The sequence below is a fragment of the Psychromonas sp. MME1 genome, from assembly GCF_041080865.1.
Lineage (GTDB): Bacteria > Pseudomonadota > Gammaproteobacteria > Enterobacterales > Psychromonadaceae > Psychromonas.
Genome location: NZ_CP160906.1, coordinates 173,014 through 230,684 on the forward strand (window position 1 = coordinate 173,014; position 57,671 = coordinate 230,684).

General features: G+C 40.0%; 51 protein-coding genes, 1 tRNA gene, 1 other RNA gene and 1 pseudogene (2 of these 54 only partly in view). 36 read left to right on the forward strand and 18 right to left on the reverse strand.

What is annotated here, in order from left to right; translation table 11 throughout:
- From AB2N10_RS00760 to msrQ, 6 genes and pseudogenes are all read left to right on the forward strand, one after another.
- On the forward strand, window positions 1-71 hold the 3' end of the coding sequence (locus tag AB2N10_RS00760) for an amino acid ABC transporter ATP-binding protein (RefSeq protein WP_354624660.1). Its footprint begins 652 nt before the window's first position; the window shows 71 of its 723 coding nt (coding positions 653-723); its start codon lies off the left edge, out of view; the stop codon is at window positions 69-71.
- Between the two features lie 282 nt (window positions 72-353).
- Complete coding sequence (locus AB2N10_RS00765) at window positions 354-1,274, forward strand: ABC transporter ATP-binding protein (protein ID WP_369434174.1); 921 nt, start codon at window positions 354-356, stop codon at window positions 1,272-1,274.
- Window positions 1,267-2,039, forward strand: a pseudogene (locus AB2N10_RS00770) (ABC transporter permease). Before AB2N10_RS00765 ends, AB2N10_RS00770 begins: the two are co-directional and overlap by 8 nt.
- Window positions 2,036-2,695, forward strand: a complete 660-nt coding sequence (locus tag AB2N10_RS00775) for an SAM-dependent methyltransferase (RefSeq protein WP_354624661.1) — start codon at window positions 2,036-2,038, stop codon at window positions 2,693-2,695. The pseudogene AB2N10_RS00770 and the gene AB2N10_RS00775 overlap by 4 nt, the downstream one beginning before the upstream one ends.
- Window positions 2,696-2,772: 77 nt before the next feature.
- On the forward strand, window positions 2,773-3,795 hold the full coding sequence (gene msrP / locus AB2N10_RS00780; RefSeq protein ID WP_369434175.1) for a protein-methionine-sulfoxide reductase catalytic subunit MsrP: 1,023 nt from the start codon (window positions 2,773-2,775) through the stop codon (window positions 3,793-3,795).
- Window positions 3,796-3,806: 11 nt separating this feature from the next.
- The gene (gene msrQ / locus AB2N10_RS00785) at window positions 3,807-4,406 is read left to right on the forward strand and encodes a protein-methionine-sulfoxide reductase heme-binding subunit MsrQ (RefSeq protein ID WP_369434176.1); all 600 of its coding nucleotides are present in this window, start codon (window positions 3,807-3,809) and stop codon (window positions 4,404-4,406) included.
- Between the two features lie 962 nt (window positions 4,407-5,368).
- Here msrQ and AB2N10_RS00790 read toward each other — a convergent pair.
- Window positions 5,369-9,361 carry a trypsin-like serine protease gene (locus AB2N10_RS00790; RefSeq protein ID WP_369434177.1) on the reverse strand — a complete coding sequence of 1,331 codons (3,993 nt, stop codon included), beginning with the start codon at window positions 9,359-9,361 and terminating at the stop codon, window positions 5,369-5,371.
- 701 nt (window positions 9,362-10,062) lie between these two features.
- Here AB2N10_RS00790 and AB2N10_RS00795 point away from each other — a divergent pair.
- The gene (locus tag AB2N10_RS00795; RefSeq protein ID WP_354624665.1) at window positions 10,063-11,838 is read left to right on the forward strand and encodes a choice-of-anchor I family protein; all 1,776 of its coding nucleotides are present in this window, start codon (window positions 10,063-10,065) and stop codon (window positions 11,836-11,838) included.
- Between the two features lie 93 nt (window positions 11,839-11,931).
- On the opposite strand, the gene panD is transcribed toward AB2N10_RS00795, so the two are convergent.
- The 7 genes from panD to dksA all read right to left on the reverse strand — a co-directional run bounded on the left by panD (window position 11,932) and on the right by dksA (window position 17,479).
- A complete protein-coding gene (panD, locus tag AB2N10_RS00800) occupies window positions 11,932-12,312 on the reverse strand; it encodes an aspartate 1-decarboxylase (protein ID WP_354624666.1) in 381 nt (126 codons plus the stop codon).
- A gap of 72 nt (window positions 12,313-12,384) precedes the next feature.
- Window positions 12,385-13,236 carry a pantoate--beta-alanine ligase gene (gene panC, locus AB2N10_RS00805; RefSeq protein ID WP_354624667.1) on the reverse strand — a complete coding sequence of 284 codons (852 nt, stop codon included), beginning with the start codon at window positions 13,234-13,236 and terminating at the stop codon, window positions 12,385-12,387.
- A 15-nt stretch (window positions 13,237-13,251) separates the two neighbouring features.
- Window positions 13,252-14,046 (reverse strand): 3-methyl-2-oxobutanoate hydroxymethyltransferase, encoded by a 795-nt coding sequence (panB, locus tag AB2N10_RS00810; RefSeq protein ID WP_354624668.1) that lies wholly within the window; start codon window positions 14,044-14,046, stop codon window positions 13,252-13,254.
- Between the two features lie 33 nt (window positions 14,047-14,079).
- Window positions 14,080-14,562, reverse strand: coding sequence for a 2-amino-4-hydroxy-6-hydroxymethyldihydropteridine diphosphokinase (gene folK, locus AB2N10_RS00815; protein WP_354624669.1), 483 nt, complete (start codon window positions 14,560-14,562; stop codon window positions 14,080-14,082).
- Window positions 14,555-15,937, reverse strand: a complete 1,383-nt coding sequence (gene pcnB / locus AB2N10_RS00820; protein WP_354624670.1) for a polynucleotide adenylyltransferase PcnB — start codon at window positions 15,935-15,937, stop codon at window positions 14,555-14,557. Before pcnB ends, folK begins: the two co-directional genes overlap by 8 nt.
- A 120-nt stretch (window positions 15,938-16,057) precedes the next feature.
- Entirely contained in the window at window positions 16,058-16,960 is a 903-nt protein-coding gene (gene gluQRS, locus AB2N10_RS00825; RefSeq protein ID WP_354624671.1) for a tRNA glutamyl-Q(34) synthetase GluQRS, read from the reverse strand.
- A 69-nt stretch (window positions 16,961-17,029) separates the two neighbouring features.
- Window positions 17,030-17,479, reverse strand: a complete 450-nt coding sequence (gene dksA / locus AB2N10_RS00830) for an RNA polymerase-binding protein DksA (RefSeq protein ID WP_354624672.1) — start codon at window positions 17,477-17,479, stop codon at window positions 17,030-17,032.
- 449 nt (window positions 17,480-17,928) lie between these two features.
- Between dksA and hrpB the strand changes: the two genes are divergently transcribed.
- The 6 genes from hrpB (at window position 17,929) to AB2N10_RS00860 (ending at window position 25,693) form a co-directional block, all read left to right on the forward strand.
- On the forward strand, window positions 17,929-20,436 hold the full coding sequence (hrpB, locus tag AB2N10_RS00835; RefSeq protein WP_369434178.1) for an ATP-dependent helicase HrpB: 2,508 nt from the start codon (window positions 17,929-17,931) through the stop codon (window positions 20,434-20,436).
- A gap of 243 nt (window positions 20,437-20,679) precedes the next feature.
- The gene (gene mrcB / locus AB2N10_RS00840; RefSeq protein ID WP_369434179.1) at window positions 20,680-22,827 is read left to right on the forward strand and encodes a penicillin-binding protein 1B; all 2,148 of its coding nucleotides are present in this window, start codon (window positions 20,680-20,682) and stop codon (window positions 22,825-22,827) included.
- A 1-nt stretch (window position 22,828) separates the two neighbouring features.
- Complete coding sequence (locus AB2N10_RS00845; RefSeq protein WP_369434180.1) at window positions 22,829-23,230, forward strand: SufE family protein; 402 nt, start codon at window positions 22,829-22,831, stop codon at window positions 23,228-23,230.
- Between the two features lies 1 nt (window position 23,231).
- The gene (locus AB2N10_RS00850; RefSeq protein WP_354624677.1) at window positions 23,232-23,975 is read left to right on the forward strand and encodes a DUF3108 domain-containing protein; all 744 of its coding nucleotides are present in this window, start codon (window positions 23,232-23,234) and stop codon (window positions 23,973-23,975) included.
- Window positions 23,976-24,000: 25 nt separating this feature from the next.
- Entirely contained in the window at window positions 24,001-24,942 is a 942-nt protein-coding gene (gene rlmF / locus AB2N10_RS00855; RefSeq protein WP_354624678.1) for a 23S rRNA (adenine(1618)-N(6))-methyltransferase RlmF, read from the forward strand.
- Between the two features lie 19 nt (window positions 24,943-24,961).
- Window positions 24,962-25,693 (forward strand): GGDEF domain-containing protein, encoded by a 732-nt coding sequence (locus AB2N10_RS00860; RefSeq protein ID WP_354624679.1) that lies wholly within the window; start codon window positions 24,962-24,964, stop codon window positions 25,691-25,693.
- 47 nt (window positions 25,694-25,740) lie between these two features.
- Here AB2N10_RS00860 and serA read toward each other — a convergent pair whose 3' ends face one another.
- From serA to AB2N10_RS00885, 5 genes are all read right to left on the reverse strand, one after another.
- On the reverse strand, window positions 25,741-26,970 hold the full coding sequence (gene serA / locus AB2N10_RS00865; RefSeq protein ID WP_354624680.1) for a phosphoglycerate dehydrogenase: 1,230 nt from the start codon (window positions 26,968-26,970) through the stop codon (window positions 25,741-25,743).
- A 164-nt stretch (window positions 26,971-27,134) separates the two neighbouring features.
- A complete protein-coding gene (gene rpiA / locus AB2N10_RS00870) occupies window positions 27,135-27,791 on the reverse strand; it encodes a ribose-5-phosphate isomerase RpiA (RefSeq protein WP_354624681.1) in 657 nt (218 codons plus the stop codon).
- 93 nt (window positions 27,792-27,884) lie between these two features.
- Entirely contained in the window at window positions 27,885-28,496 is a 612-nt protein-coding gene (locus AB2N10_RS00875) for a 5-formyltetrahydrofolate cyclo-ligase (protein ID WP_354624682.1), read from the reverse strand.
- Window positions 28,497-28,595: 99 nt separating this feature from the next.
- A non-coding RNA gene (gene ssrS / locus AB2N10_RS00880) (6S RNA) lies at window positions 28,596-28,780 on the reverse strand.
- A 104-nt stretch (window positions 28,781-28,884) separates the two neighbouring features.
- Complete coding sequence (locus AB2N10_RS00885) at window positions 28,885-29,193, reverse strand: cell division protein ZapA (protein ID WP_354624683.1); 309 nt, start codon at window positions 29,191-29,193, stop codon at window positions 28,885-28,887.
- A 224-nt stretch (window positions 29,194-29,417) separates the two neighbouring features.
- Between AB2N10_RS00885 and AB2N10_RS00890 the strand changes: the two genes are divergently transcribed.
- From AB2N10_RS00890 to glnS, 13 genes are all read left to right on the forward strand, one after another.
- Complete coding sequence (locus AB2N10_RS00890; RefSeq protein WP_354624684.1) at window positions 29,418-29,987, forward strand: UPF0149 family protein; 570 nt, start codon at window positions 29,418-29,420, stop codon at window positions 29,985-29,987.
- Window positions 29,988-29,998: 11 nt separating this feature from the next.
- Window positions 29,999-31,315, forward strand: a complete 1,317-nt coding sequence (gene pepP, locus AB2N10_RS00895; RefSeq protein WP_354624685.1) for a Xaa-Pro aminopeptidase — start codon at window positions 29,999-30,001, stop codon at window positions 31,313-31,315.
- Between the two features lie 2 nt (window positions 31,316-31,317).
- Entirely contained in the window at window positions 31,318-32,553 is a 1,236-nt protein-coding gene (gene ubiH, locus AB2N10_RS00900; protein WP_354624686.1) for a 2-octaprenyl-6-methoxyphenyl hydroxylase, read from the forward strand.
- The gene (locus AB2N10_RS00905; protein ID WP_354624687.1) at window positions 32,550-33,755 is read left to right on the forward strand and encodes an FAD-dependent monooxygenase; all 1,206 of its coding nucleotides are present in this window, start codon (window positions 32,550-32,552) and stop codon (window positions 33,753-33,755) included. The genes ubiH and AB2N10_RS00905 overlap by 4 nt, the downstream gene beginning before the upstream one ends.
- Window positions 33,756-33,858: 103 nt before the next feature.
- Window positions 33,859-35,061: an enoyl-ACP reductase FabV gene (fabV, locus tag AB2N10_RS00910; RefSeq protein ID WP_354624688.1), complete on the forward strand. Its 1,203-nt coding sequence runs from the start codon at window positions 33,859-33,861 to the stop codon at window positions 35,059-35,061.
- Window positions 35,062-35,242: 181 nt separating this feature from the next.
- A tRNA-Pro gene (locus AB2N10_RS00915) sits at window positions 35,243-35,319 on the forward strand.
- Between the two features lie 49 nt (window positions 35,320-35,368).
- Window positions 35,369-35,638: a hypothetical protein gene (locus AB2N10_RS00920; protein WP_369434181.1), complete on the forward strand. Its 270-nt coding sequence runs from the start codon at window positions 35,369-35,371 to the stop codon at window positions 35,636-35,638.
- A gap of 8 nt (window positions 35,639-35,646) precedes the next feature.
- Window positions 35,647-36,327: a KpsF/GutQ family sugar-phosphate isomerase gene (locus tag AB2N10_RS00925; RefSeq protein ID WP_369434182.1), complete on the forward strand. Its 681-nt coding sequence runs from the start codon at window positions 35,647-35,649 to the stop codon at window positions 36,325-36,327.
- Window positions 36,328-36,333: 6 nt separating this feature from the next.
- Window positions 36,334-38,349 (forward strand): YdbH domain-containing protein, encoded by a 2,016-nt coding sequence (locus AB2N10_RS00930; protein WP_354624690.1) that lies wholly within the window; start codon window positions 36,334-36,336, stop codon window positions 38,347-38,349.
- 17 nt (window positions 38,350-38,366) lie between these two features.
- Entirely contained in the window at window positions 38,367-38,540 is a 174-nt protein-coding gene (locus AB2N10_RS00935; protein ID WP_354625299.1) for a YnbE family lipoprotein, read from the forward strand.
- A gap of 30 nt (window positions 38,541-38,570) precedes the next feature.
- The gene (locus tag AB2N10_RS00940) at window positions 38,571-38,885 is read left to right on the forward strand and encodes a YdbL family protein (protein WP_354624691.1); all 315 of its coding nucleotides are present in this window, start codon (window positions 38,571-38,573) and stop codon (window positions 38,883-38,885) included.
- Window positions 38,886-38,935: 50 nt separating this feature from the next.
- Window positions 38,936-39,625, forward strand: coding sequence for an aspartate/glutamate racemase family protein (locus tag AB2N10_RS00945; protein ID WP_354624692.1), 690 nt, complete (start codon window positions 38,936-38,938; stop codon window positions 39,623-39,625).
- A 175-nt stretch (window positions 39,626-39,800) separates the two neighbouring features.
- Entirely contained in the window at window positions 39,801-41,462 is a 1,662-nt protein-coding gene (gene glnS, locus AB2N10_RS00950) for a glutamine--tRNA ligase (RefSeq protein ID WP_369434183.1), read from the forward strand.
- Between the two features lie 46 nt (window positions 41,463-41,508).
- Here glnS and AB2N10_RS00955 read toward each other — a convergent pair whose 3' ends face one another.
- Genes AB2N10_RS00955 through AB2N10_RS00970 form a run of 4 tightly spaced genes read right to left on the reverse strand, consistent with a single transcriptional unit; the run spans window position 41,509 to window position 46,085 of the window.
- Window positions 41,509-42,189 (reverse strand): exonuclease domain-containing protein, encoded by a 681-nt coding sequence (locus AB2N10_RS00955; RefSeq protein WP_354624693.1) that lies wholly within the window; start codon window positions 42,187-42,189, stop codon window positions 41,509-41,511.
- A complete protein-coding gene (locus tag AB2N10_RS00960; protein WP_354624694.1) occupies window positions 42,189-44,033 on the reverse strand; it encodes a DUF294 nucleotidyltransferase-like domain-containing protein in 1,845 nt (614 codons plus the stop codon). The genes AB2N10_RS00955 and AB2N10_RS00960 overlap by 1 nt, the downstream gene beginning before the upstream one ends.
- 55 nt (window positions 44,034-44,088) lie before the next feature.
- Complete coding sequence (locus AB2N10_RS00965; protein WP_354624695.1) at window positions 44,089-45,807, reverse strand: sodium:solute symporter family protein; 1,719 nt, start codon at window positions 45,805-45,807, stop codon at window positions 44,089-44,091.
- 11 nt (window positions 45,808-45,818) lie between these two features.
- A complete protein-coding gene (locus AB2N10_RS00970; RefSeq protein ID WP_354624696.1) occupies window positions 45,819-46,085 on the reverse strand; it encodes a DUF4212 domain-containing protein in 267 nt (88 codons plus the stop codon).
- 418 nt (window positions 46,086-46,503) lie between these two features.
- Between AB2N10_RS00970 and AB2N10_RS00975 the strand changes: the two genes are divergently transcribed.
- From AB2N10_RS00975 to AB2N10_RS01005, 7 genes are all read left to right on the forward strand, one after another.
- Window positions 46,504-47,664 (forward strand): PilT/PilU family type 4a pilus ATPase, encoded by a 1,161-nt coding sequence (locus AB2N10_RS00975; RefSeq protein WP_354624697.1) that lies wholly within the window; start codon window positions 46,504-46,506, stop codon window positions 47,662-47,664.
- Window positions 47,665-48,121: 457 nt separating this feature from the next.
- Window positions 48,122-48,409 carry a hypothetical protein gene (locus tag AB2N10_RS00980; RefSeq protein ID WP_354624698.1) on the forward strand — a complete coding sequence of 96 codons (288 nt, stop codon included), beginning with the start codon at window positions 48,122-48,124 and terminating at the stop codon, window positions 48,407-48,409.
- A gap of 371 nt (window positions 48,410-48,780) precedes the next feature.
- The gene (locus tag AB2N10_RS00985; protein ID WP_354624505.1) at window positions 48,781-49,776 is read left to right on the forward strand and encodes a hypothetical protein; all 996 of its coding nucleotides are present in this window, start codon (window positions 48,781-48,783) and stop codon (window positions 49,774-49,776) included.
- 485 nt (window positions 49,777-50,261) lie between these two features.
- Window positions 50,262-50,894 (forward strand): reverse transcriptase domain-containing protein, encoded by a 633-nt coding sequence (locus AB2N10_RS00990; RefSeq protein ID WP_369434184.1) that lies wholly within the window; start codon window positions 50,262-50,264, stop codon window positions 50,892-50,894.
- Window positions 50,842-51,858, forward strand: a complete 1,017-nt coding sequence (locus AB2N10_RS00995) for a TIR domain-containing protein (protein WP_369434185.1) — start codon at window positions 50,842-50,844, stop codon at window positions 51,856-51,858. The genes AB2N10_RS00990 and AB2N10_RS00995 overlap by 53 nt, the downstream gene beginning before the upstream one ends.
- A gap of 376 nt (window positions 51,859-52,234) precedes the next feature.
- Window positions 52,235-52,378 carry a hypothetical protein gene (locus AB2N10_RS01000; protein ID WP_369434186.1) on the forward strand — a complete coding sequence of 48 codons (144 nt, stop codon included), beginning with the start codon at window positions 52,235-52,237 and terminating at the stop codon, window positions 52,376-52,378.
- 181 nt (window positions 52,379-52,559) lie between these two features.
- Entirely contained in the window at window positions 52,560-53,399 is an 840-nt protein-coding gene (locus AB2N10_RS01005; RefSeq protein ID WP_354624702.1) for an inositol monophosphatase family protein, read from the forward strand.
- Window positions 53,400-53,718: 319 nt separating this feature from the next.
- Here AB2N10_RS01005 and AB2N10_RS01010 read toward each other — a convergent pair whose 3' ends face one another.
- Entirely contained in the window at window positions 53,719-54,984 is a 1,266-nt protein-coding gene (locus tag AB2N10_RS01010; protein WP_354624703.1) for a carbohydrate porin, read from the reverse strand.
- A 466-nt stretch (window positions 54,985-55,450) separates the two neighbouring features.
- Here AB2N10_RS01010 and AB2N10_RS01015 point away from each other — a divergent pair, with 466 nt between their 5' ends.
- The 3 genes from AB2N10_RS01015 to AB2N10_RS01025 form a co-directional block, all read left to right on the forward strand.
- Window positions 55,451-56,728 (forward strand): glycosyl hydrolase family 8, encoded by a 1,278-nt coding sequence (locus tag AB2N10_RS01015; RefSeq protein WP_354624704.1) that lies wholly within the window; start codon window positions 55,451-55,453, stop codon window positions 56,726-56,728.
- 447 nt (window positions 56,729-57,175) lie between these two features.
- The gene (locus AB2N10_RS01020; RefSeq protein ID WP_354624705.1) at window positions 57,176-57,355 is read left to right on the forward strand and encodes a hypothetical protein; all 180 of its coding nucleotides are present in this window, start codon (window positions 57,176-57,178) and stop codon (window positions 57,353-57,355) included.
- Window positions 57,307-57,671 carry the 5' portion of a substrate-binding domain-containing protein gene (locus tag AB2N10_RS01025; RefSeq protein WP_369434187.1) on the forward strand. It continues 262 nt past the right edge of the window, so 365 of the gene's 627 nt are visible here — the first part of the coding sequence; it begins with the start codon at window positions 57,307-57,309; its stop codon lies beyond the right edge, outside the window. The genes AB2N10_RS01020 and AB2N10_RS01025 overlap by 49 nt, the downstream gene beginning before the upstream one ends.

Here is a 57,671-nt window from a genome sequence, read left to right on the forward strand (position 1 = left end):
GAACGCCACAACAAGTATTAGATAATCCACAGCAAGAGAGAACCCAGCAATTTTTAAGTAAAGTGCTTTAATATCTGTTGAAATCAAACTATTAAGTAAGTGATTTTATTATTTTCAAATCACTTACTTATTACCCTAATTAAGCGATTATTCCTGCGTAAAATTTAGACTTCATACTTAACTAAAGTGTATTAAACATACTTTTACGATTCCTAAAATGAACTAACAATGCATCTTAACTAGCATGGGTATCGTGAATATTTAGTGGTACAATCCCCGATAATTATGGCACTCGATTCTTTTACTGTTTTATCTTGTTGCTTATAAATCAAATTATTAAGGCATATGCTGTTATGAATGCAATAGAACTTCAAAATATAACAAAAACTTATAAGGGTGGAGTCACCGCGTTAAAAGGTATTTCCTTAGCGGTTGCTGAGGGCGACTTTTATGCACTGCTTGGACCCAATGGAGCGGGGAAATCTACAACCATAGGTATCATCTCTTCCTTGGTCAATAAAAGTTCCGGCAATGTTAAGGTTTTCGGTTATTCTTTAGATACAGAATTAGAGCTTGCGAAAAGCCAAATTGGTTTAGTCCCTCAAGAGTTTAATTTTAATCAATTTGAGCCGCCAATACAGATTCTCGTTAACCAGGCTGGGTATTATGGCATTACCCGTAAATTAGCCCTGCTGCGTGCCGAGCGCTATCTAAAGCAGCTGGATCTTTGGCATAAACGTAATGAACCCTCTCGTGAATTATCTGGTGGGATGAAACGTCGTTTAATGATTGCCCGTGCTTTGATGCATGAACCTCGATTACTTATTTTAGATGAACCAACGGCGGGCGTTGATATCGAAGTTCGACGTTCAATGTGGGAATTTTTAAAAGAGATCAATCGCCAAGGTGTCACGATTGTTTTAACAACGCATTACCTTGAAGAAGCAGAAATGTTATGCCGCAATATTGGCATTATTAATAAAGGGCGTTTAATTGAAAATACCAGCATGAAATCGTTGCTCGCTCGTTTGGACAGTGAAATTTTTATTTTGGACATTGATAAAACTACCACTGTTCCATATAGCGATAACTGCAAGATAACGCAAATAGATGCGCAAACCCTTGAAGTTGAAATTAGTAAGAACGAGTCGCTGAATGCTTTATTTGCCGATCTCACTAAACAAGGGGTCAATGTGAAAAGCCTACGTAATAAGGCTAATCGCTTAGAAGAGTTATTTATTGGTTTGGTAGAAAAGGGTAACGCGCATGATTAACAGTAGTTATATAATCGCCTTAAAAAGTATTTGGCGTAAAGAGATCAATCGTTTTTTGCGCATCTGGGTGCAGACCTAGTTCCCCCCGTTATCACCATGAGTTTATATTTTGTCATTTTTGGTAATTTAATCGGCTCTCGGATAGGTGACATGGACGGTTTTAGCTATATGTCCTTTATTGTACCTGGGTTGATCATGATGTCTGTTATTACCAATTCCTATTCGAATGTCGCTTCATCATTTTTTAGTGCTAAGTTTCAGCGCAATGTAGAAGAACTTTTGGTTGCCCCCGTGCCGAATTACGTCATTATTTGGGGGTATGTGGGTGGTGGTGTAATTCGTGGATTAATGGTTGGTTTTTTAGTTACCTGTATCTCAATGTTTTTTGTTAAGTTACATATTTATAACATTGTCGTTTTAATATTGAGTGTACTCTGTACCTCGATTTTATTTTCCATTGGTGGGCTATTAAATGCGATTTTTGCACGCTCCTTTGATGATATAAGTATTATTCCTACCTTTGTATTAACGCCATTAACCTACCTAGGAGGCGTGTTTTACTCGATCACATTATTGCCTGACTTTTGGCAGGGAGTCTCACACTTTAACCCCGTATTTTATATGATCAATGCGTTCCGTTATGGCTTTTTAGGTATATCCGATGTGTCACTCGTTTGGTCATTTTCTGTAATAGCGGTATTTACAGCGGGGCTTTATGGCCTAGTCTCTTTGTTGCTAAAAAATGGTGTGGGGATTCGTTCATGAGTGAATTAGGTAATTCCAGAGTCATAATCTCTAATCAGCAAGGCTTGCATGAACAACTCGATGAGGTGGTCTTAAAACACCTCAAACATACTTTTCGTAAGCCCTATCAGCAACATACACTGGATGCTTTTAAAGCATGTGAAAAGTGGGTCGAGCAACAGGGTAAAAATATTATTTTTGACTCCTGTTGTGGTGTCGGTGAAAGTACTTATCACCTTGCTAAAAAACACCCCGAAGCGATAATTTTAGGGTTAGATAAATCTGCCGATAGGCTTAGTAAACACCCACAACAAATCAGCGATAACTACCGTTTACTGCAGGTTAATTTGAATGATTTCTGGCGTTTAGCGGTAGAGGCAAATTGGCATCTATCGCACCATTACTTACTCTATCCGAACCCTTGGCCTAAGGCGAAACACCTACAACGTCGATGGCACGGTAGTGCTGTTTTTCCCGCTATTATAAAGCTAGGGGGAGAGTTGGAGCTGCGTAGTAATTGGTTTACTTACATTCATGAATTTAGTCATGCATTGCAACTTGCAGGCCATTCCAGTGTCGTTGAAGCGTTTCATAGTGATGCTGCGATCACTCCCTTTGAACGTAAATATTGGGCAAGTGGGCAAAAATCATTACGGTTAATGAGCTCATTAGACTAATTATTTTTTATTTTTTGCAATTAATTCCCGAGTGATAAGGTCTATATTTTTATAGTTATCTAACTAGGGGATTAACCATGCTTATTAGACTTCGTAAAAAATCTGACCTTAAAGAGTCGCAATTAACCTCTGAGGATACCTATTTAAATCGCCGCCAAATAATAAAATCACTCGGCTTATCGGCATTAATGTTACCACTAGCAAAACCGTTACACGCCGGCTTACTGGATATTTTTTCTGATAGTGACTCTGCGCAGAGCGATTTACAGTTTAAGCGCCGCAAATTAAATTATATAAAAAATAGCCACTATGATTCACTCTCCCCGTTAACGCCGGAAAATAAAATATTACAGTATAATAATTTTTACGAGTTTGGCACGGGGAAGGGCGATCCCTTTGAACATGCTCAACAGTTTAAAGTGGATCCTTGGTCACTAACGATTGATGGCTTGGTTGATAAGCCTATTACCCTCAATTATGAAGATTTATTAAAACGTTTCACCATTGAAGAACGTTTATATCGGATGCGCTGTGTTGAAGCGTGGTCAATGAATATCCCTTGGTTAGGCTTTACACTTGCATCATTATTGAAATCAGTAGGGCCAAAATTAAATGCTAAGTTTGTTCGTTTCGAAACCTTGCATGATCCAAAGCAGATGAGAGGACAAGCTTCACGCTATGTTGGTGGGGGGATTGATTATCCTTACGTCGAAGGTTTGCGTCTGGACGAAGCGATGAATCCGTTAACCCTGTTATCGGTTGGTCTCTATGGGCAAACGTTAGCACCGCAAAATGGTGCACCTATCCGCTTGGTAGTCCCTTGGAAGTATGGTTTTAAAAGTATCAAATCCATTGTCAAAATCACGCTTACCGATACAGCACCTATCAACACATGGCAAAAAATCGCATCAAATGAGTATGGTTTTTATGCTAATGTCAATCCAGCTGTCGATCACCCTCGCTGGAGTCAAGCAAGTGAACGTTTCCTTGGTGAGGGGAATTTATTTTCGCAAACTCGGCAAAAAACGTTGCTGTTTAATGGCTACCAAGAAGAGGTAGCGAGTTTGTACGCGAATTTAAATTTGCAAAAAAATTATTAAGGTTATCTATTTTGACAATTAATCACAAAGAGATAATGAGCATTAAAATATTGATTCACCTTGCTGCACTGTTTGTCTTACTCTATTTAGCGCTGCTCATCGAACAGGGATCGTTGGGGGCTGATCCCGTTAAAGAGTTAATTCATTTTGTCGGTAAAACAGCCATGAATTTTCTACTGATCACTTTGGCAATAACTCCACTTGCCAAGCGATTTAAGCAACCTCTATTAATACAATTACGCCGTGTACTTGGATTATATAGCTTTGCTTGGGCATGTGTGCATCTACTCGCGTTTGTCTATTTAGAATTAAATTGGCAACTAGCACTTTTTGTCGATGAGGTTATTAAGCGTCCTTACATGACAGTGGGGGCGTTGGCATGGATTATTTTACTGCTTTTAAGTATTACCTCCGTCACCTTTATCCGTAAAAAAATGAAACGGGCGTGGCTAACACTGCATCGCTTTGTTTATTGGGCGGCGTTATTGGTGGTTATTCATTATTACTGGTCAGTAAAATCAGGACTAATTGAACCAGCGATTTATATCGCGATCTGTCTGTTTTTACTCGCACAACGCAAGGAATATTTTAAAAAATTACTACATATTTAACACTCTGATACCCGAGCAAGGTGCAATTTGAGATAATTATTGTTCACTTTTAGAGTGTTACAACGCAGAGCTGGTTTGTGAACTGGCAATCATTCATTTTTTTACTTTACATTCTTTAGCGATATTTGTTCTATTCACTGTGTATAACAAGAATTATTTTACGTAATAAAAGAACATGTAAGCGCTTTATAATTTGTTTCTGTGCGTTGTGTTGCCTTGTTTCGTAATTAATTTTCAAAAAAGCTTGAGTAAAAGTGTGATCTAGGTTACATTTGTCCTGTCCACTGAGGACGTTAACTAAAAATGATAAAAGGAAATTATTATGGATATTTTGTTTTTTTATGCAGGTCGCAATTTTTCAATATTTAACAGTGCGGAAGCCAACAGACGTGATTTTGATCCGACTTACTTTAGAAAATAATGAAAATTATTCCGGTTAGAGAAAACCGACCTTCAATAATAAATACAGAAGCGGGAGTCGTTCTTCCGCTTTTTTATGAGTCACTAAAGTAATTTAGTCTTACTTTAGGTTAGTTTCTTAGTTCTTCAACATTTCAAATGCTTCAATAAATTACCTCTTTCACTTTCATTCACCAAAAAATCAATTACGATATTGCCTCTCTTTTTGCAGGTCTGCAATTTATACCAATTCCGATAAATAGCTGATTATTTTACTGGTTAAAACAACTTACTGCTGCGTTGTAATTTTCGCAAAGGGAATAACCATTTACGTCAAATTACGCCTTGAATTAAGCTGTTTTTCCTACGCGAAATTTAAATCACATACTTACCGGAGTTGGTATTAGTTGCTGCTAATATGAATATTTTTATGGTATTCGGTCTTGCTAAAATAAATGCTAAGCGTCAGGTATAGAGCTACAAAAAAAGGGGGCTGTATTTTCATACAACATCCCCTTTGTGTTATTCAGTGTAGTGGTAAGGTAATTAAAATTACCCCATTTTTACACTTTAAACTTCATTCTGAAAAATAGAAGCGTTAACAGTAGTAATAAGTATTCCGTGGCACCACCAGCACTATTTTCAGTCGCTGTCTCTGCATTGTTTGCCAATGAACTTGCAGAACCTGCTTCGTCAGCAAGTGAATAATCAGCGTCATTAAAGTCTGTTATTTTGTTTGCGTAGCCAAATACTTCTACCTCCGCTAAGCTAAGGTAATTTTGGCCATTTAACTGCACGCGTACCGTATAGACATCATCGGAATAGATATTGATCTCTGTCTTGGTAATCGCCATACCTGGATGCTCCTCAGAGGCGAGTACATTACCGTCAATATCCAGTAAGTCCACGTGGAAGTTACTCAATCGATTGCTGCAACAGTCGGTGCGGTTCCAAAGGACGACTCTATTGACCTGATGCGCGCCACCCAAATCAACTTTCCACCAAGCTTGATGGTCATTAAGAGTATGCGTTAAAGAGGCCGAAGACCAGTTTCCGTCTGTATTACCATCCACTGCGCGTGATGCCGTAATATTCGAGTAATTCGACGATTGACTGGTACTCTTATGTAAAGCAATATTGGACTCGGTTTGGTCATAGCCACCACCCGGGTTGTTTTCACTCACGGTGCCATCGCCAACAAATACTTGTACTTCTGCTAAGATTAGCGCTCCTGTTCCATTTAACTGTACGCGGACTGCGTAGACTCCTGAGGCAGATAAATCAAATTCTGTTTTGACCCCCGCTGTCCCAGAGTGCTGTCTTGTTACAATTACATTGCCTTTGACATCCAATAAGTCGACGTGAAAATCAGTTAATTGGTCTGGATCAACATCGGTATTGTTCCAAATCACCACTTTATTAACCGTACTTGCACCATCTAGTGTAACTTTCCACCAAGCGTTAGCTTCACTATTGGTATGTCCCAGTGATACATAGCCCCATCTTCCGTCTGTATTACCGTCCACTACATACGATGATAGTGCATCGGCATAGGTCGATGATTGGCTGGTGTTTCTATACAAGGCTATATTGTCATCGGAGTCGGTTGGGTCATACCCCTCTTCGTAGCCAATGCCATTAATTAAGTCAGTTCCAATGACTTCTACTTCTGCTAAGCATAGGTAACCTTGTCTGTTTTTCTGCACACGTACCGCATGGACACCAATGCCTGATACGTCGATATCAGTCTTGCTACCCGCTGTGCCAGGATAATGTTTTGTTGCGATAACGTTATTATCAACATCGAGTAAATCGACGTTAAAGTCTGTTAAAAATTGCAGATAAGCTTCTTCAGTGCTATTCCAAAGCGTCACTTTATTAACCTTGCGCGCACCGCCAAGTTCAACTTTCCACCATGCATTCATATCGTTGCCTGTACGAGTAGTAGAGTAATCTCCCCAAATTCCACTGGTATTGCCATCTACAGCACGATCAGAAATTGCGCTAACACCATAAGTCGACGATTGGCTAGTCTCTCTACCTAAGGCAAGGTTGCTTGGTACCGTTGTGGACAAAATGTTTTCAGGTTGTTCGCTTTCGATAAAAGACATTTTATCAAGATTCGGACCACCGTTGCCTCCAGCAACCACTCTAATGGTATTATAGCCACTGACTAATGGAACGACGATTGACTCAGTATTCCAGGTCGACCAATTTGCCGTTCTCGCAAAATTCAGTGTACCGATAGTATTGCCATTGTGGATCACTTTACTTGGACGCCTACTGCTACCCGCTGCGTAGCGGAAGTCGAGTTGATAATCACCTGAATTGGAGACGTAAATATTATTCCATTCAAGATAACTTTCATTGCCGCCATAATCCATGAAGGCGGTGCCAGTATAACCAAATGCCCCCGTTCCTGAAGAGACGTTCCACCTACTCGTATAATCTTCTGCCTGATATTCCTGCGTATTAATACTATCATCACCGCCGTCGAATTGAGCTGCAAGGGCAACATCGTTTGCGGGCATTATTAATGTAGTGCTCTCTGAGAGTAAACTATCAATAGTAGGAGTACCTGATTTTACTAGCCATTCGACAAAATATTGGTCATAAGCCGGATTGGCATCAATGGCCACAGGTGTACCTGACGGATAATTACCACTGCCACTTCCCCCAATTACTTTCAGCGTGTAAAGCGGTTTGTTCTTGTACGTTGAGCTTAAGGTCACTGCATGTGCAGGCATTGTTAACGTAGTAATTTCGTCGGTTCTACTGGTGATAAGAGGATCACCCGACAATACAAACCATCGATCAAAAACCTTACCGTAAGGCGACTGGTTGGCCTGAATGGTTACTACATCACCCACTTTGTAATCGCCATTGAGACCGCCATTCTGTACTGTCAGTCTATAAGTCGGTTCTGATATTGGCTTATAGGTTGCAGTGATAGTGACAGGCAATGACTGCATCATTAAGTAACTGGTTGAAGCAGTGAGATCTAGATTCCAAGGATCCCCCGCATTCACAACCCATTTATCAAAGATTTTACCGGCAGGGGCTGTGTTGGCAGTGACGGTTAAAGTAGTGCCTGATAGATAAGTACCGCTGCCACTGCCATTGTTTACTTTCAGTGTCAGGTTTTTTAACGCCTTGTACATTGCCGTTACTTCTACCGCACTTGCTGGCATCGTAATGAAGGTGCTAAATTGGTTTATATTAGTTATCTGAGTATTACCGGAATTGACTACCCACCGATCAAACTCTTGACCATAGGGTGCCATGTGGGCTGTGATCAGAACACTTTCCCCCACTGTATAGCTAGCACTGCCACTGCCACTGTTTACAGTCAGATAATAATTTGACGACCCGACTTCTTTATAGGTTGCCGTTATCGTTACAGAAGTTGCTGGCATTGTTAAAGTCGTGGTTGATCCGCTGCTATTGGCTATTTGAGGGTTACCATTAGTTACGACCCAGTGGTCAAAGGCTTGACCCGCTGGCGCAGTATTGGCGTTAATCGTTACGTTTGTACCCGCAGCATAACTCGCACTGCCACTGCCATTGTTTACAGTCAGATAATAATTTGACGACCCGACTTCCTTATAGGTTGCCGTTACCGTTACAGAAGTTGCTGGCATTGTTAAAGTCGTGGTTGATCCGCTGTTATTGGCTATTTGAGGGTTACCATTAGTTACGACCCAGTGGTCAAAGACTTGACCCGCTGGCGCAGCATTGGCGTTAATCGTCACGTTTGTACCTACAGCGTAGCTATTACTACCACTGCCACCATTAACGGTGAGGGTGTAATTTATTGGTTGCGCACTACCTGTATATTGGTTGATCCAGCTTGTAAAGGTAGATACGCGAGTATAATAACCATATTGCCCAGGATCCGCACAACCATTACCGTGACTGACGATACCTATTTGAGTGCCGTTGCCTGTAAACAATGGGCCACCAGAATCACCTTGACAGGAATCTTTTCCGCCAGCGGCATAACCTGCGCAAAGCATGTTTTCGGTCGCATTACATACACTGCTAGATGCTATTGGCACATCTACTTTTAGTAAAATATCTGAAGCTGGACCGCCATGGTATATTGCTCCCCAACCGGTAACCGTAGCCATCGAGCCTGTGTTGGCACTGCCAAAACTAACGGATGGGTATATTGAATCTATCGGCAGATTGGTTTTGACAAGGGCTATATCATAACTACTATCAGTGGCATAATTAGGGTGTGGTATTTTTTCAACGATAGTAAGGCGTTGAGTTCCATTCGTATCGTTTTTATTGTAAAGCCCCATCACCGCAGAGTCGAGGTAAGCGACACAGTGGGCTGCTGTTAAAATATAATAACGACTGACCACCGATCCCCCACAGAGATGATATCCACCATTCTGTAGAGAGACCATAAACGGGAACTCTCCAGGACTCGCCTGCTGACCACCAACGATTTTGGCGAGCATCTGTTTATCTTCGATGGGCATTAGGTCTGAGCCCGTTGCACCGGCATTGGTGGTAAAAAGGCTAAACAGAAAAGTAAATAGGATCAAAAAATAATCTTTTGCATCCTAGATATTTTCTGTTTAAATAAAAATACACTATCCATTTATAAACTTCCTTATCAAATATTTTAATGTAATCCTGAAAAAGATCGACGCTTAATCAGAAATGTCATTCAACATTAAATGACCACGACCATACCAGAATTTAAAATCCCGGTATTTCATAGACATCGAGTGATTGTCTCGATGGCTCCGTAGAGATGATTGATTGGTCATTAATAAAAAGAGATTAATGACGAGCCTTGTTTCAAATTTCAGATATGAAATATTTTTGAAACCCAATTGACAAATTACTTGCATGAAACAAAAATAACTGTCAATCAATAATCATCAATGCAAAATAATTAAATCATATAAGTGTCATTTGAAAACGAGAGAAAGCGCTTACTTTTTTATTTATGATTGTTATATTTATGTAACAATGGGAGCTAACTATCTTTTTGTATCGTTTTTATTGATTAAATTTCTACCGAAAACTTATCGCTAAATTAATAAAACGGCTAGCGTTGTGTCTTGCTGCACACTTTGTAAAATTAATATTGACAAGGGGGTATATTTGATTTGTTATTTTTTCTTTTGTTGATGCTAAGTAATGATTTGCTCTATAAAAAGATTAACTTTTCAGTTTCATTTTCTTGTCATATTTGCCCTGTAAAAAGAAGCCACAATTACTTCTATTTGAGATACTTATGAAACTTAACTTACTGACTTCTATTATTCTATCTTCCTCGTTGATGGGGTGTCATTCTACGGATTCGTCGAATCAAGCTTCACATCAAACAATTAAATTAGTCGAGCAAGGTCGTTATCAATCGCATGTTTTTGATGAAAGTGCCGCTGAAATTGTCGCTTTTGATAAAAAATTACAACGTGCTTTTGTTGTTAATGCTGAGTCAGGGCAAGTCGATGTCTTAGATAGCGCGGATATTCGCGAGCCAAAATTATTAAATAGCCTTAATGTTGCCACCGATATTAAATCTCATTTTGATGCGTTTGCGGGAGCGGCGAATAGCGTTGATGTGTTCAATGGTTTGTTAGCCGTTGCCATCGAGGCTAAAAATAAAACTGACGCGGGCTGGGTGGCTTTTTACGATACGCAAACGTTAACTTTTATTAAAGCGCTGTATGTTGGTTCATTACCTGACATGTTAACATTTTCAGCAAATGGTAAACAGCTGGTGGTCGCCATTGAAGGGGAGCCTTCCGATAATAATTACGCTGTTGACCCGATTGGGGAAATTGCCATTATTGATATTGATTGGCAAGGTGGTGCATTGTCCACCGCTTTAACGCGTCTTAATTTTGAGCAGTTTAACCGTGCTGGTGACCGTTTTGGTGAGCTGCCTGATCAGCTTGTATTAAATGGTTTTAACGCATCTGTGGCGCAAGATTTAGAGCCTGAATATGTGGCGATTAATAAAGATAGCAGTAAAGCTTATGTGAGTTTACAAGAAAATAATGCGATTGCGGTGATTTCTCTGACCGAGAAAAAGATTGAAAAAATTATTGCACTCGGTTTTAAAGATCATCTACAGCCGGGTAATGAGTTAGACGGCAATGATAAAGATGGACAGGCGATGTTAAAAAGTGAGCCTGCTTGGGGCATGTATCAGCCCGATTCGGTTGCGGTGGTGACGATGGCAGGAATAGACTATTTGATAACAGCCAATGAAGGTGATGATCGTAGTGACTGGATCAGCGACTTAAATCAGGCTGAATGTGAAGCTGGTCATTACTATTTTAATTTAGAAGATAAAGCTTGTGCCGATGATATTAAATTAAAAGATGCCTTGGATAGTAGGGTTTATAATCCATTGAGTGCGACTAATCGTCTCGATTTCAGTGAGTTTACTGAACTCGGTAGTCAAGCAGATGCTGTTAAACGTTTAAAATTCTCTTATTCTGCGACTAAACAGTTTGGCGATATTAATGGCGATGGAAAAATAGACAGGTTATTGACCTTTGGCGGCCGTTCATTCTCTATTTGGAATATGCAAACAGGAGAACTTACCTTTGACTCTGGCAGTGATTTTGAGCGTATTACGGCAGAAAAGTATGGCGCAAACTTTAATCAGACGCACAGCAAAAATAAAGCGGAAGATAGAAGCGCTAAAAAAGGTCCTGAGCCTGAAGCATTAACGACGGCGGTGATTGAAGGTAAAGCCTATGCCTTTATCGGTTTAGAGCGTATGGGGGGGATCATGGTGTACGATATCAGTGAACCCGCTCAAGCTAGGTTTGTTCAATATTTAAATAATCGAGATTTATCGCTGGACCCCAAAGATAATAGCGAGCTTAATGAACAGGGGAAAAAGATCTATGCGGTTGATGCGGGGGATTTAGGGCCTGAGGGAATGCGCTTTGTTGCCGCGCAAGATAGTCCAACGAATAGCCCAATATTAATTGTTGCCAATGAAGTTAGCGGTACAACTAGTTTTTATCGCATTGATACGACTCAGTTGTAGAAATCAGGGGGGGGTAAATAAAAAATCCGCAACTAGCCTGCTAATTGCGGATTTTTTTATAAGATTTATTAGTACTCTGTTAAACAGATTTAATTAAGCAACCTGTACGGGTACATCTTTACTTGTACGAACAACATTATTTTGTGCATCTAAGTACACTAAGCTGGGCTTATGTTGCGCAATTTCCGCATCATTTAGGCTTGCATAGGTACAGATGATAATACGATCGCCGACCGCTGCCATGCGAGCTGCTGCACCATTTAATGAAATCATTTTCGAGCCGCGTTCACCAACAATTGCGTAGGTTGAAAAGCGCGCGCCATTCTCAATGTTGTAAATCGTAATTTGCTCGTACTCTAAAATGCCAGCCTGATCAAGCAGATCTTGGTCAATAGCACATGAACCTTCGTAATTAAGTTCAGCATGAGTCACACGAGCTTGGTGAAGTTTGCCGGTTAGCATTGTTTTTTGCATACAAAAACCTTTCTATTTTGTGATAATTCGAGCAGGTTGCGACTATAAAGTAAAATGCTTAGCGGTGCAAATTTATACACAAGTCACAACGATATTATCAATTAAACGTGTTGAGCCTAAAAAAGCAGCCATAAGGATCACAACTTCTTTACTTTCCTCTGTCATTGGCTGTAGTGTGTGGCTATCAACAATATGAATAGCATCATTTTTAAAGCCCGCATTTTCTAGTTCAATGACCGCCTGCTCGATTAATGTTGTGTGTTCAACTTGTTGCTTTTGAACATCTATTGCGAGTTTATTCATCACCTTTGCCAGTAATGGAGCGATCTCTTTCTCTGCACTACTGAGTTTATTATTCCGTGAACTCATCGCCAAGCCCGTCGTTTCTCGCACTGTTGCCACTGGGATGATCTCAATCGGCATCGCTAAATCAGTGACCATTTGTTTAACAATCGCGAGTTGTTGAAAGTCTTTCTCACCAAAACAGGCAAAATCAGGCTGTACCAAGTTGAACAGTTTGTTAACGATGGTGGTCATCCCGCGAAAATGACCCGGGCGAAGTTCTCCCTCTAAACAGTCACTTAAAACGGGCACTTCGACATAGGTTTGTTTTTCTAAACCATTGGGGTAGATAACATCTGCTGTTGGAGTGAATACAATATCCACGTCTTGTGCTTCGAGTGCTTGTATATCTTCAGCGAGGGTTCTTGGGTAATTTTGTAAATCCTGTGCGTTATTAAATTGCATTGGATTAACGAAAATGCTGACAACGATAATGTCTGCTTTTTTCTTAGCCTCATCCACTAACTGTAAATGGCCTTGGTGTAAGTTGCCCATGGTAGGCACGAAGGCAACACTTTTCCCTTGTTGCTTCAATTGCTTTATCTTTTCCCGCAATTGTAAAGGATTCTCAATAGTCAGCATGTCGGTATTCTTTTTTTAGTAAAAACTGTGTTCAGCGGTAGGGAAAGTGCCGTTTTCCACCTGTTCTTTATAGAGTGCAACAGCTCGGCGAATATCACCGGTCTCAATTAAGAAATTTTTGGAAAATTTGGGGCAGAAGCCGGCTGAAATACCAAAGGCATCATGCATCACCAAAATTTGTCCATCGGTTTCATTGCCTGCACCAATACCAATAACGGGTATTTGCAATGCCTCACTGACACGCGCGGCCAGCGGAACGGGGACGCATTCTAATACTAAAAGTTGAACGCCTGCTTTTTCTAGTTGTAATGCATCTTTAATTAGTAAATCGGCTTGCTCTTCACTGCGCCCTTGTACTTTGTAACCACCAAAAACATTGACCGATTGTGGGGTTAGACCGAGATGTCCACATACGGGGATGCCTCGTTCGACTAAACCTTTTATGCTTGACGCAAGCCATTCTCCACCTTCTAATTTAACCATGTTGGCACCAGAGCGCATTAGGGTCGCTGCATTGCTATAGGTTTGCTCTGGTGTGGCATAACTCATAAAAGGTAAGTCTGCGATAATAAGTGCATTTTTTGCGGTACTGGCAACGGATTGGGTATGATATTTAATATCATCAACCGTCACGGGAAGTGTGGAATCATGCCCTTGAAGTACCATTCCTAATGAATCACCTATTAATAGTACTTGAATACCAGCTTGATCGAAAATGGCAGCAAAACTTGCATCATAAGCTGTAATACAGGTTATTTTTTGCTTGTTTTGTTTCATTTTTACTAAACCAGAAACGCTAATTTTAGCCATGATGACTCCTAAATAAGAAATGTATTTTATTTTCTATTCGTTAATGATGGTTAAGTTGTTTCTATCACATTGTTTTACTAATTGTGATAGCACACTACCATCGGGTAGTTGTAGATCTGCTGCTATTTCTAATAGGGGGTAAAGAACAAATTCACGTACTTTCATTCCATAATGCGGAACGGTTAGGCGCGCGTTATTTATCTGTTCATCGCCATACAATAAAATATCCAGATCTAAGGTGCGCGGTCCCCAGCGGTTTTCCTTGCGTACTCGTCCTTGTGTTTGTTCTATTGCTTGCAAGTTGTCTAATAATTCAAGTGCCGACAATTGCGTGTTAAGGTGCGCCACTGCATTCACGTAATCAGGCTGGTCTTGCGGTCCCATCGGCGTGCTACTGTAAAGCGAAGAAACCGTCACTAGCTCTGTGTTAGGCAGCGCTTTTAGTGCTTCAATAGCCTGTTTTATTTGCAAGATGGGCGTCGCTTGATTGCTACCTATACCGATATAACTATTCACTTTTATTTACCGTTTTGTCTGCACGTTTAGGCTTATGGTATCTACGTTTTTTAGGCCTTTTGTTTGCGTCAGGTTTATATTCAGTGGCCTTATTAATTTGCTGGCGACCGTGGTCATGCTCAGGCAATTTATTATGCAGTTGATACTCCTGCCACCAAGCGGTTAACTCTGCTAATTCAGTCGTCTGTTCGACTTTCGCTCGCAAGGATAAGAAATCGAAGGCCGCTCGGAATTTAATATGTTGATAAACGCGCTGTGCACGTTTTCCGCCAAAACGAGGTAAACGCAACTGTAGCATCCAAATATCACGAATTGTCGCCGTAAAACGTTTCGGGATAGCAATCGTTTTTACTTGAATATTGAGCACTTCATTCATGGCTAATAAAAAGGCGTCGTGATATTCAATGCCACTTTCAAAGCTCATCTCTTGCGCACGTTGCTCAAGCGGATACCATAACATAATGGCGTAAATATAGGCCGGGGTAACTCGCTGCCTTGCTTTTATGCGCGCATCACTGTCACGTAGTGCTTGCTCAATGATAGCGGTCGCTTTATCGTCTTCCCCATCTTTAAATAGAATGGGGAATAGCATCTGTAGTAGCTTGTATTCTTTTAATAGTCGGTAGGTTGTTAAACCATGTCCAGAAAGTAGCAATTTAATGACTTCATCAAAATGACGCGCTGCTGGAATATCTTGTAGAAGCGGTGCTAAACGTCGGATCGGCTCAGCACACTCTGTACTGATGGTTAGATCCAATTTTCCTGCAAAGCGGATCGCTCGTAGCATGCGCACGGGATCTTCTCGGTAACGTACTTCGGGATCGCCAATCAGCGTTAATTTTCGTTCTGCTAAATCGTCCATACCACCGCAGAAATCATAAAGGGCGAAGTCTGCTATATCATAGTAGAGGGCGTTAACGGTGAAGTCGCGTCGTTCTGCATCTTCCTCTAATGAGCCATAGACATTATCGCGGAGTAACATGCCTGCTTGAGATTGTTTAACTTTTTGTTTATCTTGGGCATGGTTGTCATCGTGATGACCACGGAAAGTGGCAACTTCAATGACTTCGCGTCCAAATAGAATATGAGCTAAGCGGAATCGGCGACCAATTAAGCGACAGTTACGAAATAAGGCTTTCACTTCTTCGGGGGTTGCATCTGTTGTGATATCGAAATCTTTTGGTTTCAAACCAAGTAGTAAATCGCGAACGCCACCGCCAACCAATAAGGCACGAAATCCGGCATTATGCAGTCGATACAGTACCTTTAGGGCATTTTCATCGATATTTTTGCGTGAGATAGAGTGTTGCTCACGTGGAATTTTGTATTGCTCTAACGTTGCCGTTGGTGTTTGCTTCTGTTGCTTGCTAAACACTTTTTTAACGAATGTAGTTAATCGTTTAATAACTTTATCCTCGAAGACTGCGATTCATGTAGCTTAAAAAAAATCAAGCGCTTATTTTATGTGCGTGGCTCATTAAAAACAAATTAATTTTTAAATTTGAATTTCTAACTGTTTTGTTATTTTCTGTAAAGACCAATTAGCAACGGCCGATTTTAGTATATTTTCACAACTGCTTACGTCTGTGTCCGCTGATACCGGGTTGCCGAGAAAGCTGAGTGCCTTAAGCAATGTGGGAATAGGATCTCTGCGGTCAATCGCTAGGGCATGATTTTGTTTGGATAATTTTTTACCCGGTGAGGTAACTGCAACGGGTAAATGAATATAGTTTGCTGCAGGTGCATCTAATAATTGGTATAAAGATAACTGCTTGCCCGTTGTCTCTAATAGGTCAGCGCCACGTACTATTTCTGTTATGCCCTGCTCAATATCATCGATGACAACAGCGAGATTATAAGCATATAGGCCATCTTTACGTTTAATAATAAAATCTTCTTCGGCTTGCCTTTTATTAAAGTGTACCTCGCCCTGCAGTTGATCATAAAAATAGCTAATAGGATGGGATAATTTACTTAAATTTATCCGTAAGGCATTATTTGTTATGGGTAAATTTTTTTCTCGGCATTGGCCAGAGTAGATGCCGCCCTGTTGCTTAATCATTTGTCGAGTGCAGCTACAACCATAACACATTGCTTGTTTATTAAGTTGTGAAAGAATCTCTTCATAGGCCTCACTGCGCTCGCTTTGATAAACAACCTTGCCATCCCAATGTAATCCATAGGCTTCTAAAGTCCGGAGAATATCATCACTTGCACCTGTGACTTCACGAGGTGGGTCGATATCTTCAATGCGCACATGCCAAAGGCCTTGTTGTGATTTGGCTTGTAAATAGCTACCTAGGGCGGCGATAAGAGAGCCAAAATGCAAACTTCCTGAAGGAGAGGGGGCAAAACGTCCTCGATAGCTTATTTTTGGGCTGGATAGGGAATGAGACAAAAGTTGATACCTTGTAAACAAATACGGTTAACCTAAAGCTAACCGTATTTTGGCATAGACTATTCGTGATTAACCAATAATTTGTTTTTCTTTAATTTCAGCTAATGTTTTGCAATCGATACATAAATCAGCAGTTGGGCGCGCTTCTAAGCGGCGAATACCAATTTCAATGCCACAAGATTCACAGTAACCAAAATCATCTTCTTCTATTTTTTTCAGTGTTTTAGATATTTTTTTAATTAAACGACGTTCACGGTCACGAGCACGTAACTCTAGGCTGAACTCTTCTTCTTGTGTTGCTCTGTCAACAGGATCAGGGAAGTTCGCTGCTTCATCTTTCATGTGATCAACGGTGCGGTCAACTTCTTCGCGCAGTTGTGTACGCCATGCTTCTAAAATTTTAGTAAAGTGCTGGCGTTGCGCTTTATCCATGTATTCTTCGCCGCTTTTTGCTGTATACGGCTCCACACCGGCAAGGGCTAAAATACCTAAAGTTTTTTTACTATCGTTAGTGGGCATTGAAAATTCCTTAATAAATGCTTAATCGCGTGAAGTTGCTGGCATCATTCAGTGGTAAATAGAATTAATATTGCAGAAAATTGCCATAAAATGACTCTGCTTATTTTTTGCGGCTATCTATAGCAAGTATTAACCACCTAGTCAAATTAAATGCATAATTAGGCATTAATTTGATCTGTTTTTATGTGAGAAGGCAAACATTAGATAATTGCCTTAACTTATTTTCTATTGGTTGATATTGCCGCGATGTCACCACTCAATTTTTATATTAGCAGCGCCTTGTAAATCTATTTTATTGATGATAAAACCGCTATTAATTCCCTCATTATATAGCTTATATCAAGCTTTGCCTCATTGAGGTGACGAAATCTACGTTAAGTTAGCGTAAGCTAGCCCGATATCGCATAGATACGAATTAATACCATTCACTTACTTAGGCTATTTTAGACGTGCTTCCGATCCATCATTTTATTACGCAAATACAGACAGAGCTTACTCAATCCAACGCATTGGTACTTCAGGCTGAGCCCGGTGCGGGTAAATCAACAGCTGTGCCATTGGCATTACTCGATGCGCCTTTTTTAGGTGGGAAAAAGATTATTTTATTAGAGCCGCGACGTGTCGCTGTTAAGTCGATCGCCTTCTATCTCGCGAAACAGTTGGGGGAAAGTGTCGGCCAACGCATTGGTTATCAGATTCGTAACGAGTGTAAGCGTTCTGCTAATACGCAGCTGGAAATTGTTACTGAGGGGGTATTAACGCGTCGTTTGCAAAAGGACCCAGAGTTGAGTGGGGTGGGGTTGATTATTTTTGATGAATTTCATGAGCGGTCAATTCATGCTGATTTAGCATTAATGTTAGCCTTGGAAGTGCAACAAGCCTATCGCGATGATTTAAAATTATTAGTCATGTCTGCGACGATAGATGCTGATTTACTTGCCAATTACCTGAATAACGCGCCGATTATTAGCTGCCCTGGGCGAACTTACCCCGTTGCCATTGACTATATCAATAATCCTACAACTTACCTTGAACAGCAAGTGATGCAGGCGCTGAGAGTTGTTTTAAATGAGATTAATATGGGCGATATATTAGTTTTTTTACCCGGGCAAGGGGAGATAAAACGGCTGTTAAAATTGGCTAAGGAGCAATTAGATTCGAACATCGAGTTCCTGCCATTATATGGCGCATTACCACTGGCACAGCAAGAGTTGGTGCTTAGTAAAACAGTTGAGCATCAACGTCGAGTGATATTTTCGACGAATATTGCTGAAACCAGTTTAACGATTACAGGTATTACTTGTGTCATTGATTCTGGTTTAGAAAAACAGTTAAATTTTGATGTTAAAAGCGGATTGTCTCGGCTAGATACAACGCATATATCTAAAGCGTCAGCCACACAACGAGCTGGGCGAGCCGGACGTTTACAAAATGGACGTTGTATTCGCCTATGGAGCGAAGCAAAACAGCATGGATTGCATGAATTTCAAGCCGAAGAGATCACCAATAAAGATTTAAGTAGTTTAGTGCTAGAGCTTTCTGCGTGGGGCGTGACGCAGTTTGATATGGTGAACTGGTTAACGCCTCCTCCTGAACATCACTTTGATGTCGCCTGCACGTTGAATCGATCATTGTCGCTAATGGCGGATCATAATAAGCTAACTCAGCAGGGGGAGTTGGCGCTAACAATGGGGCTAGAACCAAGATTAGCGAGTATGTTGCTGCACTGTGATTCAGCATCGCAACAACATGTCGCCTCTGTTTTGGCGGCATTATTGAGTGAGCGTGATATTTTATTCAATGCCGATAGCGCTGATATTATGGAGCGGGTGATCCTGTTTAATGACTATCTTAAGGATAGAAGAATAGCCAAGCAAAATCAGCGCATTAATATTCACGTATTAGATCAAGTTATCACCTTAGCGAGATCCTTTGCTAAATCGCTGCGCATAGCGATGTTACACGACCCCATGAGTTTGCCAGAATTGAATGCGCAGGTCGGCACCTTGTTACTAAGGGCATATCCTGACCGTCTAGCGAAAATACGCAATGTAAATAGTAATCGCTATTTGCTTGCCAATGGTCGCGGAGTGACGCTTCGTGAGGGTGACGCTTTGCAGGGGTCGCAGTGGCTTGTTGTCTGTGACTGCGATGGTAAAAATAAGGATGGTTACATTTATAGTGCAGCGACCGTTTCCATGGCGCAGATTAACAGTGTGCTGGCATCGTCGTTTAAGACAAATCACCATTACCTATTAGATGATAAAAAAGAGAAGGTGATTGGTAGAGAGCAATTACTTTATCACTCACTGCTGCTGCAAGAAAAAATAGTCAATACCATTCCTGAGAATGATTTTGTAAAATGCGTTGCTGATATTGTAAAGCAGGAGGGGCTTGGGTTTCTTAATTGGACGAAAAAATGTGCAGGGTGGTTAGCAAGGGCTGAGTGGCTAGGCGGCGTAATGGATAGCTTTCCGCCGATTAATGAGCGTTATTTAATGAATGAATTGGAAAACTGGTTTTTGCCTTACATTAGCCACATTAAAACGATTAAACAGCTGAGACAATATCATCTTATCGATTTACTGATGGCAACCTTAACTTGGCAGGAAAGGGAGATGTTAGAGAGCCATGCCCCTGAGTTCTATCAAGCCCCTAGTGGAAAATCGATTGCCATTCGCTACGATCCTCATCAAGGGCCGACAGTATCAGTTGTGTTACAGGAGATGTTTGGTCAGTTGTCTTCACCTAAATTAGCCAATAATAGCATAGCAATTCGCTTTGAATTACTTTCTCCTGCATCACGTCCGATTCAAACAACCAGTGATATAGCTAATTTCTGGTGCACCTCCTACTTTGATGTTGCCAAGGAGATGCGTGGACGATACCCGAAACATCGTTGGCCTGAAAAACCCCTCGAGGAACGCCCAGGGCGTTCGATTAAAGTTAGCAAATAACAGGCAATTAATTTTGTCTATGAAGTAGGCGATTAGGGGGATTTAAGGCGTCGCTATCACGATTTACTGTGCAAATTAGTAATTGTAGCAATATGCTTGTTACAATTGTGAACATAGGGATAAATGGGACGCTCTCTCGGTAATTTTTTGTCTATTAAAGCCGATGTCACTGGTTGAGTGAACCGCATCGCGGTTATCGCTAAGTAAAAATATTAATAATAAATACAAGTGGTTGGAAATTGGATGTCACAAAAAAGTCGTGTTACAAAGAAAACAACGAGCAGTAAAAAGAAAGTAACAGCTAAAGGGAAAACGATTAAGCAAACTATTTTGCATTTTATCTGGTCCTTTTTGTGGAAAAGTTCACTCGCTTTGATCGCGGTAATGTTTCTTTTAGGTATCTATTTTGATCGTAAAATTGAACGTAAATTTGATGGTGCAACATGGGCATTGCCAGCGCAAGTTTATGCTCGACCGTTACATTTGCAAGTCGGCAAGGAGTTATCGCCGACATTATTGATAAGTGAATTAAAAACACTCAACTATCGTCCTGTAGAAATAGTGCAAAGTCGAGGGCAGTTTTCAGTTGCAGGCGATCAGGTGACGATTTATCGTCGTGCTTTTACGTTTTCAGATAGACCAGAAAGCGCTGTTAAGATAAATATCCACTTTGATGTTGACAAAATAGTCGCGATTAAAGATAGCAAAGGGCGAGAAATACAATCAATTCGTCTCGACCCATTGCTCTTAACCCGTTTACACTCACAACAGATTGAAGATCGAGTATTTGTTCCCTTTGAAAAAATTCCAGATCTATTTATTGATACATTATTATTGATGGAAGATAGAAATTATTACCATCATCAAGGGGTTTCTCCCTTTGCAATTTTGCGTGCTTTTTTGGTTAATTTTCAAGCCGGGCGGACGGTTCAGGGAGGGAGTACGCTGACCCAGCAGTTAGCTAAAAATGTATTTTTAACACAAGAACGTAGCCTTTGGCGTAAATTTCAAGAAGCCTATATTGCTCTATTATTGGATAGTAAATATAGCAAAGACTTGCTTTTGGAAGCCTATTTAAATCAGGTTTACCTTGCTCAAAATGGCGCAACGGGGATTTACGGTATCGGGCTTGCCAGTGATTTTTATTTTGCTCGTCCGATCAATGAATTACGTATCGAACAGATTGCGTTGCTGGTGGCTATCATTAAAGGACCTTCCTATTATAATCCGCGTCGTAATCCCGAACGGGCGCTCGCGCGGCGAGATCTTGTGTTGCGTGAAATGGTCGATAATAATTTAATATCGGCTGCGGATTATCAATATGCCGTTGCAGACAAGCTTAATTTGAGCGATAGCGGTGCCCTTAATGACCGTGCAAATCCAGCTTTTATTAGTTTGTTGTATAGAGAGTTGCAGGGGAATGTGCCCTCAGCGGTTCGCAATAAAAGTGGTTTACATATTTTTACCTCTATTGATCCGCTTTCACAGTTGCATGCTGAGTATGCTGTACAAAATGGGATAAAGCGCGTTGCTAAAAAGAATCAGCCAGATCTGCAAGGTGCAATGGTCGTTAGTGATAGAGAACATGCAGAGATCCATGCTGTCGTATCGGGTAAAGATGTCAAGTTTAGTGGTTTTAATCGTGCTTTAGATGCCATTAGACCGATCGGTTCATTAGTGAAACCCGTTGTTTACTTGACCGCCCTAGAGGAGGGCTATGGATTAGATTATATTTTAAATGACACTGCTATTGTCCTTAAAAATTCAACTGGGCAGCGCTGGCAGCCGAAAAATTATGATCGTAAATTCCGTGGGCAAGTTACGCTTGAATATGCCTTAGTACATTCTTTAAATGTCCCAACGGTTAATTTAGGGATGCAGGTTGGATTAAACAATGTGATTGATAATCTCCATAAGATGGGGGTGAAAGAAAAAATATTACCTTATCCTTCCTTGGTATTAGGCAGTGTTTCGCTTTCGCCGATACAGGTTGCACAAATGTACCAAGCGATCACGATGCAGGGGGTGTATGAACCCTTAACAATTATTCGCGCCATTGTATCTAGCGATGGGGAGTTATTATATGCAAGAAAAAATAAAGCATCGCGGATATTTTCCAAGCAAGCCGTCGACAATTTAAATCAAGCATTACATAAAGTTACTAGCGAAGGAACTGCGCGCAGCTTGCGTTGGCGCAATTCTGGCGAGGTGTTTGCAGGTAAAACCGGCACAACAAATGACCTTAATGATAGCTGGTTTGTGGGCTTTGATAACGATGAGTTGGTCACGACCTGGGTGGGTAAAGATAATAATGACAGTGCAGAGCTAACAGGCAGCAGTGGCGCCTTGGTGCTTTTCTCTGATTATATGAAACAGAAAAATAGGCATTAATATGAGCAGTTCATTAATGAGTATCGAGCAGTTGATCGACGCCTTTGCCGAAAATAGAGGCTGGGATAAACAGTATCGTTTAATTATTCAGCTAGGTAAGCAGTTGCCTGCCTTGCATGAAGATGAAAAGAACGATGAAAATCAAGTTAAGGGGTGTGAAAGTCTTGCGTGGTTAGTTGTCGAGCAGCAAGGTGAAGGCTATCATTTTAAAATGGCCAGTGATACGCGAGTGGTGAGTGGTTTAATGATGATCTTATTTATTCTCTTTGAGGGTAAAAATGCACAGCAAATTAAAGCGCTAGATAGTGATGCTGTTTTTCAAAAATTAGGGTTGTTACATCACCTCAGCCCTTCGCGAACCAATGGTCTCGTTGCTATTGTTAATAAAATAAAGAGCTTGTAATGTGTTAAAAAAAACGTCTGTTATTGTTGTTTTTTTACTGTCTGCCATGACGCCGTTTTTTATACAGGCTAAGCAGGCTGTTGGTTTTAAAGATTCAAAGCAGCACTATGTTTATAATATTTATTATAAAAATTATTTTATTGGTGAAATTAGCCGCGACATAAGCTATTACAATAACCATATCAGTATCACTAGCCATGCGGATTTATCCTTTTTAAGCTACGATTTTTTTGCCAGCCAAGACTCTCAGCTTTATTGGAGTATCCCTTTACAGCAGGTTTTCGTTAAAAAATTTAATCGGGTGAGTGATGGCTTCGGAATAAGCTACATCCAAGCCGATTTTTTCGATGATGGCCACCGCACTCGGCTTGTCAATAATGGTAAAGAGAGTGAATATATCAGTGAAGTGGGGCGTATATTAGATTTTAACGGGTTAAGCTTGCAGTTAGTTGAGGAATTAAAAAGCGGGCAAGTCAGTTTTGACTATTATATGCAGACGTCCAAGGCCATTATGCACTATTTTTTTGCCGTTAAGGGGCAAGAAGTGATCGATAGTAAATTTGGTAAGCTGACCACATTACGTGTGGAACAAATAAAAAAAAATGATCGAACATTAGTCGCTTGGTTTGCACCGGAGTTAAATTATCAAATGGTGAAATTTCATTATAAGCGAAAGTTATTAGATGTTAGTGGTGTGCTAAGTGAATACTCCGTGATACCAATGGGTATTAACCCTAAACCATAAAAAGATTAAATAGTTTTGGAAATTGATGAAAAATAAACAACAGATTGAAAAAGGTAGGCTACATCCAAGAAATTTACACTCACAAGGGTATGATTTTAAAAAGCTATGCACTATTAGTCCTGCGTTAACGGAGTTTGTTATTCGCAATCCAGATGGTCGTGATACTATCGATTTTGCTAATTCTAATGCGGTGTTAGCTCTTAACCAAGCGCTATTAAAGTGTTTTTATCATGTTGATTTTTGGCAAATACCGACCGGATATTTATCTCCTCCTATTCCTGGTCGTGCCGATTATATTCATTATCTTGCTGATTTATTGGCAGAGTGCAATAACGGCATTGTGCCAACAGGGAAGCAGATCAAAGTTCTTGATATAGGCAGTGGTGCCAATTGTATTTATCCTATTCTTGGTAGCCAACTCTATGGCTGGTCATTTCGTGGCAGTGATATCGATTCGTTAGCCGTTAAAACAGCTAATTTAATCGTCACCTCAAACCCACAATTATCACCCTTTGTGAAGTTAGTTTTACAGAAAAATAAAAATGCAATTTTCGATGGTATTATTAAAAAACAAGATCGCTTTGCATTAACGATGTGTAACCCACCATTTCATGCCTCTAAAGCCGAGGCAATGGCGAGTAATGCAAGAAAGGTCAATAATTTAAGTAAAGATAAAAAAACAGTTGATGTATCGCTTAATTTTGCAGGGCAAGATAATGAGTTATACTGTGATGGCGGTGAAATTGCATTTTTGAAAGAGATGGTTCGTGAAAGCAAAAATTATGCAGAACAGGTTGTTTGGTTTACTAGCCTTGTTTCCAAGTCTGAAAATATTGCTGTACTTAAAAAATATCTGCTAAAAATGGGTGCGATCCAAGTTAGAGTGATTAACATGTCTCAAGGGCAAAAAATAAGTCGTTTGATAGCATGGAGCTTTTTATCTGAAGTAAATCTACAGTTAAATTGAATGCGAAAAAGGAGGGGCTATGCTTAGTAATAAACTGCAAATTAATAAAAAAATAGTAATAGATATCCTGCTTATTACTTTGTTAAACCTCTTTTTCGGTTTTTTATTTTCATCAATAGATATACTCAAATTGGTGCAAGATTATGCCATTAATTATCCGAGTTCTCGCCTGCATATTATTATTCCATTAACTATTACGCTATTAATGAGTGGCTTTTTTTTTGTTCTTCGTCGTTGGCATGATAGTACTAACCTGAATAAATTAGCTAATCAACGTGTAACTAATGACGGTTTAACTAAGCTATACAATCGCCGTACAATGGAGTCAAAAATACAGGAAGAGTGGTGGCGTTTTGTTCGTTATAAGCAGCCCTTTTGTTTGATGCTACTCGATATTGATGATTTTAGAGCGATTAATGATAACTTCGGTCATCGAGATGCGGATCGTCTGATTGTTGAGATTGCCGATAAATTAGTTAAAAATGTCCGCCAGACAGATTTTTGTTCTCGTTGGAGTGGTACTGAATTTTTGATTCTGTGCCCGGTCAGTGAAGTAAGTGCGATGCATTTGGTCGCAGAAAGAGTGCGTACAGATATTTATGGTTTATTAAAGGATGGTGTGGAATTGAGTGTCAGTATTGGCATTTCTGAAGCAGATTTGGATAAATCGCTTGAAGAGTTAATTAAGAATGTTGAATTTGCTATTTATAAAGCTAAAAAAATTGGTGGTAATACCGTTGTTGCTTATTAATACCCATTATCAAGCAATTGCATGATAATGGGTATGATAGGCATTGCTTAGTTAAGCAAACGTGCGCGGATAGTGCCTTGGATCTCTTTTAACTTGTCTAATGCTACCTGTGCATCTTCACTGTTTACATCAATAACCACATAACCAATATTTTCATTTGTTTGTAGATATTGCGCGGCAATGTTGATATTGCTTTCTGCAAAGGCCAAGTTGATCTTAGTTAAGATACCCGGTTGGTTTTGGTGAACGTGTAATAAACGACTCGCGCCCTTATGCAGAGGTAATGAAACTTCAGGGAAGTTTTTAGAAGATAGAGTCGAGCCATTGTCAGAGTATTTAACTAATTTCCCTGCGACTTCATAACCAATATTTTCCTGTGCTTCCTGCGTGCTACCACCAACGTGTGGCGTTAGGATGACGTTATCAAATTCGCGTAATGGCGATTCAAATTCTTCATTATTTGATTTTGGTTCAATCGGAAAAACATCCACTGCCGCGCCAGAAATCTTTTTGCTTTTTAGTGCATCACATAACGCTGGAATATCAACCACAGTACCGCGTGCTGCATTCATGAAAATCGCACCATCTTTCATTTTTGCGAACTCTTTTGCACCCATCATGTTTTTAGTTGAATCAAGTTCTGGTACATGTAGGCTTATCACATCAGATTGTGCTAATAATTCATCTAATGTCGCAACTTGTGTTGCATTACCAAGTGTTAATTTATTTTCAATATCGTAAAAAGAGACTTTAAAACCTAAGTTTTCAGCTAAAATACCAAATTGTGTGCCAATATGGCCATAACCAATAATGCCTAAATTTTTACCGCGTGCTTCATAGGAACCATTTGCTGATTTATCCCATTCACCTCGATGCGCTTTAGCATTACGCTCTGGTATGCCGCGTAACAATAGTAATGCTTGTCCTAGGACTAATTCAGCTACACTGCGTGTATTTGAAAATGGGGCATTAAATACTACAATCCCTTTTTTTTGCGCGGCATCTAAATCAACTTGGTTGGTTCCGATACAGAAACAACCAATTCCGACTAATTTATCCGCAGCTTCGAGAACCTTTGCATTAATGTTACTGCGTGAGCGAATACCAATAAAATGAACATCTTTTATTTTTTCTATTAGCTCTTCTTCGCTTAATGAGGTTTTAATCGATTCAACGTTCGTGTAGCCCGCTTGGGTGAATGTATCGACTGCGCTGTGGTGTAATCCTTCAAGCAGTAGAACTTTAATTTTATCTTTACTGAGTGAAAACTTAGTCATTTTATTTCCTTGGGTCTTAGATAAGGTAACTGAACAATCAATTGTGCTAGTAAAATAGCAAAAACAATAGGATATGTGAATTTTTATGCACATATCGAGATATAAAAAATCACACTAACATATGATGAAAAGTGAGATAACTAAATCACAAAACTATTCTGGAATTATTTTAAAGTTTTTACGCCCTCTGGCGTGCCGACCAAAACAACATCTGCGCCACGAGCTGCAAATAGACCATTGGTGACGACACCAACGATAGCATTGATTTGTGCTTCAAGTTTAAGTGGCTCGGCAATTTTCATGTTATATACATCTAAAATAACATTGCCATTATCAGTTACTACACCTTGGCGGTAGACAGGGTCGCCGCCTAATTTAACTAACTCTCGTGCTACATAGCTACGTGCCATTGGGATCACTTCTACTGGGAGTGGAAATTCCCCTAATACATCTACATTTTTAGTATTATCAACAATACAGATAAAGTTATCGGCAACCGCGGCAACGATTTTTTCACGCGTTAATGCTGCACCACCACCCTTAATCATGTGGTTATATGGGTTTATTTCATCTGCGCCATCAACATAAATACTTAATTCAGATATCTCGTTAAGTTCAAACACATCAATACCGTAAGCTTTTAATTTTTCAGTTGATGCGATAGAGCTTGATACGGCTCCCTTAATGTCATATTTGATGGTCGCTAGTGCATCAATAAAATGATTAACTGTTGAGCCTGTACCAACACCAACGATCGAATCCTTTTCTACATATTGTAATGCTGCATAGGCTGCCGCCTTTTTCATTTCATCCTGTGTCATCTTGAACCTTATCGAAGAAGCGATTTAAAGTGTCGAGATTATATACCGAAGTAAATTAGAAATACAGATGTGCATTAGGTGGGATGGTTGATATTACCATTTGAAATGGTTACTTGGAGTGATAATCTCAGGCAGTGGTACATCCCATTCAAGTGTAGGTATAGTCGCTGCTTTTTGGCAGTCATGGGCAAGACCAATGGGGTAAGGGCCACTTTGATTTTTAAACCAAGGTGCGAGTGTGCGGTCGTAATACCCGCCACCCATGCCAATGCGATTACCTTTAAGGTCAAAGGCGACTAAGGGAGTAAATATCAGCTCTAATTCTTTTACAGGACAGGCGTTTAATTGATCTAATTTAGGTTCATAAATGCCATAGCGATTAAGCACCATTTCAGACGTTTCACTATAGGCTAAAAAAAGCAGATGTCCCTGACTAAAAGGGTGGACTACTGGTAAATAGAGTTGTTTATGATTTTCCCAGCACCATTGTATAAATGGTTGCGTATCTATTTCACCATCATTGGCCAGTGATATTGCAATTTTAGTGGCTTGCGTGATCCGTTCATGTTTAATCAAGCGTGCAAGCAATTTATTAGCATCATCTTGTTGTTGTAATGAAGGTAAATTACGGCGGGCATGGCGCATCTGCGTTCGTATTTCTGTCCGCGCTTGCATTATGTTTTGCGTTTCAATTGAATTTTTCATCACTGCGTTATTTTTATAAAAAGGAAAATAGAGAATAACATTAATGAAAGCTTGATTAAAATAAACTCTGTAGAGAAAGGGGGGATTTTACATTGAAGGAGCAACCCAAGGATACCGTTATTGACTGTTGACCTTGAACCCGAAGGTCAAAGTCGGTGTCTTAGTGTTTGCCTTAGGCTTCTCGATACTAGCCGAGCTTGCACAATAGCATTCATGCCAAGTCACCAGGATAAAGCTTATCGGCTCAGGGACGTAGTCAAGATTAGCGAATATCCGAGGGTTAAAAATACTTTACGACAATTTTGCTCATTTGCATAGTGATTTTTGTTAGATTATTTGTCTTATATCAACTCTAATTGAACTTTTTTGACCGTCAATTTTACAGTGCTTAATCGTGTTTTCTATTTTTATCCAATGGTTGCAATGCACTCTCTATTGACTCTTGCAGTGTTTGAATTCGACTATTGAGCTGTTCCATTTGTTGTTTGTTTTTTGCTTTTTCACTGTTAAGTTCATGGCAAAAATTTAAAGCGGCCATCACAATTAATTGCTCACTACGTAACGCGCGGGCATTCGCTTTAATGCTTTTTAATTTTTCGTTAAATTGTTCAACCGTGTTGTGTAAGGTTTCTTCTTGTCCATCAGGGCATGCAATTTTGTACTGCTGTCCTAAAATTGATATCTCAACATTTGCCATAATTCGCTCATACAATATAAAGGTCAAATGAGCGTTACAATAGATTACATGTGAGGCCGCTCGCTAAAGAGAAAATAACTTCAGAACTATAGACATCTAGTTGTCAAGTTTCAAGTACTTACTGGAAGCTAAATAGGCTCAGTGTTAGAATAAATGAGATGTAAGCATGTAACCGAGTTAAAAAGTCACTAAAAGCGTATTCATTACTATAAAGAGTCAAACAAATGAGTAAAGTATCATTACCAAGTTTAAAAAAAATAAATCAGGTATTTGCTGCTGCAGATTTATTTACAAATGCATCGGAAGCCCATGGTGTTTTATCTGGGTTGGTTTGTGGTGGTGTGAAACTGGACGATGAAAGTTGGCGTTCGCATTTTAATGATGTGGTTAACGAGGGAATGGGCTTGCCACATGAGGTAAAAAAAATGGTTGAGTCGATTTATCTGCAAGTCGTAAAGCAGATTACTGATGATGGCTTAGGTTTTAGGTTATTATTACCCAGTGATAATGTTCCCCTTGATGAGCGAGCTGAAGCGATGGCGCAGTGGGCGCAAGGGTTTCTCGTCGGGTTTGGCTTGGTCCAGCAAGCCCTTAATCAAGCCTCTGATGAGGTGCAAGAGGTAATTAGAGATATTAGCGATATTTCACAAGTCTCACTGGATTTTTCCCAAGAAGATGAAGAATCAGAGATCGCTTTTTCTGAAATTGTTGAATATTTACGTATCGGTGCGATGCTCTGTTTTGATACATTCTCGCGTCAACCCATTAAACCTATTTCTAAAACACTCCACTAAAAAGAGATATTATGAGTGAATTTCAAGAGCGAAGAGCGCGTTATTTAGCTCAAATGAGCGATAATAGTATGGCTATTTTTCCTGCTGCGGCTGAGCAGCTACGTAATAATGACTGTGAGTACCCGTTTCGACAAAATAGTGATTTTTATTATTTAACAGGATTTAATGAACCTGATGCCTACCTATTACTGATTAAGAAAAGCGAAGCAAACCAAGCAATTCTTTTTAATCGTAAAAAAGATAAAAGTGCTGAAATTTGGCATGGCTATCGACTTGGGCAAAGTGCAGCCGTGAGTGATCTTGGCTTTGATAGTGCCTATGAAGTCAATGAATTTGAACATCACTTACAAGCGTTGATGAATGGCTTGTCAGGCCTCTATTTCCCGATGTTTCAAGATACTCAATTGTATGACACCTTGAGTGGTGTGGTTAACCATTTACGAGCCGGTGCGCGTCGCGGTAGTGTCGCCCCTGTTGCTTTTTTTGATAGCTTAGCTATTTTGCATGAAATGCGTCTATTCAAGTCAGAATTAGAAATTGAATTGCTCTCTGAGGCGGCTGAAATCAGTGCTTCTGGCCATATTCGTGCGATGCAGAGCTGCCATCCCGGTATGTGGGAATATCAATTACAGGCAGAAATCGAGCATGAGTTTGCCATGCAGGGGTCACCGCAACAATCTTATAATAGTATTGTGGCTGGCGGGCACCATGCCTGTGTTTTGCACTACACCGAAAATAATAAGCAGCTACATAATGGCGATTTAGTGTTGATTGATGCTGGCGCAGAATATCAAAATTATGCGGGTGATATTACCCGTACTTTTCCTGTTAATGGTGTTTTTTCTGAACAACAAGCGACGCTTTATCAACTTGTATTAGATACGCAAATTAGCGCAATTAGTCAGCTTAAACCTGGCGTGGCGATGGCCGATGTTAACAAGCATGCGATTCGATTGTTGGTGGATGGTTTGCTTGAACTGGGATTATTACAGGGTGAAAGTGAGCAACTGATTAAAGATGAGGCCTATAAAGCTTTCTATATGCACGGTATCGGTCATTATATTGGCTTGGATGTCCATGATGTTGGCAGTTATGGCTCCTTAGAAGCCCCACGTCCACTTGAGGCGGGGATGGTCGTTACCATCGAGCCGGGACTCTATGTTAGTCTTGATGCTGAAGTTGATGATTGCTGGAAAGGAATAGGCATTCGTATTGAGGATGATGTGTTAATTACCGCACATGGTGCGCAAGTATTAACGGCGAGCGTACCTAAGGATATTAACGAAATTGAAGCCTTGATGGCCGCTAATAAAAAAGGTAAAAAATAGTCATGCAGGCATCGACTGAACTTGATTACGATATTGTTATTGTTGGTGCCGGTATGGTTGGCTGTTTGCTTACCTATGCTATTTTAAAAAGCTCACCAACGGTGCGTATTGCTTTAGTTGATGAAAACCCTGCTCGTGCCGTTACGGGTAAACACCCCGGATTTGATGCCCGTAGTATCGCCTTAAGTGCAGGGAGTGTTGAGTTGCTTGAAAAGCTTGGCTTGTGGGCTGAGTTGCGTGTTAATGCGCAGGCCATTGATGATATACATATCTCCGATCGCGGAGGTTGTGGCATGGTTGATTTGTGTAGCGTCGACAGTCAGTTAGGGAAACACAAACAATCCTTTGGTTTTGTGGTTGAGTTGCAGGATGTTGGTGCCGTTATTGATAAACAGCTCGCACGTTATACAGAGTTAACACGTCTGTATGATAGCCGTTTACAGGCAATAGAAAAATATACGGATAAAACGACTTGCCAGTTTGAAAATGGTCCGTTATTAAGTTGCCAATTGGTTGTTGCGTCGGATGGTGGCGATAGTATGACGCGTGGGCTACTCGGTATTGCCGCGCAACATTCAGATTATCACTGCAGTGCGATTATTGCCAATCTGCGCTGTAGCGAACCTCATCACAATAAAGCCTTTGAACGTTTCACTGAATTCGGTCCCATTGCATTGTTACCGCTTCGAGACAATCGTTATTCCTTAGTTTGGTCCGTGGCGAATGTCGATGTAGATAGATTGTCTGCACTAAATGATGCTGATTTTTTAGCTGAGTTACAACAGGCATTTGGTTATCGAGCGGGTATTTTTAGGGAGGTGGGTAAACGTGATATTTATCCACTGACCTTGATCCAAACAACTAAAGCGGTCACTCATCGCGGAGTCTGTGTCGGTAATGCCGCGCACAGCTTACACCCCGTTATGGGGCAAGGTTTTAATCTGGGAATGCGTGATATTTATGTATTGGCTCGCGTTATTGCCGAACTAGATAATAATGAGCAAATTGGTCGTTTTACCATGCTTAATCACTATTGGTTAGCACGAGAAAGAGATCATAAAAAAACCATTGCGATGACGGATTCGATAGTGCGGGTGTTTGCAAATAGCAGCTTGCCATTTATTATCGGCCGTAACATAGCACTGCAAGCAATGAGTGCTATTCCTTCATTATCAATGCCTATTGTGAAACAAGCAAAAGGGCAATTTAATTTATTTAGTCGAGACCACAACGCATGATGCAATCCTATGATTTAGCGATAGTCGGAGGGGGCATCGTTGGGCTAACGTTAGCGGCATCCCTTGCCGATAGTTCAATATCAATAGCCCTAATTGAAGCGCATAATGACCAACCATTAACGATTGAACCGAGTAATCGAGTGAGTGCGATTAGTTATGCTAGCCGTGCTATTTTCGAAAAAATTGGAATTTGGCAACAAATTGATCCGCAACGTGTGACCGCCTATGACAGCATGCATGTCTGGGAGAAGGATAGCTTTGCAAAAATAGACTTTAATGCGCAGCAAGTTGATTGCTGTGAGCTTGGCTACATTATTGAAAATAATCAAATTCAAGCAGCATTATTACAATTCGTAAAAAAACAGCATAACGTTACCCTATATGCCCCCGATCAACTAACCAATATTGCGATGGGAGAAGGGGAAGCTTGGCTAACCTTAAAAAGTGCCAATACCTTAACCTGCAAATTAATTGTCGGAGCCGATGGTGCAAATTCATGGTTACGTAAAAAAATGGATATTCCGCTCGTTCACTGGGATTATAATCACCATGCCTTAGTCGCGACGGTGAAAACAGAGTTACCCCATGCTCATTGTGCTCGGCAGATATTCACCTCTGAAGGGCCGTTGGCATTTTTACCGCTTTTTGAGCAAAATATCTGCTCTATCGTCTGGTCGGTCCCGCCAGAAAAGGCGCAACATTTGTTAACACTGCCAGCTGAGGAGTTTAATAAGGCGTTAACTCGAACCTTTGATAACCAGCTCGGCAGTTGCACATTGCAGGGTGACATCGGCAATTATCCCTTGACCATGCGCTATGCTCGTGATTTTGCGCAACATCGCGTGGCACTCATTGGTGATGCTGCACATACCATTCACCCACTCGCGGGACAAGGCGTCAATTTAGGTTTGCTTGATGCATTGAGTTTGCAGCAAATTATTTTACAGAATAGTGCCGAGCAAAAAGATATTGGTGCGTACGCGAATCTACGCTTTTTTGAGCGTTGGCGCAAAACCGAGGCAACAGAGATGATTGCTTCGATGGAGTTATTAAAACGGTTATTTCAGGGGAATAATCCGTTACAACAGTTATTACGTGATGTCGCTTTAGTCGTGACTGATAAGGCAACGCCACTTAAAAAACAATTTATAAAACAAGCGATGGGGTTAAGTGGTGAATTGCCTCGGGTGATTAAGCCTTAATGCACTTATTTTGAGCCATTAAAAAAAAAGTGTATATTACCCCCCATTAACCAAAATCATCTGATTAACAGATTGAATTAATATATAGAGAAGAGCAAATATTATGATCATTAAACCAAAAATTCGTGGCTTTATTTGTACAACGACTCACCCAGTGGGTTGTGAAAAGAATATTCAAACACAAATTGAATACACTAAACAACAGGGCAAAATTGCAAATGGTCCTAAGCGTGTATTAGTGATTGGCTCTTCTGCTGGTTACGGGATGTCCTCTCGTATTGCAGCTGCATATGGCTCTGATGCTGCCACTATTGGTGTGTTTTTTGAAAAACCTGCAACGGATAAGAAACCCGGCTCTGCAGGCTGGTACAACAGTGCTGCCTTTGAAAAACAAGCGAAAGCAGATGGCCTGTATGCGAAAAGCGTTAATGGCGATGCCTTCTCTCATGAAGTGAAAGCAAAAGTGATTGAATTGATCAAAGCAGATCTTGGTCAAATTGATGCAGTCATCTATTCCGTTGCTGCACCCGTACGTAAATTACCTGATACGGGTGAGATCGTTCGTTCAAGCTTAAAACCTATTGGTGAAACCTATGTATCAACGGCGATTGATACCAATAAAGATTGCATTATTGAAGCTTCCGTTGAACCTGCAACCGCAGAAGAAGTTGCTAACACGGTTACCGTTATGGGCGGACAAGATTGGGAACTTTGGTTAAATGCATTGGCAGAAGCTGGCGTATTGGCAGAAGGCGTTAAAACCGTTGCTTATTCATACATTGGTACCGAGTTAACTTGGCCTATCTATTGGGATGGCGCTTTAGGACAGGCGAAAGTCGATTTAGATCGTGCTGCAACCGCTATTCAAGCGCAACTCGCATCATTGCAAGGCGAAGCCTATGTGGCAGTACAAAAAAGTGTTGTAACGCAAGCAAGTTCAGCAATTCCAGTTATGCCGTTATATATCTCCATGGTCTTTAAGATCATGAAAGAGAAAGGGCTGCATGAAGGTTGTATGGAGCAAATTTATCGTCTATTCAATACACGTCTTTACCGAGAAGATAGTCATGCAGCAGAAACCGATGATATGCGCCGTTTGCGTTTAGATGATTGGGAATTGCGTGATGATGTACAACAAGCATGTAAAGATTTGTGGCCGCAAATAACCACAGAAAATCTATTTGAATTAACGGATTACAAAGAATATAAAGAAGAGTTTTTACAACTATTTGGTTTTGGCGTAGATGGGGTTGATTACGACGCCGATGTTGACACCTTAGTTGAGTTTGATTGCCTAACAGCTTAACTTAATTCTACTCAACAATGAGGTACCTGTGAATAAGGTATCTCATTGTTATTTAATGTTCAATTTTTGCATAATTACTAACCGTATTATGCGGCTTCTCTGAAAAATAGTAATTTTTTAACGTTTTTTAGTGATTTTCTATTGCATCTTATAAATATATTATTAGACTTGCCTCATTATTCGGTATGTAGCGCAGCTTGGTAGCGCACTGCTCTGGGGGAGCAGGGGTCGAAGGTTCAAATCCTTTCATACCGACCATCTTTTTTCTATCAATACCAATCTCAACCTTTTCATTTAAGGTGTTCTTATGACAGAACTATCTCTTTCTAAAGCAGAACTAATTCAAGAAGTTCGTACTGTTTTTGATGTGCAAAGTGCCGCTATTTCACTACGTAGTAAAGAAGTGGGCGATGAATATATTCAGGCGCTTCTGTTAATGAAAAATTGCACTGGGCGTGTCATAGTCTGTGGAATGGGAAAGTCTGGCCATATTGGTAAAAAAATATCAGCTTCATTGGCATCTCTGGGTACTCCTTCTTTTTTATGCACCCCGGTGAAGCTTTTCATGGCGATTTAGGCATGATCATGGCCGATGATCTTTTACTGCTTATCTCCTATAGCGGTGAAACCGATGAGTTGTTAAAAATTATCCCCTCGATTCAGCATTTTGGTAATAAGATCATCTCTATTACTGGTGGTATGGATTCCACCTTAGCAAAAAATTCCGACGTGGTATTAGATGCTAGTGTTGAAAAAGAGACATGCCCCAATAATTTAGCGCCGACCACCTCGACCACATTAACCTTGGTGATTGGTGATGCGTTAGCGTCAACCTTAACTTTGGAAAGAAAATTTAGTCCGATGGACTTTGCTAAATTTCATCCCGGAGGCAGTCTTGGTAAGCGTTTACTCACTTTTGTTAAAGATGAGATGCGTAGTGAGAACTTACCCTTTGTTGATTGCGATACCTCATTGACCGATGCTCTGATGGTGATGACGGAAACACGTACTGGTCTCGCCTTGGTTATGCAAAATGAAAAGCTACAAGGTGTCATTACCGATGGCGATGTTCGTCGTTTTCTTATCTCAGGAAAACCCATCACGGCGTGTTTAGCAAAAGATTTAATGAATACTTCCCCGACGTTTATTTCGCAAAATACGCGCTTAACCGAAGCGGAAGAGATCATGCGAGCAAAACATATTAAATGGTTAATCGTCAGTGAAAATGGGGGGGATATAGATGGTATTATCGAATGGGGGCAGTAACCTATTGTGATCATTAGTCAGAAAGTAAGGTGTTATTTATTAACGGCTTTATTTATACTGACGACCCCGACTTTGGCTTATGCTCAATCGCCAGCTAAGCCATTCGCTATCAATCTTCCTTTTTTTAATGGTGATGTTGAGCGAATAATTCCTAATCAAGATTGCCCACAAAATCAAATTCACTCGATTCACATTAACAATCAGCAAGGTCAACTCACAGGAGACATTGCAAGTATAAGTTGGGATCTCGACTGTCCAATCAAGCAAACTGAAAAAGTAGTCACAGTGAAGCAACCCAAAGCGTCTCTATTAGTGGCTCAAAAAAGTGTGATAGATAAACAGATTGCAGCGTTTATCGCTTTTTTACACGGTTTACCCGATAGTAATATTCGTATTCATGAGTTGAAACTGAGTACGCTAAATATAACCAATAGCTTGTCTGTCGCGGTGGAGATTGAAAAAAAAGCGCAACAACTGCATATTAATTTAACATCAGATCTGTTCACCGCCATGTTAAAACTCAATTTAACCAATCATGATATGCATATTGATAGCCATATCAACGTGGCTAAGCTCAATCATTTTATCTCCATTGATAAGGCATTGCAGCGATATTTGCCAAGTCAACTTAACCTTGTATACACGACGAATCTAAATACTTGGCAGCAAGGCATGTTAACCGTTAAGCATAGCGATAAGTTAGATAATATCGCTGAACAGGTGCGTGTTGACTTCACTGGTAAACTTAACTTATTAACAGAGCAGGTGCAGATCACTGTGTTAGATATTGATCTAGCCGATTTAAATTATCCTCTTAACGATAAAAAAATATGGCAAACATCTTATATTAAACTCGCATTAGCGCAGCCAGCACTGCTCAATTTCAGTGATTTGTCGCTACATGGATTAGCGCTGCAATTACGAATAGGTAAAAGCAATTTATTAACACAAGTCGCACGCGGGAAAAGTCAGCGAATACGCATTGATAAACAGAAACTTCCCGCCGTTTTTATGGCCATCGAGGGGCAAGGCTCTGCACAAAAATTGCAAATGGATTATCGATTGGCGTTATTAAATCAAGCGTTCACTGGGCATATTGACTATGCTAAAAATAACGTGCAATTAACGATGGCAGAGCAAACGTTATCAGTCAAAAGTATCTTTGAAGCATTACGAACTTACCTTCCAGAGATTGCTTTACTCGAGGTGAAGGAGGGGGATATTAAGATTGCCTTGTCTGCGCAATACGACTTAGAAAGAAAACAGGCGGCCATTAAAAGTGCTGTTAACGTACTAGAGTTAGCCGGACAATATGAAAATATTCTCTTTGATGGTGTCTCTGCGGATAGTGAACTAGATTATCTATTAGCAGGGGATAAGTTGACGGTTTTATCTGATAAGCAAAAGATAAATGTAGATAATCTATTTGTCGGCTTGCCGATTCAGGCCATCCAATTGGATGCACAATTAAATGGTGGTGACGCGATTGTTAACCATTTTAAAGCGCGATTGTTAGGTGGACGCGTTGATTTTGATGATTTTGCGGTACATGCACCGAGCCACACGCAGATAAATATTGCCGGAATAGAGTTGAGTGAGATAATTAAATATAGTGCTTACCCAGAGATTGATAGCAAAGGGGTGATTGATGGCATGTTGCCTTTTTCTTTGACTGAGCAGGGAATGTCGATTGAAAATGGCGCTGTTTTTGCTCGTCCCCCTGGTGGTTTTATTAAAGTACCAGAAAGTACGGTTGTTACTGCGATGGGCAAGGCGAATCCGGCATTATCAGTCACGATGCAATTATTATCGGACTTTCAATTTGATACATTACAGGGGGTAATCGGTTATACTGCTGATGGTGAAAGTGTAATCAACATCAAGCTAAAAGGGAGTAACCCAACCGTGACTGGCGTACAACCTATTAACTTTAATTATTCACACCAAGAGAATATTTTAAAATTGCTTAAAAGTTTGCGTTTTAATGACCAATTAATACGCCAAATCAAGGAGAACTATTAGTGCTTAAAAAATTGAATATGCTGGTGGCCGTGTTATCGCTGATGCTCGCCGCTTGTACGCCCCGGGTCGAGTTAGCGATGCCTAATGAGCCGATCACCATTAATTTAAATGTGAAAATAGACCATGAAATCCGAGTGAAAGTAGACAAAGAATTAGATTCCCTATTTGAAGAAGATAGTGGCTTGTTTTAAAGTAAATAATAGATAGATTAAGGAGAGCAAATGAAAAAGTTAGCATTACTATTGAGTTTATTAATGAGTTTTTCGGCATTGGCATTGGACTTGTCAGAGGCGAAGGAACTAGGCCTTATTGGAGAGAAAAAAAATGGCCTATTGGGCGTGGTTAAAGAGTCATCAGAGGCCGCGACATTAGTTAAAGAGATTAATGAAAAACGCTTAGTTGAATATAAAAAAATAGCAGCAAAAAATAGTATGTCGTTAGAGCAAGTGGCGATTCTCGCTGGCGATAAAACCATTAGCAAAACGGCACCGGGACAATACATTGAAAATAGCTCAGGGCAGTGGGTCGTTAAATAATCACACCGGATGAGCCTATTTAAGCTATTTGTGATAATGAGAGAGGTAATATGAAAACGATTGGACTGTTAGCAGGAATGAGCTGGGAAAGCTCGATTAGCTATTACCGCGCGATTAATGAGGGGGTAAAAGCCTCTCTTGGCGGCCTGCATTCCGCCAAAATCATCATGTATAGCGTTGATTTCGAGCCCATCGAAAAACGGCAGCATGTGGGGGATTGGCAAGGCACTGCCGATATACTGATTGCTGCCGCGAAAAATGTGCAAGCGGGTGGTGCGGATTTTTTACTTATTTGTACCAACACCATGCATAAAGTCGCACAACAAATAGAAGAAGCGATTGATATTCCCCTGCTCCATATCGCCGATGCAACCGCGCAGGAGTTGGTTAAAAGAGGGGTTACTAAAGTCGGTTTACTTGGTACCCGCTTTACCATGGAAGAAGATTTTTATAAAAGCCGTTTAAGCGATAATTACGGTTTAACGGTTGTCATTCCAGAGCAAGGTGACCGTGATATTGTCCATCGCGTTATCTATGAAGAGCTTTGTCTAGGGAAAACTATTGCCGCTTCCAGAGCTGAATACTTGCGTATTATTGACGATTTAGCAAGTCAAGGTGCGCAAGCGGTGATCCTTGGTTGTACGGAAATTGCCATGTTAGTTAAGCAAACGGATAGCAAGGTGATGCTTCTTGATACCACTGCGCTGCATGCTCAGAAAGCCGTTGAATATGCAATATAGCCAAACCTTCCTGCCGCGCGTATTTGTTGGTTAACCCAATATCAACAATGTGTAAGCTTAAATATCAGCAACTGACTCCGTTGATTGCTGTTTTCTCTTTATTTTGCTTGAGATTCAGCTGCTAATATACGATGATTGCTTCTATTTTTTGATTTTACTATTTTAGAGGTAAGTAATGACTACGCTGGAAACTAGCCCAAGCAATTTTATTCGCAATATTATCGATGAAGATCTTAGAACGGGTAAACATAAGTCTATCCAGACACGCTTTCCTCCTGAGCCAAATGGCTATTTACATATCGGTCATGCAAAATCTATCTGCTTGAATTTTGGTATCGCTGAAGATTATCCTAATGCGCTTTGTAACCTACGTTTTGACGATACTAATCCGCTTAAGGAAGATGCCGATTATGTTGCTGCCATTGAAAAAGATGTACTATGGTTAGGTTTTCAATGGGCTGGCGATGTTCGCTACTCCTCTGATTATTTTGAACAGCTTTATAATTATGCCGTTGAACTGATAGAAAATGATAAAGCCTATGTTTGTGAGCTTAACGCGGAACAAACTCGCGAATACCGGGGTACGTTAACGTCACCGGGTAAAGATAGCCCATTCCGCAATCGTCCGATTAGCGAAAGTTTAGATCTTTTCGCGCGTATGCGTGCCGGTGAATTTGCCGAAGGTAGCTTGATGCTGCGTGCAAAAATCGACATGGCATCACCGAATATGAAAATGCGTGATCCAGTGATTTACCGTATCCGTTTCGCACATCACCACCAAACGGGTGATAAATGGTGTATTTATCCGATGTATGATTTTACTCATTGTATTTCGGATGCAATAGAAGGGATCACTCATAGTTTATGTACCTTAGAATTTGAAGATCATCGCCCATTATACGATTGGGTGTTAGCCAATATCAGCATTGCTTGTAAACCGCGTCAAATTGAGTTTTCGCGTTTAAATTTACAATATACCTTAACCTCGAAACGTAAACTGAATGCCTTGGTGACTGAAAAAATTGTAAGCGGTTGGGATGATCCTCGTATGCCGACTATTTCGGGCATGCGTCGTCGTGGTTATCCTGCTGCCTCTTTGCGTGAATTTTCAAAACGTATTGGTGTAACCAAGCAGGAAAATACCGTCGAATTTGCCTCTTTAGAAGCCTGTGTACGTGAAAATCTAGAATCAAATGCACCACGTGCAATGGCGGTGATTGATCCCGTTAAGGTGATCATCACTAACTACGATGAAAATCAAAGCGAACAGTTAATTGCACCTGCGCATCCGAAAGATGAAAGCATGGGAACGCGTACTTTACCTTTCTCTGCGCAGCTCTATATTGATAGAGAAGATTTCAAAGAGAGTGCTAACAAACATTACAAACGTTTAGTGTTAGGCAAAGAAGTGCGTTTACGTAATGCCTATGTGATTAAAGCGGAAAATGTTGTAAAAGACGATGCGGGCAATATCACCGAAATTCACTGTACATATGATCCTGAAACACTAGGTAAAAACCCAAGTGATGGTCGTAAAGTGAAAGGAGTTATTCATTGGGTTGATGCAACATCGAACCATGCTGCCGAATTCCGTATTTATGAACGTCTGTTTTTAGTTGCTAACCCTGGCGCTGCGGAAGATGTTCATGAGGTGCTAAACCCAAAATCTTTAGTTATTAAACAAGGTTTTGTTGAAATTGGATTAGCGCAGGCTGAAGCGGAAAAAGCGTACCAATTTGAGCGTGAAGGGTATTTCTGTGCCGATAGTAAAGAGTCAACTGCTGACCATTTAGTCTTTAACCGCACCGTTGCATTACGCGACTCTTGGGCGGGTTAATTTCACCTCTTTATACCAATATAAAAAGGGCCTATTAGGCCCTTTGTCATTTTAGCAGCTCTATTACCTTTATTTTTTGTTTATCACCTAACTGACTCAATTGCGCTAAAAAAAGTTCTGCACAAGCGAGCGCATCAATTAAAGCATTGTGGGCGTTATAAATAGGTAAATTGTAGCGATGACGAACACTCCCCAAACGTAACTCTCCCTGTTGAATATGATCCTGTTGCCGTAACAGTCGTTGCCGCTCTATCTGTAGTGTGTCGATGGCAAAGAGTTTACATTTTTCATGCAATACTTGTTCTATGGCAGTTTCTATAAAACTAAGATCTAATGGCGCATGGTGGGCGATAATGACTTTTCCTTGTATCTCATCGAGTAACCAATATATCGCCTCTTCTAATGAGAGGGCGCTATCAAGATCTTTGTCAAGCAAGCCATGAATAGTGGCACTCTGCCCGACACTGCCTGTAATTCTAAGTAAGCGTTGCTTCGCTTGATTAAGTTGGATTTGCCCATCAATAATTGGTACAACGGCAATGCTGACAATTTGATCCTGTTTACTGTTGAGGCCCGTCATCTCTAAATCAATGGCCACTAGCGGTATTAGGGCAATGGGAGTTTTAAGTTGGTCAAACAGGGCGTCGTAATAGCGCTGCAAGTGAAGGGATTTGAGTGACCACTTTTGCCAACGAATATCGAGGGCAATGGAGCAGAGGCTAAACATTAATACAGCCTTAAAAATTTTAATTTAAGACCGACTTGTGCTTCATGAACAATTTTAAAGGCCGCTTTTAATTGATGACGACTCAGCGAGGAGAGACTATCCGGTCGTAGGTAATTGTTGATGGGAAGATTATTACTAAACTGTTCGCCTTGATTGGCAAGACGTTGATGAGCGATAAACTCACTGGCATCACGTAAATTTTTCACATCTTGATGGTTGAGTTGATCATTCTTCAATAGCGCTTCAAGGCGTTTGTGTGTGCTTACTTCTTTAGATCCTATGGATAATGCGTAAACGCGTACAATATCGTTAATCAAGGCGTTGCCTCGGTGTTTTAAATCAATTCCCTTGACCTCACGTCCATCCCGCTCAACGACAAAATCACGGAAGAAACCCAAAGGTGGACTGCGATCCAGTGCGGTACTGGTCATGGCCGCTAGAAATATATCATTTCCTTTGGTTTCTGCTAACACACTGTTTTGTAGTTGAGTAAATAATTCCTGAGGGCCGAAAATAGCGCGCATATCAAAAAAGATAGAAGCATGTAATAACGCTTTGGGTTGTGGGGTTCGTATCCAATCGCGAAAAGCTTGTTGCCATTGTTGCAAGGATTTTTGCCACTTTTCATTGCTAGCCATAATTTCACCCGGGCAATAGGGGAAACCGCAGGCATTTAAACCATCGCAGACCATTTTGGCGAGTTGCTGAAAATAGATTTTTTCCTCATTATCGAGCTCTCTGGCGAGTAATAGGGCATTGTCTTGATCCGAGCCCGCGGCTTGATCTTGACGCGCCTGTGAGCCAAATGCTAGCCAACAAAAGGGCACTGGCGCAATGCCTAAAGAGTCCTGTGCGAGGGTGATTAAACGTCGTGTTAAACTATCAGTCACCGTTGTTAAAGTGCGGCCAATCTCATGGGGTTTGGCATCACTACTAATGAGGTTTTGCAGTAGCATAGGTATTTGTTGGCTGACCTTAACAAGTTCAGATAACCTATTCTGCTTATTAATTTGCGCCATTAATAAAATTGGTTGCGAGCTTTGATTGCGCATTAAATCGGTGCTACTAAGCATACCAATGACTTGCTCCTGTGCAACAATTGGCAGATGGTGAATGTTATTCTCACTCATGGTTAATATCGCTTCAAAAACCAAAGCGTTAGCGGGCAGTGTTTGTGGCTCTTTCGTCATCACCTCTGCGATACTAATCTCACCATTTAAACCTCGTGCAAGTACACGATTACGTAAATCTTTATCGGTTAAAATACCGACTAATTTTTCATTATCAATGATTAATAGCGAGGAAACGCGGTTTTCTGACATCTGTTGTGCGGCTTGATAGATGGTGGCTTGGCTATTCAATGCAATAATCTTCTTACAGAGTAAATTGTCGATACGATTGCTCGACATTTTTTCACTATTGATAGCGCCCTGGTGACGAATGCGTTGCGCAAAGGCTTGATTAAAAAAACGGTCAAAGGCATAGCAATTTGCGCGCAGCTGATCAAAGGCTTGTTGCGGTAAAATATAGACTAAACCATCTTCGAGGATACGTACTTTATTAACGACTTTTTCACCAGAAAGCATGCCACTAAAACCAAAGTATTGCCCATCGGAAATGCGATCAATTAATTCTCCTTTCGGGGTGACAACTTCAAAGGCACCCGTGCGGACAATATAAAGTTGTGAGGGATTGCTATCGACGTGAACCAATTGCTCATTTTTGCTGTAGTAGACAACTTTGAGCGCAAGGCAAGTTTGATTGATCTGTGCCGTATCCAACGAATCGAAGGGGGGAATTTTGGCAATAAATTCATGTACGGGTTGCAGTTCACTACTATCCATCATTCCCCCCATTTATTTACATAAAAAAGCGCCGCAGCGCTTTTATCCTTAGCGACTAATGGTCATGCGCATCGCCCGCTCCTTTAGGGAAACGGATTGATTCGACCATATCTTGAACTGCCAGTGGTACGACAGCCGTCATTTTGCATACGATAATTGCCACTATAAAGTTGACCACCATCCCGAGCATGCCAATCCCTTCTGGAGAAATACCAAATAACCAGTTATCGGGTATGTTGCCAGCAGGGTTAACAAATTTAAAGTAAATGATGTAGATAGCGGTAAAGCTTAAGCCTGCTACCATCCCGGCAATCGCGCCCTCTTTATTCATCTTTTTAGAAAAAATCCCCATCGTAATGGCTGGGAAGAGAGAGGATGCTGCAAGACCAAAGGCAATAGCGACCACCGCAGCCACAAAACCAGGAGGATGAATACCAAAGTATCCCGCAACGACAATACCAATCGCCGCCGCCAAACGCGCGAAGAGGAGCTCTTTTTTATCGGAGATATTCGGTAAAAAGTTTTTCTTCAATAGGTCATGGGAAACGGAAGTTGAAATAACCAGTAATAATCCCGCCGACGTGGATAGTGCAGCAGCAAGGCCTCCCGCAGCAACTAAGGCGATTACCCAAGCTGGTAAATCGGCAATTTCAGGTGTCGCCAAGACGATAATATCGCGGTCTATTTTCATCTCATTGGCATCGCCTTTTGTATAAAACATTTTGCCATCACTGTTTTTATCATCAAATGTGATTAAACCCGTTTTCTCCCAACTTTTAATCCAGCTAGGAGCCTCTGAATAGGCAACACCTTGACCGTCAGGCCCATTGATGGTGTTAATCATATTAACACGAGAAAAGGCCGCTAACGCTGGGATGGTTGTGTACATTATCGCGATGAAGACTAATGCCCAGCCCGCAGAGCTGCGCGCATCTTTAACCCGTGGTACAGTGAAAAAGCGGACGATAACATGAGGTAAACCAGCCGTACCAAACATTAATGCACCAGTAATAAAGAACACATCAATGGTACTTTTTGCCCCTTCAGTATACTGTGCAAAGCCCAATTCTGTGGATAAACCATCAAGTTTATCGAGTAAAAAAATGCCTGTGCTATTACCCGCTGCATCAATGAGTTCGGATCCAAATCCTAATTGAGGAAGGATATGGCCAGTCATCATTACCGATAGAAAAATAGCTGGCACCATAAAGGCAAAAATCAAAACACAATATTGTGCGACTTGGGTGTAGGTGATCCCTTTCATACCGCCGAGCACGGCATAAAAGAATACAACCGCCATGCCGATATAAACACCCGTATTGACGTCCACTTCGAGGAAGCGTGAAAAGACCACGCCAACACCCCGCATTTGCCCTGCGATATAGGTGAAGCAGATAAAAATAGCGCAAAATACAGCAACGGTACGAGCCGTTTGTGAATAGTAACGGTCTCCAATAAAATCAGGTACAGTAAACTTGCCGAATTTACGCAGATAGGGTGCCATTAATAGCGCCAGTAACACATAGCCTCCCGTCCAGCCCATTAGGTATACCGCACCATCATAACCAACAAATGAGACAATACCAGCTAGTGAGATAAAGGATGCCGCTGACATCCAATCCGCAGCGGTTGCCATACCGTTAACAACGGGGTGGACACCGCCACCTGCAACATAAAACTCTTTTGTTGTGCCTGCGCGAGACCAAATTGCGATACCAATATAGAGTGCAAAAGTGAGACCCACAATTAAATAGGTTAATGCTTGAACATCCATGCTTATTATCCTTAATCTTCGTGAACACCATATTTTTCATCTAATGCATTTGCTTTTGCCACGTAGACAAAAATAAGTGCGACAAATACATACATAGAACCTTGTTGAGCAAACCAAAATCCCAATTTAAAGCCCATAAAGGTAATATCGTTGAGAATATCTACTAATAAAATTCCACAACCAAAGGAGACCAGTGCCCAGATTGCAAGCAGAGTCAGGACGAGTTTTATATTTTCATTCCAATACTCACTTGCGCTGTTTTGATTTTTAAAAGCCATTTTTATTTCCTTTTTCACTCTATATAGATGAAAAAATGTACTAACTAATAATAAAGTTAATACAAGCTACTATTGGTTATCCACATAATGGTATGTTTTATGTACAAATAAATAACCATGTTAAGAGTATGTTAAAAACGATTAATTGTTAGGCGATTAGCGTGTATAGATTATATTTTTAGCACAATAAATTGTGCGCTAGCTCTAAAAAAATCAAAAGCAGTTGCTAAGCTAAGAAAATTGAGGGGGATTTAAAAATAAAAGGGTGTCATTAATTGAGTTAGTAAAATCACTATTTCAGAGAACAAACGAAGCGTTAAATGATGTGATGAGTTATAGTTAAACCATCCAGTTAAGGTCCTTACTGTGAGACAGTCAGACTTATTTATTACCATATTATGCAGTATTTAGGAGTTAAATGATGGAATTTGAAGAGATGCTAACGATCTTGTCGAGTCGCGATGGCTCGGATCTTTATTTGTCCACTGGGGCGCCTGCTTCCGCAAAATTTCAAGGTGTATTAGAAGCACTTACCGATAGCCCTTTAAAGTCCGGTGAAATTGCATTGATCGCAGATGCCATAATGGATGGCGAACAAAAAATAGCCTTTGAGCAAGATTTAGAAATGAACTTAGCGATCTCCATTTCCAAGGTGGGGCGTTTCCGTGTCAATATTTTTAAACAACGTAATGAAGTGTCGATCGTTGCCCGTAATATTAAAATTGATATCCCCAAATTTGCCGATTTACGCTTACCAGAAATTCTCAAAGATGTGATCATGGCAAAACGAGGCTTAGTGCTCTTTATTGGTGGCACGGGATCGGGTAAATCAACCTCACTAGCTGCATTGATTGATCACCGTAATACGAACTCTTCTGGGCATATTATTACCATTGAAGATCCCGTTGAGTATGTCCATCAGCATAAAAAAAGTATTATTAATCAACGCGAAGTTGGGGTTGATACGCGTAGCTTTCATGCCGCATTAAAAAATACATTACGTCAAGCACCCGATGTTATTTTAATTGGTGAAATACGTGATAGAGAAACCATGGAGCATGCTTTAGCGTTCGCCGAAACAGGGCACTTAGCGATATCGACGTTACATGCGAATAATGCGAACCAAGCATTAGATCGTATTATTAACTTTTTCCCAGAAGAGCGTCGTCCACAATTGCTAAGCGACTTAGGTAATAATTTACAATCATTTATCTCACAGCGCTTAATTCCAACCGTTGATGGTAAACGATGTGCTGCGATAGAAGTGATGATGGGCACCTTAACGGTACGCGACATGATCAAACGTGGTGAGTTCGGTTTATTAAAAGAGATAATGGAAAAATCTAAACAGCTCGGTATGCAAACCTTTGATGGGGCATTATTTGATTTAGCAGTAGAAGGGCGTATCTCCGAAGCGGAAGCAATAAAAAACTCGGATTCACCGACCAACTTAGCGCTTAAATTTAAACTACATCATGGCGGTGTTGCCGAACATGCTGCTGAGAATGAGAAAAAAAGTGGCGGCTTAACCTTAGAGCCATTATCACCAAAATCAACGGATGATTTGAGTTTTTCTTAATCCGTTTGATACAAAAGGGGCGGACTTTCATCTGCTCCCTAAACATGAACGCCCCCCTAACCAACTGTGATTTTTATTGTTTTTAAAATGAGATAGGTGGCGCGGTGTTTTACGTCACCGTGTAGGTTATATTTGTTAACATTCTAATTTGCTTTATAAATTAGTTGGTTAGGGCATGATTTCAAAAAGGTGATAGGTGGCAGTGTCATGCCTATCTCAAATCAAAGTTTATGCAAATAGTTAGCGAACTGATTGATTAAATGATGATTAATAGATATTGTGATGATCATTTTAAATAAGATAAGTGGCGCGGTGCATTACATCATGATGCCATTTATAAAGCTGTTATGTGTTTGATATTTTTGAAGCCTTTGTGATAATTAATTGCCTTTCTTGCTTTTAAGACTTATTATGTCCGCAAGTTTTATCTGGCTATATTTTTAAAAGGGAATGATGTATGCAGTTTTTAATAGGGTTAGGGGTTTTAGTTGCCGTATGTGCTTTTTACTATTATGTATTGTATTCTCCAGCTCAACAAGGTGACTGGGAAAAGCTACCAACATTACCTGAATATTTAACTAAGCATCCTGAATGCAAAACTAGCGATGATGAAAATGCTAAATGCTATTCATGTGGTTCTGATAAAGTCATTTTTCAACCATTAACTGCTCACAATGACCCAAGGTATAAGCATATTTGTTTATCATGCAGTCGTACTTTATTTAGAAGTAGGTCAATTATTTAACTCGCGGAAAAACACATAACAAACAAGAATAGGTGTCGCGCAGCCGACACCTTATTCGGGTGTTGAACAAGCCCGATCGGGAATTGCTTCTCTTTATAGTAAATAGTGGATTTTGCTGAAGGCTAAATTTAATTTGTCACTTTTCTTTAGGCGAGTTTCGCTAATATACAATTGATAGTTCAATTATATCAATCTGTTATCTTTTTTGGTTGAATGCCAATACACCTCTTTTTATTCGCTTTCTGTTATGAATTCTTCGTAGAAGATCACGCGTGATGAGTGTAGTGCAGGACACCCACACCTTTTTGACTAAATAGAATATTATACCTATTATATAAACAGTGTTTTTGTTTACAGTTGTGGGGTTTGGTATGACACAATCACGTGCTTCGTTAATTTCTCTTGTGGACACACCTTATTATCATTGCATTTCTCGATGTGTTCGCCGTGCATTTTTGTGTGGCGAAGATAATTACAGCGGTAAAAACTATTCACATCGCCGGCAATGGATGGTCGATCGCATTCGGCAATTAAGTGATATCTTTGCCATTGATGTTTGCGCTTATTCGATTATGTCTAATCACTATCACCTTGTTTTACATGCAAATGAAGCCGAGATTAGCGCCTGTAGCGATGAAGAAGTTTGCCGACGTTGGTATCAACTTTATTCCGGCTCAGAAATAGTTTCGCGATGGCGCAAAGGGGAGCTGACTTGCGCAGGTCAAATAGAGGTGGCGCTTGAGATAATCAGCAAATGGCGTCATCGCCTGCTTGATATCTCTTGGTTCATGCGTGCGTTAAATGAATTTATTGCCCGCAAAGCGAACGCCGAAGATAACTGTAAAGGACGCTTTTGGGAAGGGCGCTTTAAGTCGCAAGCATTGCTTGATGAAAAAGCACTATTAACTTGTATGGCTTATGTTGATTTAAACCCCGTGCGGGCAAAAATGTCAGAGAGTGTGGAAACATCGGAATTTACGTCCATATTTGAGCGTATCCACAGTAAATGTAGTCACGATGAAGCGTTGCATTGCCATGATAACAGTAAACCCTTATTTGGTTTTGTAGCGGCAGAATGTGATGCGCCCCACGAAGGTATTCCCTATGCCTTGCTCGATTATCTAGAGCTTGTTGATTGGACTGGGCGAGCGATTCGAGAGGATAAGCGCGGCGTGATTTCGAGCCAACTGCCAAGCTTATTAAGTACCCTTGGTTTAGAGAGTGACACGTGGTTAGCCTTAGCCGTGAGTTTTGGTAAAGATTACCATGGTGCAGTGGGCTCACTTGAAGAGCTTGCCTTGTTTGCCGAACACACTGGTCGCTGTTGGGTATCTGGGCAAAACAAACTAAGTTGTATGCTGCATTAACTCCCAATCATTTGTTTTTTTATTAACTATTAGCGCTTCGTTAAGGAGGCTCTGTGCGTTGATTTTAATAAAACTTGTTTAAACATATTGGATTGAGTCTCAAGTGCTGGAATCTAACTATTTCATTACAGCAAAGTGCGGATTAAGATTATTTTTAAAAGAATGGCTATTAGTTTTTTTATAAATGAAAAGGTATGGATGTCCCCGTTCTTTTCGTTCTTTCCGTTCTTTTATGCGCCGTTTATTGCAGCGTTAGCACTATTTGCATCACTGTAAATCATCCTTCCAAGCATTTGATAACTAGTGTATTATTCAATTCGGTTTCAACCTAAAATGTCTGAAGTTGTTACTGCTTTGGACTAGAAACTCAGGGTGACATATGCCCCTGCAGCCGACTTTAGCAGATTGTTTAATGTTTCTGTATTGCCTCTCGAGGTAGCGCAAGGTGATTGGGTTGAAACCACTTTTATCTAACGAGAATTTTCATGGTTAAAATATTAGATATTCTATCATTTAGCTCGGCCTCATTTGAGCCAGTTAAAATTTCATCAGAAAACACTTATGTTTGGAAAAACCCAAAACTTCACCCTCAACTAACTAGGAATGAGGAACTCGCAAAAGAAAAATTTATTGGATTACAGACCGATAATGATGTCGCTAATTTATTGGAAATTCCTGTAGGCCAACTTCTTCACATTCTTTATTCCCAAGATAAAAAATATAATACTTTTACAATAAAAAAGAGATCGGGTAAAAGCCGCATTATTGAAAGTCCACAACAATCAATTAAAATTTTACAAAATAAAGTAAGGTCTTTAATAGAAGCCCACTATAGAGTTAAAAAAAATGTACATGGTTTTGTGGGCAATGGAAAAGGCATTATATCTAATGCTGAACAACATAAAAAAAAGAAATATGTTTTAAATCTAGACTTGCAGGATTTTTTTCATTCAGTGAACTTTGGCAGGGTTCAAGGTATATTCAGAAATATACCATTCAATATGGGAGTGCCAGCTGCAACGGTACTTGCTCAGTTATGCACTCATAATGGTAGGCTTCCTCAAGGTGCAAGTACCTCACCTGCTTCTTTCCAATTTGGCATCAACGACCTTAGATAAAAAGCTTGTACAAATAGCAAAAAAGTACCATTTAACCTATACCCGATATGCTGATGATATTACTTTTTCAAGTAACAAGCCTTTTCCCCATTCTATTGTGGAAAAAGAAGAATTGGAAAATGGTGAATATAAGCATAAGGTTGGGATATTTTTAGAGCGGTCTATTAAAAGCTCTGGATTTAATATTAATCATAGTAAAACTCGCCTACAACATAAGTCACAAAGGCAAGAAGTCACTGGATTAGTTGTAAATGAGGGCGTTAATATAAATCGGAAATTTATTCGCAAAACTCGGGCCATGATACATGATTGGAGGAAAGACTTACTTGAAGCTGAAAAGCGTTTCATCAAAATTCGTTATCATGCAAAGGAATCTGAGCTTAATGCCAGTAAACTCGATGGTTCTATATATAAAAGAGCTGTATATGGAAATCTTAGCTTTATAAAAATGGTTAAAGGGGAAGAACATTCTCCTTATTTAACATTATGTAAACAGGTATTAGAGTTAGACAATACTCCGCCTGATTTTGTTGGAAAATTAAAAGGTATATTTGATATGTATGATATTTTTATTTGTCACGCTTCTGAAGATAAAAATGAGGTTGCACTGCCTCTGTATGAATCACTTAAACAACGTAAGATAAATGCATTTATTGATTGTTTTTCTATAGGTTGGGGTGACTCGCTTGTTGCAAAAATTAATACTGCACTTCAAAAATCGAAGTATGTTATTGCAATTATTTCAGAAGACTCGGTAAATAAGTCGTGGCCAATGAAAGAACTAAATGCTGTACTTTCTGCCGAAATTAGCTCTGAGCAAACAAAACTATTACCGCTTATGGTTGGTGACGGAGAAGCATTAATAGAAAAACTTCCTCTTTTGGCTGATAAGCTATTTGTTAGTTACGATAATAATATTAATGAAATTGCAGAAAAAGTTGAAGCTCACCTTGCAAAAGAATAGGTGTCGCGCAGCCGACACCTTATTCGGGTGTTGAACAAGCCCGATCGGAAATTGCTTCTCTTTATAGTAAATAGTGGATTTTGCTGAAGGCTAAATTTAATTTGTCACTTTTCTTTAGGCGAGTTACGCTAATATACAATTGATAGTTCAATTATATCAATCTGTTATCTTTTTTGGTTGAATGTTAACTATTTCATTACAGCAAAGTGCGGATTAAGGTTATTTTTAAAAAGAATGGCTATTAGATTTTTTATAAATGAAAAGGTATGGATGTCCCCGTTCTTCCCACTGGAATCTAACTATTTCATTACAGCAAAGTGCGGATTAAGATTATTTTTAAAAGAATGGCTATTAGTTTTTTTATAAATGAAAAGGTATGGATGTCCCCGTTCTTCCTAAAGCATTTACTGAGGCTGGTTTGGAGGCCAGCAGAAGAGTAGTGAGGCTCATTGACAGTAAAGCTGTAATTAATAAAGAATTGCTACTTACAGAGCAATTTTGCGAATTAAAAGGTGCATAACAAACAACAGTTGGTGTCTACTGTGTAGGTATTTCAATATGTTATTGATTTGCGCCTATTAAAAGATTTGGCTGCTGAGGTTATCTTTAAAATAATAATGGTTAATGAGTTAAGCCATAGTGACAGAAATGACAGCGGTGTTATTATATTTTCACATTTAATGCTCTAAGAGATAGTTACCATGTGGAATGCCAAAGTTGTTTACCAAACCAGCTGTGAATTGGCTGATATCGCCATTGCTCAGCAAAACAAATTGGTCACCGAAATTAAACCCGATAATAGTATCGTTACTCAAGCTGATAAAATGGTTGAGCAACGTGCGATTGAATTGCTTGCTAAACCTGATAAAAAAATTTTTGTGATTGGTGAAGAGACAGTAAAAGAGCTTTCTCAGCAAGCGCTAGACGCTGCACTAAAAGGCAACAGTTATTTAATTGACCCGATTGACGGTACCGTCCCTTATACGTCACTTACCCCGGTTTGGGGGATTTCGATTGGTTATGCGGAGCAGGGTAAAATTGTTGAAGGTTGTATTGTTCTGCCCGGCACCTTTGAAGTGATACTGACTGATAACGGTGTGACCTATTACGGCAAAGGGGGCGATAAATTACCGGATTTTGATAGTTTACAGCCGTTATCTCTTCAATTAAAAGAGAACTGCACAACACCTTCTCGCGTTTTAGCCATTAGCCAACACACCGCAAAAAATAGAAATGTCGCTAAACTGAAACGTGGTGTCGGTTGCTACTTCAGTGTGGTTTTCCCTTTTGTTTATTTGGCTCTGGGGCGAATGGCTGGCATCTACGCAAGCCTTAATGTGTGGGATAGTGGTGCTGGTTTTGCCATTTTGAAAAATTTAGGTTTTCATTTGGCCTTTGAAGACGGTCAAGCGGTGACCTTTGATGTTACAAAAGACTTTGATTTTTCCACTTATAAAGAGGGCAAAATTATGTCACGCCAAGCGATGATCATGTCACCAAGCAAAGCCTTTAGTGATGAGCTATTAGCAACGATTGAATGAGTTATACCCATACTATCTTTAATAGTGTGGGCTATATTGGGTGTAGTAGTTTCTTTGTTTTCCTCTAGATTAATTTATTAAGAACGACACTAATGAGTGCCCATCAAGAGATAATATGCGGTGTCCGAACATCACTTGAAATATTAGTTGGGGGATTTAATCTGCAGAGAAAAGAGTCTAGCTCAAATTCAATCTGACAGTTATCACAAATGAAATGGATAACTATCAGGTTAAATATGAGCTAGTATAAATAATTCACACGTTAATCAAGTCAACCAGAGTTAGCTGTAAAAGCGTGTCATTATTTTTGTTAAATAGATTACCACCAAGCTTCTACCATAGCGCCAAATTTAGTAACGTCAGTAGAGGAGTTGTCAATATGATCTACAGATCCTGTTACAGCATAAAAGCGAACTACGGGACGAGACCACATGAAGTGACCAAGTTGGAAGTTTTGTGACAAGGTCACTTTCCAAGCGTTACTATCATTATCTGAGTTATCAAGTTCTGCGTATTGGTAACCAACTTCTAATGCAGTAGCCATGTAATCATTCCAGCTGATTTGTGGGCGTACAGTTGCGCTGTATTCTGTTCTATCATCAAAACTTTGCCAACCACAGCCTTCATCATCTTTACAGTCAATGTATAGGTATGAACTAGCGTATTGCATTGCCATCATATCGTTAAAGTCAACTGAACCATTTAAGAATAGCATGTAACCTGCAGCGTCATGATCTGCATTTGGGCCAACTTCCCATCCTGCAGCATTTGCACCAGAAAGTGCTAATGCATCTGTTTCATAACGTGCTGATAATTGTAACCAGCCATTCGAAAAACCGTGATGATAGGCAGTATATAATTGCATTGCTTTGTCGTTCTCAATGTCTCTATTATCTGCAATATTTCCGCTTAGGCCAGCGTATGTTGCACGAAACTTTAATTTGCCTGATTCGCCAACTTTAATGTCATGTAGATGCATTAAAAATGCGGAAATATTACCATCATTCTGGTTCGCACTCCCTGCACCATTACCACCTTGTACCCAGCTTGTATCAAATTTTGCCCATCCAAAATCAAGATTATCAATACCAGCACCACCACCATCAGCACTCATCATAAAGTAATCGTTGATATCGGTTTGTTCGCGTCCATTAAATCGCTTACCTGCCCAGACATAAGCTTCGGGTTGAGATTCAAAAATGCCTTTACCGCCGCCGTAAAACTGCGCAATCTTGATGTCGGCATTACGCCATCCTTCATTAATGACCACTCCACCATTACCGTCCAAGTAACCGGTTGTTTCTGTAGTATATCCAGGAGTGTCGATCATCACATTGATATCGAACTTAGCTTTTTCCATTTCGAATCCTTGGGAAAGCATCCACTCCATCCAGTTGCCTTCGTTACCTAGACGTCCTGGGCCGTTGACAGAAGCATGATCCGCTTTTATGGCAATGATTGTGTCGTCAGATGCTTCTGATGCATAACGACCATAACCTGAAAAGTTGGGTGTGCCAGCGTGTGAGCTAATTGATGTTAAAGCGCATCCAAGAACAACTGATATAGTAAGTATATTTAATTTCATAGTATTAATTCCATATAATATGATTTGTTAATGTGGTTTGAAATTCGTTGTTTTATATCAATGACGAGTAGGTCATTGGAATAGCCATATAAATTCCTATTTATCGGCTAATCTAGTTTCGTGTAATTTTTCATCAAAAACAGTGCAAAATCTGGTTTGTTGATTATCTTTTTTTTACCAGCTATTGGTTATGTGATTTGGCACATAAAATTTAAACATTCAATTATTCACATCCTGTTAATGCGATAATCAAGCGTTTTAGCTCAAAAAACAGACAAGGTAAATTGTGTTTTTTTGCTTTTTATTTGTTGCTTTTTGGATTTTGTTCGTTTTTTTTAATATTCGTAAGTGGATTCACTATTTCAATATAAACTCTGAAATTTGATGATCTATAACCAGTTATTATTGCTATTCTTTTTGCTCTATTAAACATGCAATTGCTGATAATTGTAAAAAAGGATTTATTATGCCATTAACAAATAAATGTGATTTATTGATCAAAACTGCTGCTGCGATGCTACTACTTAGCAGTTTTTCTGCTTATGCTAAATTCGATAATACGCCTCCGACAACGGGGGCCTATGAGTCGGGAAATTACCGAAATTTGGCTGTAGAAATGGGTAAAAAAGATGGATGGACAAAGCTAAAAACTGGTTTTGATAATATGTTCGGCAGTAACGGTAAACAACAGTTATATTATGGATATAAAGAAAACGGCCAATACAAGGGGAGTTATATAAAAACAACGTCCACTAATGATATCCGTACTGAAGGTCAGTCGTGGGGGATGACCATAGCCGTTATGATGAATAAGAGAAGTGAGTTTGATAATCTATGGCGTTTCGCCAAGAAATATCAGAAAAATTCGACCAATCATCAGGATCCGAAAAAACAGGGAACTTATGCATGGCTATTAGCGTTTAATGAAAATGGCGTTGTATATAAAAAAGATGATGGCCCAGCGCCTGATGGTGAGGAATATTTTGCTTTTGCTCTATTAAATGCTGACGCCCGCTGGGGGAGTAGTGGAAGTATTAATTATTATCAAGAAGCATTAACAATGCTAACGACGATAAAAAATAAGTTGATGAAAAACCAAGTGATTGTTTTTTCGCCTTATGTTGATAATGTGACAGATCCTTCTTACCATATTCCTGCTTTTTATGATTACTTTGCGGATCGAGTAACTAAAGCAACGGATAAAACGTACTGGTCTGCCGTGGCGACTAGAAGCCGCAAATTCTTAAAGGACCATTTCGCTAAAGTAAATGGTGATCCTCACTGGAACTTGCCTACTTACTTAGCTAGACCTTGGGGAACTCCTGTTGCGGGTGAAATTTTTGCTGGTCAGAGTAATCCTGGTGATTGGTATGAATTGGATGCTTGGCGTGTAGCAATGAATGTTGCGCTTGATGCCCACGTGATGGGAGCTGAGCAATGGCATAAGGATGCTATCAATGGTATTTTGGGCGCGTTGAGTTATGACAAATCAGTAAACGGTGACGGTTGCTATAAGCAAGTATATGGATTTGGTGTTGCTGAAAGTCCTTATTGTGCTGGTGAAGGGCAAAAAGCAGCGAATGCAGTGGCATTACTTGCGTCTACAAATTCAACGGAAGCATCAAGCTATTTCAACGATTTTTGGAATACGCCACAACCCACTGGAAAATATCGTTATTACAACGGATCGCTCTACATGTTAGCTATGCTTCATGTTACTGGACACTTTAAATTTTATAAATAGCCCGTAGGCTGCTTACTTGAAGTTTAAATGACTTTAATACTAGCTTTTTTAAAGCTAGTATTTTTATCTATTTATCATCAGTTAGTACAATAAACGGTACACATATCCCTCCTTATTTATTTTAACATTACGCCTTTTCATAATGATTCTCACTGGGTTGCTGATTGAGTTCTGCTTCACAAAACAAAGACTTAAAAAGCTCAATATGGATTGTTTTATGGTAAAAATATAACAATTACATAACATTGAAGCGAAATTAAGTCTCTGCAATCTATCCATATAGCTATTTAATTAATAATAATAATGAGCGGAGTAACGCATTTTAGGCTCAGTTTTCCTACTTCTTTGTTATAACTGTGAATAATTTTTAATTTAGGTTGAAGAGAGTTATTTTTCATATTCTCTTTGTATTTTTAACCGTTATTAAATATCGCTAAAGGTTTCTTTATGAATAAAAATTACCGCATCATGCTCTTATTTAATGCTAATAAGGCTTATGATCGTCAAGTCATTAAAGGTATCGGAGAGTATTTACAGGCAACTCAATGTGATTGGGATATTTTTTTTGAAGATGATTTTTGTACTCATTTATCCCATATAAAGGATTGGGAGGGGACGGCATTATAGCTGATTTAGATGATCCGGAAATTGAATCATTAATATCTACTTTAACTGTTCCTGTGATTGGCATTGGTGGTTCATATGAAAATGAAGAGGATTACCCTAAGATACCTTATGTTGGTACAGATAACGTTAGTTTAGTTGAAACCGCTTTTAATCATCTGAGAGATAAAGGGTTAGAGAATTTTGCATTTTATGGTCTCCCTGAGCATCCTTCAATGCGCTGGGCTAATGAGCGAGAAAAAGCATTTAATAATATTATTAATCGAGAGAAATATTATGGTTCGGTCTATAGAGGGAACATAACAACCGCAGAAACTTG

Excerpts from the sequence above, each read along its gene's own strand:
- AB2N10_RS00975 (WP_354624697.1), top strand. The coding sequence starts at position 46,504 with ATGATGGAATTTGAAGAGATGCTAACGATCTTGTCGAGTCGCGATGGC.
- AB2N10_RS00985 (WP_354624505.1), top strand. The coding sequence starts at position 48,781 with ATGACACAATCACGTGCTTCGTTAATTTCTCTTGTGGACACACCTTAT.
- AB2N10_RS00935 (WP_354625299.1), top strand. The coding sequence starts at position 38,367 with ATGCTGGTGGCCGTGTTATCGCTGATGCTCGCCGCTTGTACGCCCCGG.
- rpiA (WP_354624681.1), bottom strand. The coding sequence starts at position 27,791 with ATGACACAGGATGAAATGAAAAAGGCGGCAGCCTATGCAGCATTACAA.
- AB2N10_RS00925 (WP_369434182.1), top strand. The coding sequence starts at position 35,647 with ATGGCCGATGATCTTTTACTGCTTATCTCCTATAGCGGTGAAACCGAT.
- panB (WP_354624668.1), bottom strand. The coding sequence starts at position 14,046 with ATGGCTAAAATTAGCGTTTCTGGTTTAGTAAAAATGAAACAAAACAAG.
- AB2N10_RS00765 (WP_369434174.1), top strand. The coding sequence starts at position 354 with ATGAATGCAATAGAACTTCAAAATATAACAAAAACTTATAAGGGTGGA.
- AB2N10_RS00905 (WP_354624687.1), top strand. The coding sequence starts at position 32,550 with ATGATGCAATCCTATGATTTAGCGATAGTCGGAGGGGGCATCGTTGGG.
- AB2N10_RS00795 (WP_354624665.1), top strand. The coding sequence starts at position 10,063 with ATGAAACTTAACTTACTGACTTCTATTATTCTATCTTCCTCGTTGATG.
- msrP (WP_369434175.1), top strand. The coding sequence starts at position 2,773 with ATGCTTATTAGACTTCGTAAAAAATCTGACCTTAAAGAGTCGCAATTA.
- AB2N10_RS01015 (WP_354624704.1), top strand. The coding sequence starts at position 55,451 with ATGCCATTAACAAATAAATGTGATTTATTGATCAAAACTGCTGCTGCG.
- fabV (WP_354624688.1), top strand. The coding sequence starts at position 33,859 with ATGATCATTAAACCAAAAATTCGTGGCTTTATTTGTACAACGACTCAC.
- rlmF (WP_354624678.1), top strand. The coding sequence starts at position 24,001 with ATGAAAAATAAACAACAGATTGAAAAAGGTAGGCTACATCCAAGAAAT.
- AB2N10_RS01010 (WP_354624703.1), bottom strand. The coding sequence starts at position 54,984 with ATGAAATTAAATATACTTACTATATCAGTTGTTCTTGGATGCGCTTTA.
- serA (WP_354624680.1), bottom strand. The coding sequence starts at position 26,970 with ATGACTAAGTTTTCACTCAGTAAAGATAAAATTAAAGTTCTACTGCTT.
- dksA (WP_354624672.1), bottom strand. The coding sequence starts at position 17,479 with ATGCCCACTAACGATAGTAAAAAAACTTTAGGTATTTTAGCCCTTGCC.
- AB2N10_RS00980 (WP_354624698.1), top strand. The coding sequence starts at position 48,122 with ATGCAGTTTTTAATAGGGTTAGGGGTTTTAGTTGCCGTATGTGCTTTT.
- glnS (WP_369434183.1), top strand. The coding sequence starts at position 39,801 with ATGACTACGCTGGAAACTAGCCCAAGCAATTTTATTCGCAATATTATC.
- AB2N10_RS00920 (WP_369434181.1), top strand. The coding sequence starts at position 35,369 with ATGACAGAACTATCTCTTTCTAAAGCAGAACTAATTCAAGAAGTTCGT.
- AB2N10_RS00940 (WP_354624691.1), top strand. The coding sequence starts at position 38,571 with ATGAAAAAGTTAGCATTACTATTGAGTTTATTAATGAGTTTTTCGGCA.
- panD (WP_354624666.1), bottom strand. The coding sequence starts at position 12,312 with ATGCAAAAAACAATGCTAACCGGCAAACTTCACCAAGCTCGTGTGACT.
- pepP (WP_354624685.1), top strand. The coding sequence starts at position 29,999 with ATGAGTGAATTTCAAGAGCGAAGAGCGCGTTATTTAGCTCAAATGAGC.
- AB2N10_RS00845 (WP_369434180.1), top strand. The coding sequence starts at position 22,829 with ATGAGCAGTTCATTAATGAGTATCGAGCAGTTGATCGACGCCTTTGCC.
- AB2N10_RS01020 (WP_354624705.1), top strand. The coding sequence starts at position 57,176 with ATGAATAAAAATTACCGCATCATGCTCTTATTTAATGCTAATAAGGCT.
- AB2N10_RS00990 (WP_369434184.1), top strand. The coding sequence starts at position 50,262 with ATGGTTAAAATATTAGATATTCTATCATTTAGCTCGGCCTCATTTGAG.
- AB2N10_RS00970 (WP_354624696.1), bottom strand. The coding sequence starts at position 46,085 with ATGGCTTTTAAAAATCAAAACAGCGCAAGTGAGTATTGGAATGAAAAT.
- mrcB (WP_369434179.1), top strand. The coding sequence starts at position 20,680 with ATGTCACAAAAAAGTCGTGTTACAAAGAAAACAACGAGCAGTAAAAAG.
- AB2N10_RS00945 (WP_354624692.1), top strand. The coding sequence starts at position 38,936 with ATGAAAACGATTGGACTGTTAGCAGGAATGAGCTGGGAAAGCTCGATT.
- AB2N10_RS00775 (WP_354624661.1), top strand. The coding sequence starts at position 2,036 with ATGAGTGAATTAGGTAATTCCAGAGTCATAATCTCTAATCAGCAAGGC.
- AB2N10_RS00860 (WP_354624679.1), top strand. The coding sequence starts at position 24,962 with ATGCTTAGTAATAAACTGCAAATTAATAAAAAAATAGTAATAGATATC.
- panC (WP_354624667.1), bottom strand. The coding sequence starts at position 13,236 with ATGCTGACTATTGAGAATCCTTTACAATTGCGGGAAAAGATAAAGCAA.
- AB2N10_RS00955 (WP_354624693.1), bottom strand. The coding sequence starts at position 42,189 with ATGTTTAGCCTCTGCTCCATTGCCCTCGATATTCGTTGGCAAAAGTGG.
- AB2N10_RS00965 (WP_354624695.1), bottom strand. The coding sequence starts at position 45,807 with ATGGATGTTCAAGCATTAACCTATTTAATTGTGGGTCTCACTTTTGCA.
- AB2N10_RS01005 (WP_354624702.1), top strand. The coding sequence starts at position 52,560 with ATGTGGAATGCCAAAGTTGTTTACCAAACCAGCTGTGAATTGGCTGAT.
- AB2N10_RS01000 (WP_369434186.1), top strand. The coding sequence starts at position 52,235 with ATGGATGTCCCCGTTCTTCCTAAAGCATTTACTGAGGCTGGTTTGGAG.
- AB2N10_RS00885 (WP_354624683.1), bottom strand. The coding sequence starts at position 29,193 with ATGGCAAATGTTGAGATATCAATTTTAGGACAGCAGTACAAAATTGCA.
- AB2N10_RS00890 (WP_354624684.1), top strand. The coding sequence starts at position 29,418 with ATGAGTAAAGTATCATTACCAAGTTTAAAAAAAATAAATCAGGTATTT.
- AB2N10_RS00960 (WP_354624694.1), bottom strand. The coding sequence starts at position 44,033 with ATGGATAGTAGTGAACTGCAACCCGTACATGAATTTATTGCCAAAATT.
- ubiH (WP_354624686.1), top strand. The coding sequence starts at position 31,318 with ATGCAGGCATCGACTGAACTTGATTACGATATTGTTATTGTTGGTGCC.
- AB2N10_RS00875 (WP_354624682.1), bottom strand. The coding sequence starts at position 28,496 with ATGAAAAATTCAATTGAAACGCAAAACATAATGCAAGCGCGGACAGAA.